Source organism: Sellimonas intestinalis (assembly GCF_001280875.1).
Taxonomy (GTDB): domain Bacteria; phylum Bacillota; class Clostridia; order Lachnospirales; family Lachnospiraceae; genus Sellimonas; species Sellimonas intestinalis.
In genome coordinates this window covers 57672-114912 of the sequence record NZ_LGAJ01000013.1, presented here as the reverse complement: position 1 = coordinate 114912, position 57241 = coordinate 57672, and the positions used below count along the sequence as shown (strand labels likewise).

Annotated in this window: 60 protein-coding genes and 1 pseudogene (2 of these 61 only partly in view); 47 read left to right on the top strand and 14 right to left on the bottom strand. The window is 45.8% G+C overall.

What is annotated here, in order from left to right; genetic code table 11:
- From AOA56_RS12195 to AOA56_RS12185, 3 genes are all read left to right on the top strand, one after another.
- Window positions 1–994, top strand: the 3' portion of a protein-coding gene (locus AOA56_RS12195; RefSeq protein WP_053769763.1) for a Na+/H+ antiporter NhaC family protein. 560 nt of this gene lie to the left of the window's left edge; only the last 994 of its 1554 coding nucleotides appear in the window; the start codon falls outside the window, past its left edge; it ends in the stop codon at window positions 992–994.
- Between the two features lie 168 nt (window positions 995–1162).
- Window positions 1163–2512: an MATE family efflux transporter gene (locus tag AOA56_RS12190; protein ID WP_024733897.1), complete on the top strand. Its 1350-nt coding sequence runs from the start codon at window positions 1163–1165 to the stop codon at window positions 2510–2512.
- An 8-nt stretch (window positions 2513–2520) separates the two neighbouring features.
- Window positions 2521–2847, top strand: coding sequence for a GIY-YIG nuclease family protein (locus tag AOA56_RS12185; protein WP_048621153.1), 327 nt, complete (start codon window positions 2521–2523; stop codon window positions 2845–2847).
- 42 nt (window positions 2848–2889) lie between these two features.
- Here the strand turns inward: AOA56_RS12185 and trhA are convergent, their stop codons facing one another.
- Window positions 2890–3549, bottom strand: coding sequence for a PAQR family membrane homeostasis protein TrhA (trhA, locus tag AOA56_RS12180; protein WP_048621152.1), 660 nt, complete (start codon window positions 3547–3549; stop codon window positions 2890–2892).
- A gap of 224 nt (window positions 3550–3773) precedes the next feature.
- On the opposite strand from trhA, the gene AOA56_RS12175 reads away from it, so the two are divergent.
- Both AOA56_RS12175 and AOA56_RS12170 read left to right on the top strand, forming a co-directional pair.
- A complete protein-coding gene (locus tag AOA56_RS12175) occupies window positions 3774–4382 on the top strand; it encodes an ECF transporter S component (protein ID WP_053769807.1) in 609 nt (202 codons plus the stop codon).
- 2 nt (window positions 4383–4384) lie between these two features.
- Window positions 4385–4942, top strand: coding sequence for an ECF transporter S component (locus AOA56_RS12170; RefSeq protein ID WP_053769762.1), 558 nt, complete (start codon window positions 4385–4387; stop codon window positions 4940–4942).
- A 70-nt stretch (window positions 4943–5012) separates the two neighbouring features.
- On the opposite strand, the gene rbr is transcribed toward AOA56_RS12170, so the two are convergent.
- The 3 genes from rbr to AOA56_RS12155 form a co-directional block, all read right to left on the bottom strand.
- The gene (gene rbr, locus AOA56_RS12165) at window positions 5013–5549 is read right to left on the bottom strand and encodes a rubrerythrin (protein WP_048621151.1); all 537 of its coding nucleotides are present in this window, start codon (window positions 5547–5549) and stop codon (window positions 5013–5015) included.
- Between the two features lie 76 nt (window positions 5550–5625).
- Window positions 5626–6168 carry an NADH peroxidase gene (locus AOA56_RS12160; RefSeq protein ID WP_024733892.1) on the bottom strand — a complete coding sequence of 181 codons (543 nt, stop codon included), beginning with the start codon at window positions 6166–6168 and terminating at the stop codon, window positions 5626–5628.
- 136 nt (window positions 6169–6304) lie between these two features.
- Window positions 6305–6712: a Fur family transcriptional regulator gene (locus AOA56_RS12155; RefSeq protein ID WP_024733891.1), complete on the bottom strand. Its 408-nt coding sequence runs from the start codon at window positions 6710–6712 to the stop codon at window positions 6305–6307.
- Window positions 6713–6936: 224 nt separating this feature from the next.
- Between AOA56_RS12155 and AOA56_RS12150 the strand changes: the two genes are divergently transcribed.
- Window positions 6937–7899 (top strand): C40 family peptidase, encoded by a 963-nt coding sequence (locus AOA56_RS12150; RefSeq protein ID WP_053769761.1) that lies wholly within the window; start codon window positions 6937–6939, stop codon window positions 7897–7899.
- Window positions 7900–8374: 475 nt separating this feature from the next.
- A complete protein-coding gene (locus AOA56_RS12145; RefSeq protein ID WP_024733889.1) occupies window positions 8375–8584 on the top strand; it encodes a DUF1858 domain-containing protein in 210 nt (69 codons plus the stop codon).
- A gap of 61 nt (window positions 8585–8645) precedes the next feature.
- On the opposite strand, the gene AOA56_RS12140 is transcribed toward AOA56_RS12145, so the two are convergent.
- Complete coding sequence (locus tag AOA56_RS12140; RefSeq protein ID WP_024733888.1) at window positions 8646–9371, bottom strand: adaptor protein MecA; 726 nt, start codon at window positions 9369–9371, stop codon at window positions 8646–8648.
- Between the two features lie 531 nt (window positions 9372–9902).
- On the opposite strand from AOA56_RS12140, the gene AOA56_RS12135 reads away from it, so the two are divergent.
- The 6 genes from AOA56_RS12135 to AOA56_RS12110 all read left to right on the top strand — a co-directional run bounded on the left by AOA56_RS12135 (window position 9903) and on the right by AOA56_RS12110 (window position 15714).
- Window positions 9903–10145, top strand: a complete 243-nt coding sequence (locus tag AOA56_RS12135; RefSeq protein WP_034595027.1) for a hypothetical protein — start codon at window positions 9903–9905, stop codon at window positions 10143–10145.
- Window positions 10146–10265: 120 nt separating this feature from the next.
- Window positions 10266–12086: a glycosyl hydrolase family 18 protein gene (locus tag AOA56_RS12130; RefSeq protein ID WP_053769760.1), complete on the top strand. Its 1821-nt coding sequence runs from the start codon at window positions 10266–10268 to the stop codon at window positions 12084–12086.
- Between the two features lie 210 nt (window positions 12087–12296).
- Window positions 12297–12995, top strand: coding sequence for an N-acetylmuramoyl-L-alanine amidase family protein (locus AOA56_RS12125; RefSeq protein ID WP_053769759.1), 699 nt, complete (start codon window positions 12297–12299; stop codon window positions 12993–12995).
- 45 nt (window positions 12996–13040) lie between these two features.
- Window positions 13041–14600, top strand: a complete 1560-nt coding sequence (locus AOA56_RS12120) for an L-threonylcarbamoyladenylate synthase (RefSeq protein WP_048621149.1) — start codon at window positions 13041–13043, stop codon at window positions 14598–14600.
- Entirely contained in the window at window positions 14582–15211 is a 630-nt protein-coding gene (gene upp, locus AOA56_RS12115; RefSeq protein ID WP_024733883.1) for a uracil phosphoribosyltransferase, read from the top strand. The genes AOA56_RS12120 and upp overlap by 19 nt, the downstream gene beginning before the upstream one ends.
- 14 nt (window positions 15212–15225) lie before the next feature.
- Window positions 15226–15714, top strand: coding sequence for a deoxycytidylate deaminase (locus AOA56_RS12110; protein WP_024733882.1), 489 nt, complete (start codon window positions 15226–15228; stop codon window positions 15712–15714).
- Between the two features lie 79 nt (window positions 15715–15793).
- On the opposite strand, the gene AOA56_RS12105 is transcribed toward AOA56_RS12110, so the two are convergent.
- Both AOA56_RS12105 and AOA56_RS12100 read right to left on the bottom strand, forming a co-directional pair.
- The gene (locus AOA56_RS12105) at window positions 15794–17206 is read right to left on the bottom strand and encodes a Na+/H+ antiporter NhaC family protein (RefSeq protein WP_024733881.1); all 1413 of its coding nucleotides are present in this window, start codon (window positions 17204–17206) and stop codon (window positions 15794–15796) included.
- A gap of 52 nt (window positions 17207–17258) precedes the next feature.
- Entirely contained in the window at window positions 17259–17948 is a 690-nt protein-coding gene (locus tag AOA56_RS12100; protein ID WP_024733880.1) for a GntR family transcriptional regulator, read from the bottom strand.
- Between the two features lie 196 nt (window positions 17949–18144).
- On the opposite strand from AOA56_RS12100, the gene AOA56_RS12095 reads away from it, so the two are divergent.
- From AOA56_RS12095 to AOA56_RS12080, 3 genes are read left to right on the top strand one after another with little or no spacing between them, the layout of a single operon-like run.
- Window positions 18145–19416 carry a glycine/sarcosine/betaine reductase component B subunit gene (locus tag AOA56_RS12095; RefSeq protein WP_053769758.1) on the top strand — a complete coding sequence of 424 codons (1272 nt, stop codon included), beginning with the start codon at window positions 18145–18147 and terminating at the stop codon, window positions 19414–19416.
- A gap of 8 nt (window positions 19417–19424) precedes the next feature.
- Complete coding sequence (locus tag AOA56_RS12090; RefSeq protein WP_082349992.1) at window positions 19425–20744, top strand: glycine/betaine/sarcosine/D-proline family reductase selenoprotein B; 1320 nt, start codon at window positions 19425–19427, stop codon at window positions 20742–20744.
- Complete coding sequence (locus AOA56_RS12080; protein ID WP_024733877.1) at window positions 20741–21157, top strand: hypothetical protein; 417 nt, start codon at window positions 20741–20743, stop codon at window positions 21155–21157. The genes AOA56_RS12090 and AOA56_RS12080 overlap by 4 nt, the downstream gene beginning before the upstream one ends.
- A gap of 44 nt (window positions 21158–21201) precedes the next feature.
- Here AOA56_RS12080 and AOA56_RS12075 read toward each other — a convergent pair whose 3' ends face one another.
- Complete coding sequence (locus tag AOA56_RS12075; RefSeq protein ID WP_024733876.1) at window positions 21202–21438, bottom strand: YaaL family protein; 237 nt, start codon at window positions 21436–21438, stop codon at window positions 21202–21204.
- Between the two features lie 133 nt (window positions 21439–21571).
- Here AOA56_RS12075 and AOA56_RS12070 point away from each other — a divergent pair, with 133 nt between their 5' ends.
- From AOA56_RS12070 to AOA56_RS16410, 11 genes are all read left to right on the top strand, one after another.
- Window positions 21572–21760, top strand: coding sequence for a pro-sigmaK processing inhibitor BofA family protein (locus tag AOA56_RS12070; protein ID WP_048621340.1), 189 nt, complete (start codon window positions 21572–21574; stop codon window positions 21758–21760).
- A 188-nt stretch (window positions 21761–21948) separates the two neighbouring features.
- Window positions 21949–23043, top strand: coding sequence for a P-loop NTPase family protein (locus AOA56_RS16415; protein WP_024733875.1), 1095 nt, complete (start codon window positions 21949–21951; stop codon window positions 23041–23043).
- Window positions 22928–24088 (top strand): CpaF family protein, encoded by a 1161-nt coding sequence (locus AOA56_RS12065; protein WP_242843462.1) that lies wholly within the window; start codon window positions 22928–22930, stop codon window positions 24086–24088. The genes AOA56_RS16415 and AOA56_RS12065 overlap by 116 nt, the downstream gene beginning before the upstream one ends.
- 16 nt (window positions 24089–24104) lie before the next feature.
- Window positions 24105–24803 carry a type II secretion system F family protein gene (locus AOA56_RS12060; RefSeq protein ID WP_053769754.1) on the top strand — a complete coding sequence of 233 codons (699 nt, stop codon included), beginning with the start codon at window positions 24105–24107 and terminating at the stop codon, window positions 24801–24803.
- A 10-nt stretch (window positions 24804–24813) separates the two neighbouring features.
- A complete protein-coding gene (locus AOA56_RS12055) occupies window positions 24814–26139 on the top strand; it encodes a hypothetical protein (RefSeq protein ID WP_053769753.1) in 1326 nt (441 codons plus the stop codon).
- A gap of 87 nt (window positions 26140–26226) precedes the next feature.
- On the top strand, window positions 26227–26427 hold the full coding sequence (locus tag AOA56_RS12050; RefSeq protein WP_053769752.1) for a Flp1 family type IVb pilin: 201 nt from the start codon (window positions 26227–26229) through the stop codon (window positions 26425–26427).
- Between the two features lie 40 nt (window positions 26428–26467).
- On the top strand, window positions 26468–27832 hold the full coding sequence (locus tag AOA56_RS12045; protein WP_053769751.1) for a DUF5702 domain-containing protein: 1365 nt from the start codon (window positions 26468–26470) through the stop codon (window positions 27830–27832).
- Window positions 27833–28091: 259 nt separating this feature from the next.
- Window positions 28092–28787, top strand: a complete 696-nt coding sequence (locus AOA56_RS16035) for a pilus assembly protein (RefSeq protein ID WP_452594660.1) — start codon at window positions 28092–28094, stop codon at window positions 28785–28787.
- Window positions 28775–29203 (top strand): prepilin peptidase, encoded by a 429-nt coding sequence (locus AOA56_RS12035; RefSeq protein ID WP_053769749.1) that lies wholly within the window; start codon window positions 28775–28777, stop codon window positions 29201–29203. Before AOA56_RS16035 ends, AOA56_RS12035 begins: the two co-directional genes overlap by 13 nt.
- Entirely contained in the window at window positions 29197–29613 is a 417-nt protein-coding gene (locus AOA56_RS12030; protein ID WP_024733856.1) for a TadE family protein, read from the top strand. The genes AOA56_RS12035 and AOA56_RS12030 overlap by 7 nt, the downstream gene beginning before the upstream one ends.
- Window positions 29502–30419, top strand: coding sequence for a DUF6382 domain-containing protein (locus AOA56_RS16410; protein ID WP_242843461.1), 918 nt, complete (start codon window positions 29502–29504; stop codon window positions 30417–30419). The genes AOA56_RS12030 and AOA56_RS16410 overlap by 112 nt, the downstream gene beginning before the upstream one ends.
- A 134-nt stretch (window positions 30420–30553) precedes the next feature.
- Here AOA56_RS16410 and AOA56_RS15625 read toward each other — a convergent pair whose 3' ends face one another.
- A complete protein-coding gene (locus AOA56_RS15625; RefSeq protein WP_082349989.1) occupies window positions 30554–31309 on the bottom strand; it encodes a sensor histidine kinase in 756 nt (251 codons plus the stop codon).
- A 91-nt stretch (window positions 31310–31400) separates the two neighbouring features.
- Between AOA56_RS15625 and AOA56_RS12015 the strand changes: the two are divergent.
- Window positions 31401–31814: pseudogene (locus AOA56_RS12015) on the top strand (HIT family protein).
- Between the two features lie 42 nt (window positions 31815–31856).
- Complete coding sequence (locus AOA56_RS12010) at window positions 31857–32393, top strand: RNA polymerase sigma factor (RefSeq protein ID WP_024733852.1); 537 nt, start codon at window positions 31857–31859, stop codon at window positions 32391–32393.
- A 60-nt stretch (window positions 32394–32453) separates the two neighbouring features.
- Here the strand turns inward: AOA56_RS12010 and AOA56_RS12005 are convergent, their stop codons facing one another.
- Window positions 32454–33521 (bottom strand): undecaprenyldiphospho-muramoylpentapeptide beta-N-acetylglucosaminyltransferase, encoded by a 1068-nt coding sequence (locus tag AOA56_RS12005; RefSeq protein WP_024733851.1) that lies wholly within the window; start codon window positions 33519–33521, stop codon window positions 32454–32456.
- Window positions 33522–33696: 175 nt separating this feature from the next.
- Here AOA56_RS12005 and AOA56_RS12000 point away from each other — a divergent pair, with 175 nt between their 5' ends.
- From AOA56_RS12000 to AOA56_RS11975, 6 genes are all read left to right on the top strand, one after another.
- Window positions 33697–34575, top strand: coding sequence for a DUF4367 domain-containing protein (locus AOA56_RS12000; protein ID WP_162224704.1), 879 nt, complete (start codon window positions 33697–33699; stop codon window positions 34573–34575).
- 57 nt (window positions 34576–34632) lie between these two features.
- On the top strand, window positions 34633–35073 hold the full coding sequence (locus AOA56_RS11995; protein ID WP_048621137.1) for a DUF6147 family protein: 441 nt from the start codon (window positions 34633–34635) through the stop codon (window positions 35071–35073).
- Window positions 35074–35639: 566 nt separating this feature from the next.
- On the top strand, window positions 35640–36905 hold the full coding sequence (locus AOA56_RS11990; RefSeq protein ID WP_053769745.1) for an ABC transporter substrate-binding protein: 1266 nt from the start codon (window positions 35640–35642) through the stop codon (window positions 36903–36905).
- Window positions 36906–36986: 81 nt separating this feature from the next.
- The gene (locus tag AOA56_RS11985) at window positions 36987–37871 is read left to right on the top strand and encodes a carbohydrate ABC transporter permease (RefSeq protein ID WP_053769744.1); all 885 of its coding nucleotides are present in this window, start codon (window positions 36987–36989) and stop codon (window positions 37869–37871) included.
- Between the two features lie 7 nt (window positions 37872–37878).
- Complete coding sequence (locus AOA56_RS11980; RefSeq protein ID WP_024733848.1) at window positions 37879–38718, top strand: carbohydrate ABC transporter permease; 840 nt, start codon at window positions 37879–37881, stop codon at window positions 38716–38718.
- 12 nt (window positions 38719–38730) lie between these two features.
- A complete protein-coding gene (locus AOA56_RS11975; RefSeq protein WP_053769743.1) occupies window positions 38731–40602 on the top strand; it encodes a beta-N-acetylhexosaminidase in 1872 nt (623 codons plus the stop codon).
- Window positions 40603–40679: 77 nt separating this feature from the next.
- Here the strand turns inward: AOA56_RS11975 and AOA56_RS11970 are convergent, their stop codons facing one another.
- On the bottom strand, window positions 40680–42020 hold the full coding sequence (locus AOA56_RS11970; RefSeq protein WP_155200482.1) for a RuBisCO large subunit C-terminal-like domain-containing protein: 1341 nt from the start codon (window positions 42018–42020) through the stop codon (window positions 40680–40682).
- A 251-nt stretch (window positions 42021–42271) separates the two neighbouring features.
- On the opposite strand from AOA56_RS11970, the gene AOA56_RS11965 reads away from it, so the two are divergent.
- The 7 genes from AOA56_RS11965 (at window position 42272) to AOA56_RS11935 (ending at window position 48852) form a co-directional block, all read left to right on the top strand.
- Window positions 42272–43273 carry a sugar-binding transcriptional regulator gene (locus tag AOA56_RS11965; RefSeq protein WP_053769742.1) on the top strand — a complete coding sequence of 334 codons (1002 nt, stop codon included), beginning with the start codon at window positions 42272–42274 and terminating at the stop codon, window positions 43271–43273.
- 456 nt (window positions 43274–43729) lie between these two features.
- Window positions 43730–44707, top strand: coding sequence for a 2-keto-3-deoxygluconate permease (locus AOA56_RS11960; RefSeq protein WP_024733844.1), 978 nt, complete (start codon window positions 43730–43732; stop codon window positions 44705–44707).
- Between the two features lie 26 nt (window positions 44708–44733).
- Complete coding sequence (locus AOA56_RS11955; protein ID WP_053769741.1) at window positions 44734–45951, top strand: four-carbon acid sugar kinase family protein; 1218 nt, start codon at window positions 44734–44736, stop codon at window positions 45949–45951.
- Between the two features lie 22 nt (window positions 45952–45973).
- Window positions 45974–46927 (top strand): 4-hydroxythreonine-4-phosphate dehydrogenase PdxA, encoded by a 954-nt coding sequence (pdxA, locus tag AOA56_RS11950; RefSeq protein WP_205694934.1) that lies wholly within the window; start codon window positions 45974–45976, stop codon window positions 46925–46927.
- 11 nt (window positions 46928–46938) lie between these two features.
- On the top strand, window positions 46939–47721 hold the full coding sequence (locus tag AOA56_RS11945; protein WP_024733841.1) for a triose-phosphate isomerase family protein: 783 nt from the start codon (window positions 46939–46941) through the stop codon (window positions 47719–47721).
- Window positions 47718–48185, top strand: coding sequence for a ribose 5-phosphate isomerase B (rpiB, locus tag AOA56_RS11940; RefSeq protein WP_024733840.1), 468 nt, complete (start codon window positions 47718–47720; stop codon window positions 48183–48185). The genes AOA56_RS11945 and rpiB overlap by 4 nt, the downstream gene beginning before the upstream one ends.
- Before the next feature lie 22 nt (window positions 48186–48207).
- Window positions 48208–48852, top strand: coding sequence for a histidine phosphatase family protein (locus tag AOA56_RS11935; RefSeq protein ID WP_024733839.1), 645 nt, complete (start codon window positions 48208–48210; stop codon window positions 48850–48852).
- A gap of 79 nt (window positions 48853–48931) precedes the next feature.
- On the opposite strand, the gene AOA56_RS11930 is transcribed toward AOA56_RS11935, so the two are convergent.
- Window positions 48932–49387 (bottom strand): RpiB/LacA/LacB family sugar-phosphate isomerase, encoded by a 456-nt coding sequence (locus AOA56_RS11930; protein WP_024733838.1) that lies wholly within the window; start codon window positions 49385–49387, stop codon window positions 48932–48934.
- A gap of 255 nt (window positions 49388–49642) precedes the next feature.
- On the opposite strand from AOA56_RS11930, the gene AOA56_RS15620 reads away from it, so the two are divergent.
- Window positions 49643–49930, top strand: coding sequence for a beta-galactosidase small subunit-related protein (locus tag AOA56_RS15620; protein WP_082349987.1), 288 nt, complete (start codon window positions 49643–49645; stop codon window positions 49928–49930).
- Here the strand turns inward: AOA56_RS15620 and AOA56_RS11925 are convergent.
- Window positions 49882–50763 (bottom strand): oxamate carbamoyltransferase subunit AllH family protein, encoded by an 882-nt coding sequence (locus AOA56_RS11925; protein WP_053769739.1) that lies wholly within the window; start codon window positions 50761–50763, stop codon window positions 49882–49884. The genes AOA56_RS15620 and AOA56_RS11925 overlap by 49 nt on opposite strands.
- Before the next feature lie 235 nt (window positions 50764–50998).
- On the opposite strand from AOA56_RS11925, the gene AOA56_RS11920 reads away from it, so the two are divergent.
- The 3 genes from AOA56_RS11920 to AOA56_RS11910 all read left to right on the top strand — a co-directional run bounded on the left by AOA56_RS11920 (window position 50999) and on the right by AOA56_RS11910 (window position 55167).
- A complete protein-coding gene (locus tag AOA56_RS11920) occupies window positions 50999–52246 on the top strand; it encodes a dicarboxylate/amino acid:cation symporter (protein WP_024733835.1) in 1248 nt (415 codons plus the stop codon).
- 156 nt (window positions 52247–52402) lie between these two features.
- Window positions 52403–53776, top strand: coding sequence for an allantoinase AllB (allB, locus tag AOA56_RS11915; protein ID WP_053769738.1), 1374 nt, complete (start codon window positions 52403–52405; stop codon window positions 53774–53776).
- 23 nt (window positions 53777–53799) lie between these two features.
- The gene (locus AOA56_RS11910) at window positions 53800–55167 is read left to right on the top strand and encodes an NCS1 family transporter (protein ID WP_024733833.1); all 1368 of its coding nucleotides are present in this window, start codon (window positions 53800–53802) and stop codon (window positions 55165–55167) included.
- Window positions 55168–55409: 242 nt separating this feature from the next.
- Here the strand turns inward: AOA56_RS11910 and AOA56_RS11905 are convergent, their stop codons facing one another.
- A complete protein-coding gene (locus AOA56_RS11905) occupies window positions 55410–56924 on the bottom strand; it encodes a PucR family transcriptional regulator (RefSeq protein ID WP_053769737.1) in 1515 nt (504 codons plus the stop codon).
- Between the two features lie 241 nt (window positions 56925–57165).
- Between AOA56_RS11905 and nikB the strand changes: the two genes are divergently transcribed.
- A protein-coding gene (nikB, locus tag AOA56_RS11900) for a nickel ABC transporter permease (protein WP_024733831.1) crosses the window boundary here: on the top strand, window positions 57166–57241 show its beginning. It continues 848 nt past the right edge of the window; the window shows 76 of its 924 coding nt (coding positions 1–76); it begins with the start codon at window positions 57166–57168; the stop codon falls past the right edge of the window.

The window sequence follows — 57241 nt, the reverse complement described above, 5'->3', positions numbered from 1 at the left end:
ACTTAATCAGTTTATCCATACGATCCCTTACAATTTTTACGCTATTTTTGCACTGAGCGTAGTTGGACTGAGCGCATGGTTTAATATCAATGTCGGAAAAATGAAGGATGTGGCGTCAATTTACCGTCAGGAGAGAGCCATAAGACATGCCGAGACAATGGTACAAAAAGAGGGAGAAGAAAAAGCATCTGATCTGGTGGTGCCGATTGTTTTGCTGGCAGGAATCAGTTTTTGTATGATGTTTCTGACGGGACTTATCGCATCCGGGAGTTTTGATATTTTCCGTATTCTGGAAAATGCGTCTACCTATCTGTCTTTGCTCCTGGGATGTGTGGCGGCATGTATTTATTGTGGTATCCGTTACTTTAAGCTTCACGGGAAGCATCCGGTCATGGTGGCTGCGGAAGGTATCCGGGCAGTGGCGGGGGCGACAAGCGCACTTCTGTTTGCGTGGGTGTTGATCGATATGATCTCTGCATTGGAAGCGGGAACCTTTCTTTCAGGACTGATCGTAAAATATGCAGTACCGGCGGTATTTCTTCCGTTTCTGTTATTTCTTTTGTCGGGGGTAATGGCATTGGCAACTGGTTTTTCCTGGGGTGTGTTTGGAATCATGCTGCCGATCAGTGTACAGATCACACAGTCCCTGAATATGCCGACTGAAATGATATACTGCTGTCTGGGCGCGGTGCTGTCAGGATCAGTTTTTGGGGATCATTGTTCCCCAATTTCAGATACAACGATCCTATCGAGTGCAGGCGCTCAATGCCGGCATGTGGATCATGTTGTTTCACAGATGCCGTACGCAATTTTTTCCGGAGGAATTGCGGCATTAGGTTTTTTGGTGGCGGGTTTGACGGAAAGTCTCGTCCTTGCATTTGCTGTCCAGATTTTAGCATTAGTTTTATCGGCAATACTATTCCGGATTTCTGCAATGAGAAGAAGCAATGTAAAGAAAATAGATACAAGAAGGCGAACAGTTCCGGGCGTATAATGACGGGCGTCTCTCAAAATCTGTTTGACAACAGCGAACAAAATGTGCTACCATATCCAAGTAAAAATAAATGTGAAATGAAGATCATATGGTTTTCCTGTTTCAGCATTAAACAGGCATATGATCTTTTTTCTGTTCTTGGGACGTGAAAGAGTAAGGAGAGATGAGATGGAAAAGACAAACGATTTTATGAAAACGGGAAAGGTGTTTCCTCTTTTAATGTCGATGTCAGTGCCGATGATGATTTCCATGCTAATCCAGTCATTGTATAATATTGTCGACAGTATTTATGTGTCGAGGCTTGGAACGGATGCACTGACAGCGGTTTCCCTTGCGTATCCGCTGCAAAATGTGGTAACATCCGTAGCCGTTGGAATTGGAGTGGGGATCAGTTCTGCCATAGCCATTCACCTGGGCGCAGGGAGAAAGGAAAGGGCGAATCAGGCGGCGACAATTGGAATGGCACTGACAGTGATTCACTGCATCCTGTTTGTGCTTCTTGGTATCTTTGTGACAAGGCCGTTTCTTGCTATGTTTACGAAAAATGATGGCATCGTGGATTTGGCATGCGATTATACTTATATTGTCCTCTGTCTGTCTTTTGGGTGTCTGCTTCAGATTGCTTTTGAGAAGATTTTCCAGGGAATCGGGGAAATGAAGATCACGATGATCTTGTTGGCCACAGGGGCGATCATTAATATTATCCTGGATCCGATTATGATTTTCGGACTTCTGGGCTGTCCGGCTATGGGGGTGAAGGGCGCCGCCTATGCAACGGTAATCGGTCAGATTACAGCATTTCTGCTCTACATCGTTGTTTACAAAAGACGTCGGTTTGCGGTAGAGATTCATCCGAAATATCTTAAGTTTGAAAAAAGTATGATTCTTCAGATTTACAGTGTGGGAATCCCGTCCAGTATTATGATGACCCTGCCATCCATCCTCGTTAGTATTCTGAACAGGATTTTGGGAGGCTTTTCTGATGTATATGTTGCGGTCCTGGGCGTTTATTTTAAACTTCAGACTTTTATCTATATGCCGGCGAACGGAATTGTTCAGGGGATGCGTCCGCTGGTTGGTTACAATTACGGAGCAGGAGAGAAAGAGAGAGTAAAAAGCATTATCCGTTACAGTTTGCTTTCAGCAGGGTGTATTATGTTGATCGGTACAGTGTTGTCCCTTGCGATACCGGGGCAGATCTTTGCGCTGTTTGATGCGGAAGAATCGCTTTTGAAAGCGGGGATTCTGGCACTCCGGCTGATCAGTCTGGGATTTCTGGTATCCACCATCGGAGTCATTTATTCGGGAGTGTTTGAATCTCTTGGAGAGGGCAAACATTCGCTTCTGATTTCACTTCTCAGACAGTTTATCATTACGATCCCGTGTGCTGTGGCATTGTCCGCTGTCTGGGGACCTGCAGGAGTCTGGGCGTCTTTCCCGATCGGAGAGGTCTGTGCGTCCGTGGCGGCACTGATTCTCTTGAAGCGTTATCAGGGGGGAGCATACGCACCTTTCTAGGAGGAAACATGAAAAAACAGAAGGAAGAGAAAAATTTTACTTATATTTTAAAATGCAGCGACGGTACTTTTTATACCGGGTGGACCAACGATCTGAAAAAACGTTTGAAAGCCCACAATGAGGGGAAAGGGGCAAAATATACGAAGACCAGGCGTCCGGTGGCTCTGCAGTACTACGAAGTATTTGCTTCCAGGGAAGAGGCGATGCGGCGGGAGTATCAGATCAAGCGTCTTCCCCGGAAACGCAAAGAAGAATTGATCGAGAATTACCAGGAGTATCAAAAAGAAAGCCAGACAGGACATGAAATAGGATATCAAAAAGAAAACCCGGCCTGACAGGACTCGGACCGGGAAAAGGTCACGCAGAGGCGTGGCCTTTTAAAGTACAAAGGCGTACATTACAATGAAGTGGCACATGCTTCCGCCCATTACGAAGAGGTGGAAGATCTCGTGAGAACCGAAGTTTTTATGGCGGTTATTGAAGATTGGGAGCTTCAATGCATAGATGATGCCGCCGATCGTGTAGATGATACCGCCTGCCAGAAGCCAGCCAAACGCTGCCGGTGAGAGAGCATTTAAAATCTGGGTGAAAGCGAGGACACAGGTCCAGCCCATTCCAATGTAGAGAATGGAGGATACCCATTTCGGACAGAATACCCAGAATGCTTTCAGGATAATTCCCACAAGCGCAATTCCCCATACAAGGGAAAGGAGGATGACTCCGGTTCGGCCTTTCAGTGTAATCAGGCAGATCGGGGTGTAGCTTCCAGCAATCAGAATAAAAATCATCATGTGGTCAATTTTTTTTAAAATCGTATTGGCCTTCTCCGATAAGTCAAAAGTATGATAAGTGGTGCTTGCCGCATACAGTAAAATCAGACTGAGCGCATAAATGGTTAATGAGATAAGGTAAATATGATCTGGCTCCCTTGCGGCTTTAATCAGCAGCGGGACTGCCGCGAAAATAGCCATGAGCATACCGATAAAATGAGTAATTGCACTTCCTGGATCTTTGAGATGTTTGTTATGTCTGTTCATAGTCTTGCCTCCCTCTGAAAACATATTCATAGAACAACATGTAGTTTTTAAAACTATATAATCTATATGCTAATATTATATCCGTTATTCCCAAAAATCAATAGTAAATTTCTTAAAAAAAGAACGGGGCATACTGGACTGGTTAAAAATGATAAAACTGGATATTTTAATAAATCCAGTTCGGTGATAAGATAGGGCAAGAAACAGGAAGAGAGGGATGAATGATGAATCAAAGACATCGATTAACAGTAAAACTTGCACAGACCGCCATATTTGCAGCGTTAAGTTATGTGGCTTTTGTATTGCAGATTAAGATTCCGGTGCCGGGAGGAGATGCGACGTCCATTCACGCAGGGAATGCTTTTTGTGCGCTGGCGGCGCTGATTCTTGGTGGCGGCTACGGCGGACTTGCCGGAGCAATCGGAATGACGATTGGAGATCTTTTGGATCCAATCTATATTGTAGGGGCGCCGAAGACCTTTATCTTGAAATTTGCCATCGGACTGATTGTTGGACTTGTAGCGCACCGTGTCGCAAAAATCAATGAAAGTACGGATAAGAAATACGTGATGAAGTGGAGTGTTCTGGCATGTGTCGCAGGACTGGGATTCAATGTTTTTGCGGATCCGATTTTCGGTTATTTCTATAAACAGTACATTTTAGGGCAGCCGCAGCAGATGGCGGAGACACTTGCTAAAATCAACGGTGCGGCGACACTGATCAATGCGATCGTATCTGTAGTCCTAGCCGGAGTTCTTTATAACGTGCTTCGCCCGGTACTTCTAAAGAGCGGTATGCTTATGAAAGAAACGAAACGGACGAAGGCGGTATAGAGATGAAAGATCAGAAAATCAAAACCTTAGTCAGTATGGCATTTTTTACCGCTGTCACCTTTCTGGGAATTCAGGCATTTCGAATTCCGGTTCCGGCTGTGGTCGGGACGCCGTTTATTCATTTTGGACATGTATTTGTAGTGATGGGGATGCTTCTCCAGGGAGGAAAAAAAGGCGCGGTCACAGGGACGGCTGGTTTGCTGATCTTTGACCTGCTGAATGGATATGTCCAATCGATTCCGCAGGTATTTGTGGAGACGATTGTCAAGTGTCTTTTGGTGGGAGCGCTGTTCGCCTGGTTCCAGAGACGTGCGGGAGGTGACCGTAAGAAAGAGTACAAAGGAGTGGTAATCTGTAGTATTCTCTATGCGATACTGAATATTCTGATTGAATGGGCGATGGGAATTGTCGGGCTCATCGTTACCGGAAGCGGCATTGGCGCTGCAGTGGCAGCCTCCACAGCTTCTATTCCGGCTACGATATTCAATGCGGTATTTATGGCTGTGGCAGTAAGCCTGCTGTATGTGCCAGTGAAACAGATCTATCAGAAAATAATGTAAAAGAATGCCCTCCTTCCAGGATCTGCTGTATAGATCCTGGAAAGAGGGCAGTTTTATTCTATGGGTGATTTTAATAGTTCTCTACTTTTCTTTCAAAGTAAGCTCTCGGATGAGCACATACCGGACATACTTCCGGAGCCTCTTCGCCTTCGTAAATATATCCGCAGTTGTTACATTTCCAACCAAGAGGAGCGTCGCCTTTGAATGTATTGCCTGCTTCAAATGTAGCCAGAATCTTGTTGTAGCGTTTCTCGTGGGAAGCCTCAACCTCTGCTACAAGCTCGAACTTAGCGGCAAGTTCATCGAATCCCTCTGCCTTTGCTTCCTCAGCCATGGTCTTGTACATGTCTGTCCACTCGTAGTTCTCTCCAGCAGCAGCGTCTTTCAGGTTGTCTGCTACATCGCCGATTCCGTGGAATTCTTTGAACCACATTTTAGCGTGCTCTTTCTCCTGATTTGCTGTCTCTTCAAAGATATTCGCAATCTGTACATATCCGGCCTTTCTTGCCTGAGAAGCATAGAATGTATACTTATTTCTTGCCTGAGATTCTCCCGCGAATGCGGTCATCAGGTTCTGTTCTGTTTTTGTTCCTTCGTATTTAGACATCTTTTTCCTCCTTCAATGACTGATTTCGGGACGATTCCAAAGAACCGTCCCATGAAATATAACAATTAGGTATATCTTAGCCGAAGTATCTCTTAAGGAGTCCTTCAAATGCTCTTCCGTGGCGAGCCTCATCTCTTGCCATCTCGTGAACCGTGTCATGGATCGCATCGAGGTTTGCTGCTTTCGCACGCTTTGCAAGGTCGAATTTACCTGCTGTAGCACCGTTTTCAGCCTCAACTCGCATTTCGAGGTTTTTCTTTGTGCTGTCTGTAACGACTTCACCTAATAATTCAGCGAATTTTGCAGCGTGCTCTGCTTCTTCCCATGCTGCTTTCTCCCAGTATAATCCGATCTCCGGATATCCTTCTCTATGGGCAACTCTTGCCATTGCAAGGTACATACCTACTTCGGAGCACTCACCTTCAAAGTTTGCTCTTAAATCAGCAATAATATCTTCGCTGACGCCCTGAGCAACACCTACAACATGCTCAGCAGCCCATGTTCTCTCTCCAGCCATCTCCTGGAACTTCTCAGCAGGAACATGGCACTGCGGACATTCTGCCGGCGGATTTTCTCCTTCATAAACATAACCACATACTGTACATACCCATTTTTTCATAATACATATCTCCTTTTCTTTCTAATCCTTAGTTTGTTTGAAAACAGTAATAATTACTGATATCAATATAGCACTTTTGCCGATGCTTGTCAATTCCTATTTTGGAATTTATAAATTGTTCATATTTGCGTCGTGTTTACATCGCAGCCGCTTCGGAATGACTGTGAAGGCACCTGCTGCATTTACCGTAAAAGGTAATGCTGTGTGATTCGATGATCCCGTCAAAGGATTCATTGGCGATCTGGTTGATTTGCCTTATACATTCCATATTCATATCTTTCATGCATCCACACTCGGTGCAAAAGAAATGATAGTGCGGGACAGTACGTCCATCAAAACGGTCCGCGCCGTCCGGAGTCGGTATTTTAATAATCTCGCCCATATCGGAGAGAAGATTCAGATTCCGGTACACGGTTCCAAGGCTGATATTTGGAAACTGCTCTTTTACATGGAGATAAACCATATCGGCAGTAGGATGTGCATTTGTATGCATCAGGTAGTCCTTAATTGATTCGCGCTGCCTGCTGTACTTTAATGCTGTCAACGGAACCCCTCCCTTCATTTAATAATAATAACAATTACTATATTTATAGTAAAAAAAAACTCGAAGTTTGTCAAGAAGAAATCAAAAAGAATCCGTGCCCGAAGGGAAAACCTTCTTGACAAAGAAATGAAATATGTTAGAATACAAAACGTAATATTTGTAACAAATATGTAATAATTACGAAAGAAAATATACATAACTATAGAAGAAGGAGGATTCAGGTTATGCATATGAGTTTTAAAAAAGGACTGGTAATCGCCATGACGGCCGGACTGCTGGGGACAAACGGGCTACACGCTAAGGCGTCGGATAGTTTGGAACAGGCAGAAACTGCCGTATGTCAGACAGAAAACATAACATTTCCAACCACAAATGGCGTGCTGCGGACAAGCGGACTATTTACACCGGTACAGAATACAGAAGAGGAAGATACTTCCATTATAGTAGAAGAGAGAGACAACGAGGATTTCATCGTAAAAGAGCAGAACGGAAAATACGAGAACACCGGTTTTGTTAATCTTTCTTCTGATTATTTATATGTCAGAAGCAGTACATCCGATGACAGTGACTGGACAGGAAAGCTTTATCCGGGGAATGTCGTTACACTGGAGGGCCCGGTGGGAGAATGGACAGCAATCCGTTCTGGTAATGTAACCGGATTTGTGAGGTCGGAAAATCTGATGGAGATGAAAAGCGCACAGCAGAAGATCCGCCAAATGGAGGCCGAAGCCTTGAAAAACGGTACGGAAGTAACTTTTTCCTATGGGGAAACGAAGGAAGAGGAGGCTTCAAGACTACAGGCTGAGGCAGAACAGCGGGCACGGGAAGAGGCGGAGAGAAAGCAGGCACAAAGACAGGCTGTGGTGGATTACGCATGCCAATTTATTGGCAACCCTTATGTCTGGGGAGGGACGAGCCTCACAAACGGAGCGGACTGTTCCGGATTCGTGCAGTCGGTCTATGCACACTTTGGTGTATCTCTTCCAAGAACATCCTCAGCACAGAGAAGTGCGGGATACGCAGTATCCTATTCGGAGGCACAGCCGGGAGATATCATTTGCTATAATGGCCATGTAGGTATTTATTCTGGAAATGGACAGATTGTCAACGCCCAGGATCCGGCGCATGGGATTGGAATTTCTCCTGCTACCTATACAAGTATTGTGACAGTAAGAAGAATCTTCTAAACAGGCCAAAAGAGAAAAAAATTGCGAATAGGCAAAATGCACAAATTTGTAATATATTGTAAAAAAATGGAAAACGCGGTAAAAATCGTTTTCCACATCAAAATTGCAAAAAAAGGGTAAAATAGCGTTGTTTTCCGAAGTTATCCCCATTATCCACATAAAAACTTGTGAATTGTGGGGATAACTTCTGCCTTTTAAAAGAACGAATGTTTTGTGGAGATGCAATAAAATTAATTTTTTGTCGAAAAAACCGGAAAAAAAGGTTGACATTCCCATAATCAAACGATGGGGTGTGGGAGAAATAAAATATAGAAAATTCTGACAATTTTATGTGGCAATTTAGCTGGGAACCTGAGTTTTATGGGTGAATAGTTACACATTTCGTAGAAGAAGCGCACCTTTTGGGTTGCGAATTAGAAAAAATGGTATTATAATAAGGATTACGTAAATCCAAGTAAATAAGGAGGAATTTAAAATGGCTTATCAGGTAGAGAAAACTACGACGATCGGCGAAGTTGTTAATACACATCCGGAAGTAGCTCCAATTCTTATGGAAATCGGAATGCACTGTCTTGGATGTCCGGCTTCCCAGATGGAATCTCTGGAAGAGGCTGCCATGGTGCATGGCATTGACGCTGAGTTATTAGTAGAAAAGATCAACGCTTTCTTAAAAGCAAACGAATAAAAGATAGAAAAGAACACCGTCCGCAGGTGAGTAAGTCCTGCGGACGGTGTTTTTGTCTGATTTAAAGTTTGGCAAGATGCTGGATGGCTGTCTGAGTATAGATCGTCTCACAGTGCTCTTCCAGGTAAGCAAGAGACGCTGGAGTACTCTTCTCCAGAATACCATATTCTGTCAGCATGTTGCAGATTTTGCTGAAATCACTCTTCGTATGGCTGGACTGTGTGAGTGCCAGAACAAAGAATCCGTCAGACGGATCTTTATAAAGGGTATTGACCCCATGATACATAGGTGAGAGGAGATGCGCTGCGTCAAGTACTCGGTCAAGAGAGCCGAACGAAAAGAGACGGATGGCAGTCCCGACGGACGACTCGGTCCGGACGAGCTTTCCAGGCATCTCTGCCACTGCTTCTTTCACCTTGTTGAGAAGCTGCAGAAAATCCTCTGCGCCCTCCAGCTTGTCTGGGAGGGACTTCCTGGCTGTATCTGTATCATCAAACGGGGAAGGAGCGAACTTGGAAAACCGGGTGTCCAGCTCCTCCGGATCTTCTACCTTTGTGATGATGAGCACGATGGAATCCGACGAGGATGGGATCGCCTCGATCATAAGCGGGATATCGTCAGCCTCGAATCCGAACTCGAAAGCAGCCTGCTGCATCATATCGTGGAAAAGTGATTTCGCCTTTTCGGTACCGTAGGCAAGCTCGCTGATCTTTAAGTGTCTGTCCTCCAGATCGGCACGTGTCAGGGTACAACGGATTTGATTTTCATTGATCTTTTCAATTTTCATATCATCACTTCCTACCTGTAAATAATCTTATACGAACTCAATAGTAGTATAAACAAAAAATAAAATTATGTAAATAAATTTTAGAAAAAAATACTTGCAATTAAGGGAAACAGGAGTATAATAACAGGTCAAGAGGTAGTATTCCCGAATGACTGCGTTTACAGGCAAAGGAGGGGATATTTACAGGATCTATTTTTGGTCAGCATGTTCCGCATCGATTTAGATGCAGTGTCGGCCATGATTTTCTTGCGAAAAGCATATCTGTGCCAGTTCGATAGAGTCAAAATAGAGCATATCACAATTATTCTCAGGTTATATTCATTAAAATCACACAAAAGACACTCAATGACAGATTTCTAAGATATAAAATTTTGAAAAATAACGGGAACAATGCTACCTTTTTCAGCATATGGGGTATCATAAATAATATATCACAATCAGTAATTGATGCACTTCACAGGGAGATACTCCGGCCGCAGTCATACTGAAATGGTTTTTCAGAGTTTATGTTTCGGGTTACAGGAAAGAAAAATGGGAAATGGTAGAGAGAGCGACGTCATAGAAGACGAGGAATGCAGGCGTCTGTTTGCAGAACTCTCGGAATATGAACGGATGGGCGTCCGGATGAAGATAGATGGGCATCCGGCCAGTCCGCTTCAGATCGCGTCCGAATACGCCGTGAAGGAAAATCTCTCTTATATGAGGGATTACGTGGCGGATGAGGAAGGAAAGGTAAAAGAAGTCAGGTTTGTAAAACTATCGGATAAAAAATGAACATGCGATGATCCCCCCTCTACGCAGAAGTTACAGCGAACGGAGTCGAAAATATCAAAATTTTTAATGACGTGCAGAGGAAATCTTGATATAATGTGAGCGTATACAGGAGGTATGGACATGGATGAAAGACGAGGCAAGAGGAGACCGGATGAGCGGCCGGACAGACGCAATGTAAAACCGGCACAGCAGCAGGATCCAAGACGCCGTAATCAGGAACTCAGACGCAGGAAAGAAATGGAAATGAGGCGCCGTATCCGAAAGCGCAGAAAGAGAAGAAAGCGCATCCTGGTTCTTCTTCTGCTCTTACTTATCTTGGCTGTCGCGGCAGGAATCGTATTATGGATCAGATATGGCCCGTCGAAGGAAAAGGCTGATAAAAATGAGTATTTTGGTATTAATGCCACCAACCAGGTGGGGATGACGATCGACAACCAAATTCCTGAAGTAAAGAGCATGAAAGAAGGAAGCCAGATTTATCTGGATTTCGATTCTGTACACGATTATGTGAATCAGAGATTTTATTGGGACTCCAATGAAAACAAACTGCTTTATACCTTACCGGATCAGACGCTTAGTATACCGGCGGGAGCAAGCGAGTTTAGTTCCGGAAACGGGACGCAGGCCAGAGACTATGAAATTGTAAAAATGGAAAATGATACCGTCTATCTTGCGCTGGATTTTGTAAAGGAATTTACAGACATGACTCTGGATGTTTACGAAAATCCGGACAGGGCGGTGGTCGTGACGAACAAGGACGAAAACCATGCCCAGGTGAAAAAGAATACGGAAGTCCGCATCTTGGGAGGCGTAAAGAGCCCGGTGTTGACTGAGATTAAAAAGTCAGATGACGTGGTAGTGATCGAGGAGGCCGGAGACTGGGTGAAGGTCAGGACAAGCGACGGCTACATCGGTTATGCCAAGTCAGATGCACTTGGAAAAGCTGAGGCACAGGTGCGGGAGTCTGAGTACGATGAACCGGAGTACACCAGCATCCATAAGGACTATAAGATCAACCTGGCATGGCACCAGGTGACAAGTCAGGCGGCCAACGCAAATATAGCGTCCGTTATCGAGGGAACGTCCGGACTTACCACCATTTCCCCGACATGGTTCTCTATTCAGGACACAAGCGGGAATCTTTCCTCACTGGCAAACAGCGATTATGTCAACACGGCACACCAGGCAGGGCTGGAAGTATGGGGATTGATTGATAATTTCACTAACCAGGTCGACACGCTCGCAGTATTGAGTAATACACAGAGCCGTGCGAATATGATAAGCCAGCTTATTACTCAGGCGCTCAATACAGGTCTGGATGGCATCAATGTGGATTTTGAGCAGATCACAGAAGAGATGAGCGATCATTATATTCAGTTTGTGAGGGAATTATCCGTCGAGTGCCGTAAGAACGGCCTGGTTCTCTCGGTGGACAACTATGTGCCTGGATTCACAAGCCATTATAACCGGGAAGAACAGGGTGTTGTGGCGGATTACGTGATTATTATGGGATATGACGAGCATTTTTCCGGTTCAGAGGAAGCCGGATCTGTCGCATCTATTGATTTTGTAAAAGAGGGTATCACGGAGACACTCAAAGAAGTACCGAAGGAAAAAGTGATCAACGGACTTCCGCTCTTTACAAGGCTGTGGATCGAGTCGTCCGAGGGCCTGACGAGTCAGGCGATTGGTATGCCGGATGCGGAGAAAGCCGTATCAGGCGCAGGCGTTACCCCAACCTGGGATGAGACGACACAGCAGAACTATGCAGAATGGAATGCGGACGGAAACACGTACAAAATCTGGCTTGAAGACGAGTCTTCCCTGGAGGCCAAGCTCAAGGTGATGAAGGAGTATGATCTCGCCGGAGCGGCTGAATGGAAGATCGGATTCGAAAAGGACGGTATCTGGGAGCTGATTGCCCAGTACATCAAAGGATAATGAAGATACAACTAAATACAGATTTCTCTGTACGGTAGTACAGGGAGAGAAGCGTGCCGCCCGGTGGGAAGTCCTTCCAGGGCGGCGCTTGTTACTTTTTAAAGAAGTGTGTTTGCGTGAACTGCCTAGGAACCTGGGAAAGACAGATATATCGTACAAGCAGTACTCATATATTTTTTTAAGAGCATGGAAGTACAGGGGAGTTTCTGTATGGGTGATAAGGTGAAATGGATACTTGCACTTCTTTTTCTGGTGCTGGTATTGATCGGAATCCGGAAGGTGGAGAGTATTGTGACGCAGGGGGAGGTAAAAACCGGGCAGGCGGATGTGGTAATTGACGCCGGACATGGCGGGAAGGATCCTGGAAAAGTAGGAGTAAATGACGCATTAGAAAAGGACATTAATCTGCAGATTGCGAAGAAGCTGCAGGAGGAACTGGAGTCCCGTGGCATTTCGGTGCTGATGACACGTGAGGAGGATAAAGGACTCTATGATGAAGATGCAGATAATAAGCAAGTGCAGGACTTAAAACGAAGGGTAGAACTGATTAATGAGACGGCACCTGTACTTGCGGTCAGTATTCACCAAAACAGCTATCCCTCCCCGGATGTCAGTGGATCCCAGATTTTTTACTTCGAACACTCCAAAGAGGGAGAGGAAATGGCAAATACGGTACAGAAACAGATAGAAAATCTTGAGGGAATAAAAAACCGTCCGATCAAAGGGAATGATACCTATTATTTGCTGCGGCGGACGGAAGTTCCGACGATGATTATCGAGTGCGGCTTTTTGAGCAACCAGGAGGAAGCTACCAGGCTTGCGGAAGAATCTTACCAGGAGACGCTGGCAAAAGCGATTGCGGACGGAATTGAAGAATGTCTGAGATCAGCGGGTTCAGAGAATGACTGAGGCAGAGGGTTTCGAAATAGGAATGAGTATGCTATAATAGATGGCATGAAAACGAAAATAGAAAAAATTGACAGAATGCAAATCGATGAAGCAATTATGGAGGAAGCGGGACAGATCATAAAGCAGGGCGGCCTGGTCGCATTCCCGACGGAGACCGTTTACGGCCTGGGGGCAAATGCGCTTGACGAGGAGGCGGCGAGAAAAACGTATACGGCTAAAGGCAGACCCTCTGACAATCCGTTGATTGTACATATTGCGGAGAAAAGTGCGCTGGAGGAGATTGTGGAGGAGCTCCCGGAGGAGACGAAGGCACTGACAGACCGGTTTTGGCCGGGTCCGCTTACCTTGATTTTAAAGAAAAACGCAAGAGTACCGTACGGGACGACAGGAGGACTGGATACTGTGGCTGTGCGGATGCCGGATGATCCAATCGCGCTGGAGCTGATCCGTAGAGGCGGCGGCTATGTGTCCGCGCCAAGCGCCAATACATCGGGGCGGCCGAGTCCGACAACAGCACAGCATGTGGCGGAGGATCTGGACGGAAAGATTGATATGATCCTTGATGGGGGTAATGTCAATATTGGGGTAGAATCGACGATTGTGGACATGACGAGCACACCGCCGATGATTCTGCGGCCGGGTGCGGTGACAAAAGAGATGTTGGAAGAAGTGATCGGTGAGGTGGAGACTGACCGGACGCTCCTTTCAGAGAACAGCCCTCAGGCGCCAAAGGCGCCGGGGATGAAGTACCGCCATTACGCACCCAAAGCACAGATGATTTTGATTGAGGGGTCCCCGTCTGATACAGTACTTGCGATCAAACAGCTCGCATATGATAAGGCAGTGTTCGGACGGAAGGGAAATGGCGAACCATACCGGATTGGAATCATTGCTACGGCGGAGACAATGAGCCAGTACACTTATGGGACAGTGAAGAGTATCGGAAGCCGGGAGAATCGGAGGACAATTACGAAAAATCTGTATGGAATCCTCCGGGAGTTTGATGAAGAGGGCGTTGATATTATTTACAGCGAAGGATTTTTCGGCGAGGCCATTGATGCGGCGATTATGAACCGTCTGTTAAAAGCGGCGGGACACAAAAGGATTCCGGCCTCGGAGATTTTAAAGCTCCAGACATACCGCAGGATTATCTTTGTCAGCAAGGATGACAACTGCCGCGGCCCGATGGCAGAGCGGCTGTTCCAGAGACAGACACTTCTCCAGGAGTATGATATTGAGTCCCGGGGCATGATCGTACTTTTCCCGGAACCAATGAATCCTAAGGCGGAAGAGATTATGCGGAGAAATGAGGTAGATATATCCGAACACGAGGCGCTTGCTTTTGAGGAGAAGGATATCACGCCGGACACACTGATTCTTACAATGGAGAAAGCACAGAAGAGAAAGATCATTACTGAATACGGATTTCATCCGAATATTTTCACCCTCAATGAGTATATTGATGAGGAGAAAGAAGTAGAATCCATGTACGGGAAGTCCCTGGAGGAATATGAGGCAGGGTACCTGGAACTGGAAATTTATATGAGAAAACTGGCCAGAAAGCTGAATACGGAGGCAAAGGAAAAATGGGAAGAGTACATATAATGGATCACCCGCTTGTACGGCATAAGATCGATTATATCCGCCGGAAAGAAGTAGGGACGAAGGAGTTCAGAGAGATGATTGAGGAGATCGCCATGCTGATGTGCTATGAGGCGACGAGAGAGCTGAAGCTTGCGGATGTGGAGATTGAGACTCCGCTTTGTAAGATGACGGGCAAGGAGTTGGCAGGGAGAAAGCTGGCTGTTGTGCCGATTCTTCGTGCCGGACTTGGCATGGTAGAGGGAATTCTCAAGATGATCCCGGCCGCAAAGATCGGGCACATCGGACTTTACCGGGATCCGGACACCCTGATGCCGGTGGAGTATTACTGTAAGCTTCCGTCTGACTGTGACAAGCGGGACGTGTTTGTCGTAGATCCGATGCTTGCTACTGGAGGATCCAGCTCCGAGGCGCTTGCCATGCTGAAGCAAAAGGGCGTCAAGAACATGACGTTCCTCTGTATTCTGGCCGCACCGGAGGGACTGGAGAAGCTTTCCAAGGATCATCCGGATGTGGATATCTATGCAGGAGCCCTAGATGAGAAACTGAACGAACACGGATATATTGTACCGGGACTTGGGGACGCGGGAGACCGCATCTTTGGCACCAAATAAGAGGGGGTGATGGGATGAACGGAAAGAGGCAGGACTATCTGTCCTGGGATGAATACTTTATGGGAATTGCGATGTTGTCGGGGATGCGTTCCAAGGATCCGAACACTCAGGTGGGGTGCTGCATCGTCAGCCAGGACAATAAGATTCTTTCCATGGGATATAATGGACTGCCGAACGGCTGCTCCGACGATGAATACCCATGGGCGAGAGAGGGAGACGACCCGCTTGAGACCAAATATGTGTATGCGGTTCACAGTGAGCTGAACGCCATTTTGAATTATGGCGGGGGAAACCTGAAAGGGGCCAAGATCTATGTTTCGCTTTTCCCGTGCAACGAATGTGCCAAGGCCATTATACAGGCAGGGATCAAGGAAGTGATCTATGACAGTGACAAATATGACGACACCGCGTCGGTGATCGCTTCCAAGCGGATGATGGATTCAGCCGGGGTCCGGTATTATCAGTATCACCGGACAGAACGGGAAATTACAATTACATTATAGAAGGTAAACAGGCGTTGTGAGCTGCTCACAGCGCCTGTTTCCTTATATGAATTATAAAGATATATAGGAGGGCCTACCCTTATGTTTCCTCATCAGAAAGAGTGTCAGGGAGCGGCTTTGCTGAAAAATGTCCGGTAAATCCCCAGATGATTGTCATTAGAAGGCCGGCATAAAAGCCAAATACCCAAGGGACATAGGACCAGGCCGCGACGTTTAGGCTACTGATTACGAGCATAGCCCCGCCGCTCCACGGGATCATACCTCCCAGATAGGCACTGGATTCTAATGTGGTGCGGGCCAAAACAATATTGTCAAGTTCCAACTTATTGTATGCCTTTTCATACATTTTACCGTTCAGAATAATCGACACATAAACGCTGGAGCTGAGAAGTACGGTCAATATGGTGGTCAAGATGGTTGAAAAAATTAAAACAGGGCGATTATGGATAATAGAAAGAAGTTTTTCCATAATTGCGTCCAGTACTCCGATTTTTTCAATAATGCCGGCAAACGTTAAGGCTGCGAATAACAGCATAATCAATTCGGCTACGGACATGACGCCGCCTCGTGACAAGAGGGAATCCAAAATTTCATTTCCGGTATCAGCGACATATCCATTCCACATGGCGGAGGAAAGATCAACCAGGGACATTTTCTGAAAAAGGAGAGCTTCGATAGAAGCGATAGCAACACCGCCAGCAAGAACAGGCATAATCGCGACTTTCCGTGCGGCCAGAATAAATACCAGAATTACCGGTAGCAGAAGGAAGATATTAAAAGAAAAACTGTCCTGTAATCCGGATTTTAATATTTCGATTCCGCTGGTATCCGTATTCGCGCTGTGCGGAAGAAAAAATCCCAATATAAGAAACGCTGCCGCCGCAATGATTGCGCCGATTCCCGAGGTTGGAATCATACTGGTAAAAATTTGGACAATATCACGCCGGTTTGTTGCCGCGGCCAGATTTGGCGTATCTGACAATGGAGACCATTTGTCTCCGAGAAAACATCCGGATACGATGGCGCCGGCCGCAATCGGAAGCGGAACACCAAGGCCGGAGGCAATGCCGATCAGTGCAATACCAAGTGACGAGACAATCGCCCAGCTTGAACCCGTTACAATAGAAGCGATCGCACAAAGCAAGAAAGCGGAAAACAAATAAATGGTTGGATGCATTAATTCCAATCCGAGATAAATCATATAGGGAATCGTCCCGCTACCAATCCAGGATGCACTGATAAAGCCCACGAGTAAAAGCAGAAAGATTGCCGGCAGGGCCCCATGGACTACATGAAGGATATTTTTGAACATTTCATCCCACGTATGCCCGAGTATTTTGCCGTAAATTCCGCATAAGGCCGCGCAATATACAAGCCCTACTGCGGTAGGAATCTGACCGATTAAGGTAGTCCAGATCATAATAAAGACAACAATGACCAATAAAATAATAGCTTCCGGGAAATTGACTTTCCGTGAACCTTTTTCTTTCATGGAAATCCTCCTTTGTTTTACATGAGATAACCTGCAAAACAAAAACTCGAAATCAGTCAAGAAGCGCAAGGCCGATATTTGCACCATAACATCCGCTGAAGTCAAATTCATCAATGGTGACTTTTTGCTGTTCCACCAGTAATTTTTCCAGCTTTTTCAAATTCTTATTCCTGATTGCGTCTATAATCCGGGTGTGAGTCGGGATAGAATGAAGTTTTTTCTTTGTACCCAGATAAAAGCGGTCGTATAGTGCCAGATAGACCAGAATTTTCTGGAACACGACTTTATATGCCTGTTCCAGATAAGGATTTTGACTTTTTCGGATGATGTACATATGAAAATCCTCGATGGTCTTGAGGTAAGCTTCCAGATTTTTCCCCTCAAAGGCCAGTTTTTCTTTTTCAATACAGGATGTAAGAAACTGAAAATCTTCATCAGTGTAAGAGTCCATAGTTACTTTTACTGCGAGAAGTTCCAGCGGAATACGGACGTCATAAAGCTGAGAAATCTGTTCCGGGCCTCCATGTGTCACATAGGCGCCTTTATTGGGAACGATTTCTACATATCCATCCTGTGCCAACCGTTTCAGGGCGCTTCGGACAGGAGTTCTTCCGACACCTAAAGCATCGCAGAGACTCTGCTCGGTCAAAGCAGTTCCAGGAGCAAGACGCCGTTTATATAAAGCGCTTTTAACTTTTTCAAATACTATTTGTTCTGCTGATTTAGTTGTATCTTTTTTCATAAATTTAAACCTCTTTTGTTGAACATTTTTGTACAATAAATATAAACAAAAAAATAGATAAAGTCAATAATTACAAAAGAAAATATAAAAAAATCTATAAATCCACTTGCTGTTTTCTAAAAAAGATGGTAGTGTAAATATACAAACATTATTGTTGAACATTTTTGCTGAACAAAAAGAAGGAAAGGAGACATCTATGAAATCTTATTCTTTAGAACTAAGGAGATTTAAAATCCGCGATGTTCAATTTGGAAATGCGACCGCATATGCAAACGGTGTTTTGACGATAAAAAAATCGGAGTTGTTAAAAGCAGTGGCCTCAGAACGTCTCCGGAATTATTCTGTCGATATTGCGAGACCGGGAGAATCGGTCAGAATTATACCTGTCAAAGATGTAATTGAGCCACGGGTAAAGGTAGAAAGTGGAAAGTTCTTCCCGGGAATTCTGGCTCCCTGTGATTGCTGTGGCACAGGGGCGACGGTTGTGCTTGACGGATGCAATGTTGTTACAACGGGGCAAATTGTATTTTACCAGGAAGGGCTCATTGATATGAGTGGGCCTGGAGCAAAGTATACCATATATAGTAAGACATGCAATGTAGTACTCTCCGCAGACCCGACAGACGACCTGACTCATGCGGAGCATGAGAGGGAAATCAGAATGGCAGGATTGAAGGCTGCGGAATATCTTGCGTCTTGTGTTAGAGATTCCAAAGCAGATTTGATAGAGACATGGGAGTTAGATTCCCATGATTCTTCAAAGCCTAGAATAGGATATGTATATCTTTTGCTTGCCCAAGGACTGCTCCATGACAACTATTTGTACGGAAACAATATCAGGACGGTCCACCCATGTATTCTTCATCCAAATGAATTGATGGATGGAGCAGTGGTATCAGGGAATTGTGTGACCGCATGTGATAAAAATACAACCTATGACCATCTGAATAATCCTGTCTTGAAAGAATTATATGAAAGGCATGGAAAAGAACTGGATTTTTGCGGGGTGATTGTATCCCCGATCAGTCCGGTACTGGAAGAAAAGGAACGGTGTGCTTTGGGAATCGCTAATCTTTGTGCTCTCCTTGGGCTGGACGGTGTGATCATATCGGAGGAAGGAGGAGGAAACCCGGAAAGTGATCTGATGCTGATATGCAGGCGGCTGGAGCAGGAAGGGATTTCCACCGTACTTCTGGCACATGAAAATTGTGGTAAAGATGGAACAGCACAGGGGATTACGATTGTAACGAAGGAAGCCGACGCAGTTGTCAGTGCAGGTAATGCCAATGAGATCATTACACTGCCGCCTATGGATCGGGTTATCGGCGTTTCTTCGGCTATGAATCAACTTTCCGGGGCGCTTGAAAATTCTCTGAAGCCAGATGGAAGTATCGAGACGACATATACTGTTATTATGGATGCAATCAGCAATCTAGGTATCATGCCCCTCGGCGTGGAAACTTATTAGAAAGGGGGATGTCTATGCGAGCGGTTTATTACCTGAATCAGTTTTTTGGGCAGATTGGAGGGGAAGAAGCAGCGGATCATCCGACGGAGATACAAAGAGGAGCGGTTGGAGCTGCGGGTGCTTTCCAGAAGAGATTCAGCGAAGAAGAACTGGAGGTTGCCTTTACGATCATCTGTGGGGACAATTATTTTGCGGAGCATACAGAAGAAGTTTTGGAAGAAGTAAGACAATTCTTAGAGAAGGAGAAACCGGATCTATTGATCGCAGGGCCGGCTTTTAATGCGGGACGGTATGGAATGGCCTGCGGAAATATGCTTAAACTGGCGCAGCAGCACCTGGGTATTCCGGCGGTATCGGCGATGTATGAAGAGAACCCGGGAATGGAGATGTTTCGATTGTATGGCTACATATTTCCATCCGGGCCAAATGCCAGAGATATGAGAAAAACCATGAAAAAAATTGGGGATTTTGTTGAAAAGCTGGTAAAAGGCTGTGAAATTGGGAGCCCAAAGGAGGAGGGATATTTTCCAAGGGGAATTCGAAAAATGGTCTGGAAAGAGAAAAGCGGAGCGGTAAGGGCAGTCGATATGATGTTAAAAAAAGTCAGAAAAGAGCCGTTTGAGACGGAGCTGCCAATGCCAAAGTTTGACCGTATTGTACCAAGTCCGGCGATACAGAATCTTTCTAAAGCACGGATCGCTGTGATGACTTCGGGGGGAATTGTTCCGAAAGGAAATCCGGATCATATGGAAGCGTTGGCGTGTACGAAGTACCGAGCTTATACATTGGAGGAATATGGGGACGCCGGGACATTGCCGGCTGACGTGGCTCATGGAGGATTTGATCCCTCTTTTGCAATGGAAAATGGGAATCGTGTTCTTCCGGTTGATGTTTTGGAAGATTTTGCGAAAGATGGAACTATAGGAGAACTGTATCCTTACTTTTATGTCACGGTCGGTAATTCCATGCCGGTTGACAGGGCCGCTATGTTCGGACAGGAGATCGCAAAGGAGATTAAGGGAAAAGTTGATGGCGTCATTCTCACTTCTACATGAGGGACAGACACACGTTGCGGGGCAACGATTGTAAAAGAACTGGACCGGGAAGGAATTCCTGCGGTCCACATTGCAACCATTACGCCAATTTCACTTTCAGTTGGCGCAAACCGTGTGGTAGAAGGGGTTTCCATTCCGCACCCGACAGGACACGTAGAATTAACAAAGGAGAAGGAAAAACAGGAACGTGCGAAACAGATTCATCTGGCGCTGGACGCACTGTCAGAAAATATTCAGGAGCAGAAGGTATTTGAAGAAGGTGAGACATTGTGACAGATGAAAAATTCCTTGTTTTGACGAACAATCCGCTTCTTTATCAGGAGGCCGTAAGAATTCCGTTCCCTGTCCTTTTTTATCAGGAGAAATTGGAGAGGTTAGCGGAAAGAGCGGTCAAATTAAGAAAGCAAGGTTACTGCTTTTGTGCGGATCCTCTGGGAGGATACTATTTTCGTTATAACCCATACCATACGCTTTTTCTGGAAAGACAGAAAAAAGAGCAGAAGAAGGAAAAGGATGATTGTCTGAATGATACTGTTCTCTGGGAGGCATTAACAAACAGTATCATGGGGTGGGAGCAAATGGAGAAACAAGAAAAAGAAGAGAAAATGCTGGAAGATTATCAGGCACTGGATCAATCGATTGCACAAAGCACGATCCGGGTACTTCTTGGAGGAAAGGAATACTGACAAAAATCCTGCCGAAGCAGAAAAAGCTGCGGCAGGATTTTTTGTCAGGAAACGGACGGAGAAAGACGCTTGGCCTGTTTGATGAGAAAACTGTATCGTTTTCGGGCGGCGTTTCCCTGGAAAATATAGCTGTCGATCAAGTCCGGATCGGAGGCATTCTGAAAGAGATTGTCGGCCGCCTCGATTTCTTTTCTTACCAGTGCGATTTCATGGGTGAGATCAGAGTATGAGCCTCTGCGGTAGACGTCTGATTCGTAATAGTGTTGTATGATATCTGGCATACGATCCCTTCTTTCCTAAAGTTATAGTTATAGTATGTACCAAAATAGGAATAAAATACCAGTTGGACAGAATAGAATGGAGAAAGGAGAGAAAAACAGGGGAGGCGGAAGAGTGAAAGAGAGAGGAATCGAGATGGTCGTCAACTTTCTTGTGCGTGCAATTTTGGGTGCGGCCCTCATCTTTTTTGTGAATCAGTTTCTGGATTCGCAGGAGATTTCGGTTGCTGTGGGGCTGAATCCTATTACCTTTTTGACAGGTGGAATCCTTGGCCTGCCTGGGATTGCGCTCCTTTATGGAATTGTGTGCTGGCAAATTTTGTAAGAGTTTCACAAAGATTGGAGATTTATAAAAAACAACTGGACAAAACAGAGCAACCAGTCTATAATGCAAATCACAAACAAATTCTTTTGTTTCATCCGGACTAACCGGAGTCTATTTTTGAGAAAGCGTCGGGAAAGCGCTTATCTATGTCAAAGCCGAATCGGCTATAGTAATTCATGGACAGACAAATGATTATATGCAGTGAAGAAGAGCTGTATGTCCTGCGGCTTGCGGATGTGATTGCCGACAGGGAAGAGCTGGATCTCCAGGTTCAAGTGTGTACCTCTTTTGAACAGGCGGAGAGACTAGAAGAGTTCCAGGGGGCGGAGCTTTTGCTGATCGGGGATGAGATTCCCTATGAGAAGAGGCAGATGAGCAGGGCCGCCAGAAGATTTGTACTGACAAGTCAGGAGGGTACGGAAGTAGGGGAAGAGGAGATTCCTATCTATAAATATCAGTCCGTCCGAAGGATTTTTGCTCAGATTGTGGAGACGTGCCTGGATCAAGACAATGCAGGACTGTTCCTGGTACCGAGAAAGGGCGGCAGGCGTCTGATTGTCGTCTATTCCCCCATTCACCGGATTGGTAAGACCCGGTTTGCAAAGGCCCTCGGCCATGTGCTCTCCAGAGAAGAGGGGACCCTCTATCTTAATATGCAGGAGTACCCCGGGACGGAGATCCGGCTTGGGGGAAAGAGCGCTTCTCTTGCGGATCTTCTCTATTATTCCCGTCAGGAACAGAATCATCTTGGGCTTCGTCTTGCCTCCATGGTAAAAGAGGAGGATGGGCTGGCTGTCCTCGATCCGATCCCTGTGAGTCTTGATTTGAAGGAGGTAGCGTGGGAGGACTGGAATTCTTTGATCCTTCAGATTCTGAAAAAGGGACCGTATCAAAACCTGATCCTGGACGTCAGCGAGAGCGTTCAAGGATTGTTTGACATTTTAAAAATATGCGATGTCTGGTATCTCCCCTATATCGAAAGTGTGGAGGAGGAGGGGAAGCTGGATCAGTTTTTCGACGTTCTGGAATTCATGGGATACAAAAAGCTTTCCCAGAAGGCGAGGATGACGGAAATGAAAGGAGAGCCGGAAATATGTGTAAAGAAGGCATTGCAGTATGAAAAGAACACTGCATATGGAGACGTTGCAGAATCAGATCATGGCAAAGCTGGATCTGTCGAGGGAAATCGAAGATGGAGAACTGGTCGAATTGATTTATCAGGTATTGGAAGAGTACGCCAAAGATATCTATCTTCCACTCCGGATGAAGATGGAATTTGGTAGGGATCTGTTCAATGCATTTCGAAAACTGGACATCCTTCAGGAACTTCTTGAAGATGAATCCATCACAGAGATTATGATCAATGGTCTGGAAAATATTTTTGTGGAAAAGAAAGGAGAGATCTATCAGTATGAAAAAAGATTTGTATCCCGGAAGAAACTGGAAGACATCGCCCAGCAAATTGCCTCCGGCTGTAACCGGACAGTCAATGAGGCGGAACCAATCGTGGACGCTAGATTACCGGATGGATCCAGGGTCAACCTGGTGCTTTTACCGGTGGCGCTCAATGGACCGATCATCACGATCCGAAAGTTTCCCAAAGAGGGGATTACGATGAAGCACCTGATCGCCTGGGGCAGCATCTCCAGAGAAGCGGCCGAGTTTCTGGAGATGCTTGTGAAGGCAAAGTACAATATGTTTATCAGCGGTGGGACCGGGTCAGGGAAGACGACATTTCTAAATGCCCTCTCCCAGTTCATACCCGAGGATGAGCGGATCATTACTATTGAGGATAATGCCGAACTGCGGCTGCAGTCACTGCCGAATCTGGTGCGGCTGGAGGCTCGCAATGCCAATATGGAGGGGGAGGGGCGGATTGATATTCGGGAGCTCATCCGTACAGCTCTCCGGATGCGCCCTGATCGGGTGATCGTCGGAGAAGTGAGAAGTGCGGAGACTATCGATATGCTTCAGGCCATGAATACCGGGCATGACGGGTCATTAAGCACCGGTCATGGCAACAGTCCGAAAGATATGATCGGGCGTCTGGAGACGATGGTGCTTATGGGAATGGAGATTCCGATCGAGGCGGTTCAAAGGCAGATCGCTTCCGGAATTGATATCATCATCCATCTTGGGAGAATGAGGGATAAAACCCGCAAAGTGCTGGAGATCATTGAGATTACCGGATACGAGAAGGGAGAAATCCAAATGAATACGCTGTATGAATTTCAGGAAAAAGGCAGCAGCTACGGAAAGGTGAGAGGAAGTCTTGTTAAAAAAGAAGAGCTGCAGAAAAAGGAAAAACTGTTGGCGGCAGGATATTAGAAAGGGAGAGTATTTTTTGGGAGGTATCGAGGCAGCCGGCGCGGCAGGGCTGACAGCACTTTTATTTTATCGTTCTATCGCCGTGTCACCGATTTTGTTACTCCCGGTAGGCGGAATGTTCCTGTATGTGTGGGAAAAGGAGATCTTGCGAAAGAAAGAGCGGGAGTTTACAAGGCAGTTTCTGGACACGCTGCAGTCGGTGTCAGCCGCCCTAAATGTCGGTTATTCTCTGGAAAATGCTATGCTGGAAGCAGAGAAAGAAATGCGGATCATGTATCGGGAACAGGATCGGATAGTCCGGGAATGGAAGTATATGATCCGTCAGATGAAGATGAATCTTAGCATGGAACGGATTCTTGAGGAGTTTTCATGGAGGGTTGACCAGGAAGATGTCAGAAATTTTGTTACAGTAATCGCAGCAGTAAAGAAAAGCGGCGGAAACATGGCAAAAGTGATTCGAAAGACAATGTTTCAGATCCAGGAGAAGGAGGAACTCAGTAAGGAGATTGAGACGGTTATTGCGGCGAAGAAGATGGAGTTTCTTGTAATGGCGGTGATCCCATTTGGTATGATTGCCTATATGTTGGTAAGTTTTCCAGAGTTTATGGAGGTGCTCTATCAGGGGATAGCGGGCAGAGCGGTGATGACAGGATGTCTCCTTTTGTATTTGGCAGCTTTCTGGAGTGGGTTTCAAATGACAAGGATTGAGGTGTAAAGAAAAAGAAATGGATATAAAAGCGATTGCGGTGACAGGAGTCGCCTATTTGATTCTATTGATTCTATTTATAAAGACAGGAAAGAAGAGGACAAAAAGCCGGGAAAAGCGGCGCAAAATCCGGAAAGGCATCTGTTTTTTCTTCTTTGTCAATACCCTCAGCGTGGCGGTGTTTATCTGGACGGGACAGGAACGTCCGGTGAAAGACGGCAAGCTTGGCCGGGACGAAAAAGGAGGCGGGAGCAGGAACGAGACAGTACTTGCCACGGTAGACGGTATTTGTGAGAGAGTTCCTGTCCAGATCAGGGTGGACGAGCAAGGTTACACAGAAGAGGAGGTCACGGCGATCCTGAAGGAAGTGTCCGAAGAGCTGGAAGCAAAGATATTAGGTAGCAATGAAAAAAGGAGCTATGTTACGACGGATCTGGATCTTATCACATCCATTCCGGGCTATCCGGTCTCGATCCAATGGACACTGGACAATTATGATTACATGGGACTGGATGGAACTCTAAGAGAAGGAATACCGGAGGAGGGAGTCACAGTACATCTCCGGGCAGTACTGAGCTTTGAATATGGACAGAAGCAGATGGCTCAGAAGACATGGGAGACAACAGTGACGCTCTATCCGCCGGAACTTCAAAACCCGGAGCAGGTGATAGAAGCACTGGAACATCTGGTGAAGGAGGAAAACGAAAAGAGCCGGGAAGAGACAGCGCTGTCTCTTCCGGATGAGATCGCCGGCCATGCTGTTACTTGGGGACGGGATACAGCAATCAGCGGGTACCAGGTGCTGGGAATGGGAGGTCTGATCTTTCTACTTCTGGCCGCCTGGGGGCGACAGAAGGCAAGTGAAGCCTTAAAGATTCGGAAAAACCGGCTTTTGCAGGATTACCCAGAGATTTTGGAGCAGTTCTCCTTGTTAATAGGAGCGGGAATGACTGTCAAAAGCGCATGGTATAAGATTGTGGACAACTATCAGGAAAGAAAAGACCGGTGTGGAAAGCGTCCGGCTTACGAGGAGATGGTAAGGACCTGTTTTGAAATGCAGGGCGGGGTACCCGAAGGAGAGAGCTATGAGAATTTCGGGAAAAGGTGCCAGACACAGGAATATATGCGCCTGGGGCTTCTGCTGTCCCAGAATCAGAGAAAGGGGACACGGGGAATTACAGAGCTTCTAAGTCTGGAGGCTATTCATGCCTTTGAGGATAGAAAGGCAAGAGCAAAGAGGAAAGGAGAAGAGACTGGAACAAAGCTTCTGGTACCCATGATTATGATGCTGGCGGTAGTACTGGTGATCGTTATTGTCCCAGCTTTCTGGAGCACGGGAATCTGACGGCAGGATGAAAGAGAAAACAGGGAAATATTGACGATAACTTTCGCAGGGGAAAGAGAACGTCAGGGAAGAAGAGGAGGATGAAATATGTTTTGGTTGAGGGTAAATATGAAACGAATTTGGAACCGGATAAAGGAATGTCTGAAAGACGAAAGTGGAATTGGTGTGGTGGAGATTATTTTGATTCTCGTTGTATTGATCGGGCTGGTCATCATTTTTAAGGCACAGCTCACAGAGCTCGTCCAGACAATTTTCAGTAAGATTACAAGTGAAAGTGGAAAAATATAGTAGAAGCTTCCCAGCCGGGGTAGAAACCTGGCAGGCCCAGATGACTGTGATGACAAGTCTTATGATTCTCATTTTGATGACGTTTGCCGCAGCCATACTGGAGAGCGCTTCCCTTCAGACGTCCAAAAATATCCGGCGGGCTGATGTGGAGCGTTCAGTAGAGTCGGTATTTGCGGAGTATCAGAAGGAACTTCTGGAGGAGTATGATATATTTGGCCTCGATGGCTCCTATGAGACCGGATCTTATACCGAAGACCGGGTGTTGGATCGGATGACGGTATTCGGGGCAATCGCGGGGGAGAACCAGATCGAGGCAATCCGCTTCCTCAGTGATAATGAGGGGCAGGAATTTGCGGATCAGGTCTGCCGCTATCTGGAGAACCTATATGGAATTGATATGATTCAGGATCTGATCGGAAGAGAGGATGAGGCAAAAGAACAGGAAGAAAAAGCGATTGATTTCCAGAAGCGGGAAGAGGAAAATGAAAAGAAGATGGATGAAGTGCTGGCATCCGGGGGCTCTTTGGAGGAGTCTGGAGAGGGAAGCGAAGGGGAGATAGAAAATCCGCTGGGAGTGTTGCAAAAGTTGAAGCATAGAGTGCTGACGGAAATAGTACTTCCACGGGACCGTGTTATTTCCCAGAAAAGTGTGGAAGGAATGGCGGGGGTATCCGGACGGACGAGACAGGAAGGAAAGGGGAATCTGCCGTCAGTGGAGGCAAATGCAAGTGAAAAGCTGTATATGATTGCTTATATCCCAGACCATTTTAAAAGTTATACGAAAGCGGAAGATGACCGTCCGCTGGAGTATGAACAGGAGTATCTGATCGGAGGAAAACAAAATGACATGGAGAATCTGCAGATCGTCCTCAATAAGATTCGTAGATTTCGGATGGCTTCGAACTTCCTTTACCTTCAGACAGATGAAACAAAAAAGGCAGAGGCCAAAGTGCTGGCTGGAATTGTCAGCGCCCTGCTTGGAAACCCAGGACTTACAGAGGTGGTCGCCCAGGGTGTCCTGATGGCTTGGGCTTATGGGGAGAGTATTATGGATCTGCGGGTACTGACTGCGGGCGGAAAAGTTCCGTCAGTCAAGACGAAGGAGACTTGGAAGCTGAGTCTGTCCGGACTGCTGAAGCTAGGAACGACGCAGGATTCCGGCAGCAGCAGTGCGGGAGAAAGCGGCCTTTCCTATGAAGATTATCTGAAGATGCTCTCCTTACTGGAAACCAAAGAGACATTGAGGATGCGGATGCTTGATCTGATCGAGTGGAATCTAAAAATGCGTCTGAACTGTCCGTTTTTTCAGGCGGATGCCTGCATTACCCGGATGCGGATTCAAAGTATCTGTCAGCTCAGAAGAGGGATTACATATCAGTTTTCAACGTATTATGCATATCAATAATTCAAATCAAAAAGTAACAGCAGAAAGGAGGTAAAGCAAGGTGCCTTTTTGTGACAACTCAGGTGATTTAATCCAATTACAAACCAAAATCAACGAAATTTCAGATCGAGAAATATCATATAGAAAGGAGACAAATTCTGATTCGCTTCATAGATGGAAGCAGCTTTCCCTACGAAAACAGCAGTGTACCTTAAAGGCGCCTGTCTTTACCTCCTTTCTAAGTGGCAGTATGACAGTGGAGGCAGCCTTTGTGATCCCTATGTTTCTCTTTGCGATGCTGGCCTTTTTGTATCTGTTTGAGATCATGGCAGTACAGACCAATATCCGGGCAGGGATGCAGTATGCCGGAAAGATGTACGCAAAAGATGCATATCTGAGTCCGTTTGTAAATACTGGAAAGCTACAATCCGATATTCAGGAGGAAATCGGAACAGAACGGCTGGACAGAAGTCTTATTCTGGGAGGAGCTTCCGGTATTGACTGCGGGAACTCCTATGTGGATCTTTTGAATCAGATCCTGTATCTGAACATATCGTACAAGATGGAAATTCCCATCCCAGTATTTGGCAGATTTCAGGTGGAGAAGGAAGAAACGATGCGGGTGAAAGGGTGGTGCGGTTATGAATCTTCTATACCGATATCGGCGGAACAGACCATCGTCTATGTGACTGAAACCGGGACAGTGTACCACAAGGATTATCACTGTACATATTTGGATCTGTCAATCCATATGGTTCCGGTTTCCGGCCTGGAAGATCTGAGGAATGAGTCGGGCGGTAAGTATTATCCCTGTGAGCTTTGCGGAAAGAAAGTGAGCGGCATGGGAGTTTACATTACCAATTACGGAAGCAAATATCATATGTCCATGTCCTGCGGCGGACTGAAGCGAAAGATCTATGCAGTTCCGATTTCGGAGACAGCAGGGAAAGGAGCGTGTTCGAAGTGTGGGAAATAAAGATCTGGAATACAATCTTTTTCTTGTTTCAGGCGGCATGTTCAGTCTACGATATCCGGATCCGAGCCGTGCCCCGGTGGCTCCTGCTTCTGGGGAGCGCCCTGACAGCAGCGGCAAGAATAGCTGGAATCGGGGAAGGCACTTGGGTCTACATCTGGGGAGCGTTTGTAGGTATTGGGTTTCTCATTGTGAGCAGGTGTACGAAGGAGGCATTGGGGTATGCGGACAGTTGGATGATTTTCCTGCTGGGAATGTACCTGGGGATCTGGAAACTGGTATCGGCATTGAGTTTTTCCTTTTTGGCGGCCGGAATCTGGAGTCTGGGGAAGGTCGTATTGAAGAAGAAAGGGCGCAAGGAAGTGATTCCGTTTCTCCCTTTTCTGACAGCCGGATATCTGGGAGGAATTGTATGGTAGAGAAAAAATGGAAGGGGAACTTTACTGTGGAGGCGGCTATTCTGGCATCGGCACTGCTGTTTATCGTTTATGGCATCATCATGGCACTGTTTTATTACCATGATAAAAATATTTTGACCGGAACGACATATGAGACAGCGGTGATAGCCGGAAGAAAACAGAAACGGGAGTCCCCTTTCTCGGAAGAAGAAGTCAAACAATTATGGAGAGAAAGGATTTCCGGAAAGATGATCCTGTTCCGGAAAGCAGAGGTAGAGATAAGATGTCACAAGGAGTATGTGTCGATTTTAGCACAAGCATCGAGGAAAAAACTGAGAATTACAGCGTCGGCAAAGGCGGCGCTTACCGAGCCGGAGGACCGGATCCGGAGCATCCGGAAACAAAAGGATGCAGTGATACCAGAAAACTGAAAATCGGCTACCGGAGAGATCTGAATACATCATATTTCATTATTGAATCTGACCGCTTTTACCAGGCGGATTATCAGATGAAAATGCTGACAAACAATCAGATCCCCGGGCTTTTACTGGTAAAGGGGAGGGGCGTCAACGGAAGAAGCCGGTATGAATACGAGATACAGGGAAAACATTCTTTGGAATTTCTTACACAGAAAGGCCCTGTCACCTATGAAATGATTATTGCTATCATTGAGGATCTGCTTGCTGTTATGGAGGAGATGCGGGATTATCTCCTCAGTCCTAATCAGTTGCTCTTGGATCCGAGAAGTATTTTTATGGAGGGAGGACGGTATTATTTTTGCTATTACCCGTCTAATGTAAAAGGGATTTCAGAGAGTTTCCATGAGCTGGCTGAATTCTTCGTGCGGGAGACAGATTACCAGGATCGTTCCGGGATCTATATTTCCTATGCCCTCCACAAGATGACAATTCAGGAAAATTATCAGATCTGTCAGGTGATTGAGGAGATCCTGGCTCATCAGAAGGAGGGTAGTAATCTGGAAGATCAGGATGAGGGGGAATACCAGGAAGAATATTATGAATATGGGGAAGAAGATGAACAGGAAGAATCTGAGGAGGATTCTTGTGAGAATCATTACGACGACTGGGGACTGGAGGATCGGCCGATCGGGGATGTGATAAGGGAAAAAGTCGGTGGATGGGGACTCATAAAAAATCTGTTTAGTCATGGTTTTAAGGGAACAAAAGAGAAACTGATGAACGGGCAACGGAATGTGGAATACAGAAAAAAGTATTGAAAGAGTTGCCTTGTTGCGATAGACTAAAAACGTAGAAAAAGAAGAAACCTGATGAGAAAAGATAGCTTGGATATAGGGTTTAGACACTTTCAATACGGGACACCGGCGGTTGCCGTGTCCCGTATCTCCACCCTTTACAGGGGATGATCAGGCGACTCCCAATGTACCGGAAGCAGGACTTCAAAAGTAGTTCCGTGATTGGGTATGGAGGTTACAGAGACCGTTCCGTGATGGGCATGGATAATATTTTGCACAACAGGAAGTCCAAGCCCTGTTCCGGAAGATTTGGTTGTGACAAATGGTGTGAAAATTTCTTCCATCTGTCCTTTGGTAATGCCGCAGCCGGTGTCTTCGATTCGGATGTGAAGCTCATCGCATTTGGACCATACGTCAAGGCGGACGGAACCGGGACCATGGATGGATTCTCTGGCATTTTTCAGAAGATTCAGTATGGCCTGCCGGAGTTTCACAGGATCTCCAGTGATGACGGGGAGATTTTCCTGGAGCCGGGAAGTAAACTCTACGTCAGAGGCGGTACAGGACGCAGCAAAAGAGAGGACCAGTCTTTCCATAAAATTACGGAAAGAAAAGGTTTCCGGCCGCAGGTCATTGCTGTTATTGTAAAGCGAAAATTCCTGCAAAAGCTCCATCATGTAGTCCAGATCTTCGCACAAAGAATTCCAGTAGTCAAAAGAGCGGATCTCAGGGTGCTGGGATTCTATGAGCTGAATGGTACTGGAAAGCAGAGTCAGCGGATTTCGGATTTCGTGGCAGATTTTATGCCGCTCCATTTCGTAGGACAGGAGCAGTTTTTCAAACAGTGCAGACGCTTCGGCATTTTGCCTGACATAGGATTGAAGGCGCTGCATCTCATCGGATGTAAGAGACATAGGAATATCCCACCTTTCTAAACGGATGATGATTTCTAGTTTAGCACCGGTGGCTTAAATATTCAAATATCAATGTAAAGGAGTTCAAGAGATGAGAGACGATAATTGTATTTTCTGCAAACTTGCAAACGGAGAGATCCCGACCGCAACGCTTTATGAGGATGAAGATTTTCGTGTAATTCTGGATGCAAGCCCTGCGTCAAAGGGACATGCACTCATCCTGCCGAAAGAACACTATGCAGATCTTTATGAGCTGGACGACGAAGTTGCGGCAAAGACACTCGTGCTTGCGAAGAAGATGGTGAAGAAGCTCACACCGATTCTCGGATGCGACGGGTATAACATCGTATAGAATAACAAAGAGACAGCGGGGCAGACCGTATTTCATTTCCATATGCACTTGATTCCAAGATACAAAGGCGACAAGGTAGGACTTGGCTGGAAGATGGGACAGCTTGATAATGCTCAGAAGGAAGAGATTTTAGCAAAGATCAGGGAAGAGTAATGCAAAAAGAATAACAAGAAGATAAGGGCATGTAAAACTCATATGGATGAAATAGTATTTAATGATATCTACGACAAATATGTGAATCCCGTCTGGAGGACGGCACTGTATTACTCTGGAAATCAGACGGATGCTGAGGAGATTACCCAACTTACATTCATACAATTACTTATCAGTTATGAAACTATTCAGAATAAAGATGCCATAGAGGCGTGGTTGCTGACCACCGCCCGCAGACTTGTGTACAGCAGAAAGAGAAAGGCAAAATTGGAGACACCGATGTGTGATGTCGAACTGGCGGGACGTCTGGAAAAAGAAACACCTGGTTCAGATGAATTGATTTTCATGCAGGAACATCGAAGAAAAGACATTGAGTTTACCAATACCATGCTGGAAGAGCTGTACCGCCATAATTCCAAGTGGTATGATGCGGTGGTTCGTGCTTACGCACTGGAAATTCCGCAGAAACAGATTGCGGAGGAGATGGGAATTCGCCTGGAAGCATTCCAGTCGATGCTGTTCAGAGCAAAAAAGTGGATAAAAACAAAATATGAGGCAGATTACAGAGAAATGAAATAATATAAAAAAACAGGTGCCAATTTGACACCTATTTTTTAATTTAAGAGTTTTAAAGGAACATTATTTCTGTGAAGCCTGGACGATCAAGTTGATAATGGTCCCGATGGAATTCTGCATACCGGAATCGGACATTGCTTTTTTATATGTATCCCGATTCTTATACAGGCGGTGGATGCCATCAAGAAGTGTCTCATTAGTAATAGACTCTTCTTCCAGGACGATGCTGAACCCCTGGCGTTCAAAAGAGCGTGCATTGAGGATCTGATCCCCCCGGCTTGCACTTGCCGGAAGTGGAATCAGAATATTTGGCTTGCGGAGCGCCAGAAGTTCGCAAATTGCATTGGCTCCGGCACGGGAAATTACGATGTCGGACAGTGCAAACAGATCTTTTAGCTCTTTTTGGATATATTCAAACTGGGCGTAGCCCTCGATATTAATCAGAGACTCGTCAAGTTTCCCTTTTCCACAGAGATGGATGATCTGAAAACTTTCCAAAAGTTCCGGAAGAATATTCCGCACAGCCTGATTGACCGCAGCAGCCCCAAGACTTCCGCCAATCACAAGGATGACGGGCTTATCGGAAGTAAAATGGCAGAACTTCTTTGCCATTTCCCGGTCGCCGGTCAAAAGCTCCTGGCGGATTGGAGAACCTGTGAGAACCGCTTTGTCAGCCGGAAGATTTTTCAAAGTTTCCGGAAAATTGCAGCAGATCTTCGTGGCTGATGGCATAGAGAGCTTGTTCGCAAGTCCCGGTGTGATGTCGGACTCGTGAATGATTGTTGGGACGTGATTCCGTTTTCCGGCCATAACCACAGGAACGCTGACAAAACCTCCCTTAGAAAAGATCACATCAGGCTTTAAAGCCTTAATCAACTGATTTGCCTCATGGAAACCTTTTAATACACGGAAAGGATCTGTGAAATTTTTCATACTAAAATAGCGGCGCAGCTTGCCAGAAGAAATTCCGTGGTATGGGATATGGAAAGGTTCGATCAGATCCTTTTCAATTCCATTATAAGAGCCAATATAATGAATATCATATTGTAGTTCTTTCAGGCGGGGCAGTAAAGCAATATTTGGCGTGACATGACCTGCCGTACCGCCGCCGGTTAAAATAATACGTTTCATAGTGTGCCTCCGAAAATGCTTTATAATTATTTATATTAAACAGAATTGAAATAAAGGTCAAGTCGGAGGGAAGAAAACACGAAAAAAGGGGGAAGAAATGAAAACAGAGAATGATATGATTAAGAAGCTTGTGCAGGACGAGCTGGAGAAGGAAGCAGAGCAAATTAAAAGGGAGATGGAGCAGGAGCCGAAATTGTCTGAGGGCGTTCCTTCCCCGGAGATGAAAAGTACGATTTGGAGAAGGGCCGAAGAGATCCGGAAGCAAAAAGAGGCCTACGATAATCTGTCCGAGGCAGACAAGGAAGCATTACGCCTTGGAAGGGAATTCCAACTACGTCGGGAAGAAAAAGAGAAAGAGGAGATATCCGAAGAGCTGGTTCCGGAATCCCTGGAGCTTGCTGCAGGAGCAGAAGAACGCAGGCACAGTAACCAAGCCGAAACAGGGAAAACAACAAGAAAAGTCCATGTTGGCAAACGCCGGAAAAAGGCGATGGTTGCTCTGGTCGCGGCACTTGTTACGGTATTGGGGCTTGGAATTACAAGTTTCGGCGATAAAGGGTATGTAGCGGAGACAGTAAAGCAGCTATTAGGAGAAAGAAAATTAACCAATATCGATACAGATCATGAGGGAAAAGAAGAGACAATAAATACCTCAGAAGAAAATGTCTACCAAAACATAAAGGATAATTTTGGTTTTGATCCCGTGCGATTAGATTATAAACCTAAAAAGATGAAAATGGTTGATTCAATGATTGATCAGGCATTATTGACGGCTAATATTTATTATGAATTAAATGGGAGTATGATCACGTATACTATTATTCCAATTTATCGAGATGCCTCATCAGGATATGATATAGAAGACAAGGAAGTAGACCAATATAAGAAACAGATTGAAAATGTTGAGATTACAGTTACAGAGTATGTGATAGAGGACTCGGGGCAGCATGAGTTTTCCGCAGAATTTCAATATCAAGATGTTTCATATTTTTTAACCGGGGTAATTGAGAAAGACGAATTTGAAAAAATTTTGGAAAATCTTCACTTTTTTTGAAAAAAAGCGAAAGATTTTGTCGTCTCGTGCGTCTATATAATAGAGGAGTAAAAAACTATGAAAAGAAAAACCTTTTTATCAAAAGTGACGGCAATGATGGTAGCTGTACTATTGGTATTCGGTGTATCCGGACAGAGGGCCAATGCAGCAGAGGGAGACGATGCTGAGATCGGATACATCACTGTGCAGCCGAGAGGGGTATACCTCCAGAGTGGATATTCTCAGATCAGCAAAGTAGGTTCTGGGAAGATTGCTGTTGGGGGAACAACTTCAGCACAGAAAGTGGTTTCGGAGGTCAGCATTAACGTAAATGTGGAAAGGAAAGTAAACGGTTCATGGGAGCATTATACTTCCTGGACAGCCACAAAATATAATGCTGTTGCAGTTACATCATCGAAAACATTAACTGTGCCAAAGGGATATTCTTACCGCGTTCGTAGCGTACACTACGCAAATTCAGATGTAAGTAGTTCATATACAAATGGACTTTACGTCTAGTGCGGAAGAAACACAGGGAGAAGAAAAACTGAATATGGACTGATTTGTTTACAAGTTGAAAAGATTGAGGGAACATCGGGAGAGTTATTGAGGTTACTGCTCCATAACCTTAAAATGTAATTCAGAAAGCCCAAAAGGCTTTACTATCTTTTAGTCCTTACATTGAGAAAACCCAGACCCTTGCCCGAAAGGGTGAGACCCCATGGAGCAGTAGCCCCAATAGCTCTTCCGTATCACTTCATAACCGTGTTCTTCGGTTAGTGCATAGGATATAGGAAACAGTCTGTTTCCTATATCGCAGATCTTTTCAAAAGAGAGGGACAATATGTAAGCAAACAAAAAAGATTCCGCAGGACAGGTTATCCCTGAAATGCGGAATCTTTTTTTCGATGAAAGCCATACGGTGTTCCTTTGGCAATATGCATGGTAATAATTGATAAAAATAGAAATAATTATGCAAATTCTCTACTCTAACTTGACAAAAACATACGGGGGGGGGGGTAAAATATAGTTATCTGGCCAGAAGTTGAGACAAGAAAAAGAAACAAGTAAGGTAGGGAGGCTATATGAGAAAACGATGGAAAAAATTAGGCGCGGTATGTGTTGCGACAGCAATGTGCGCAGGTCTGCTCGCAGGATGTGGAAGCTCTGAATCTTCTTCGGATAGCGGAAAAAAGACAATTTCAATCTGGTTTCCGGCCTATGCAGGGACGGATGCGGAAGTATCAGATCAGGAATTCTGGGAGGAGCAACTGGAACCACTGGAGAAAGAAGAAAATTGTAACTTTGATGTTCAGATTCTTCCTTGGTCCAATTACGAGGAGAAATATCTGTCTGGAGTAACATCCGGAAATGGTCCGGACATCGGCTATATGTCTATGGAAATGATGGGGGATTATATTGCAAAAGATCTTCTTGCGGATATGGGCTCCTATTTTAATGATGAGGAAAAGGACAACTATATCTATTATGACTACGGAACAATCGATGGCAAACAATATGCGCTTCCATTTATTGCCGGTAATGCGCGGATTTTGATCGGAAACAAAGCGATCCTGGAAAAAGCAGGGGTGACCCAGATGCCGACAACATGGGACGAGCTTGTCAGTGCGTGTCAGGCTATCCAGAAGACAAGTCCGGATGTGAAGCCTTTTGATATGGCCCTTGGTGGAGCTTGGGGAAATGTAGATGAAAACTTCCTTCCATTCTTCTGGAGTGCCGGTGGAGAACTGCTGGACGAGGACGGTAATGTCAATATTGATACGGAAGAAGGCCGGGAGGCAATGCAATTTCTATACGACCTTCGGTTTACACATAACTTTATTGACGAGTCAGCAACTTCCAATGATGACGCACGTATCGACTTTGAAGCAGGAAAGACAGGATTTATGATCCTTGCGACAAGCAACTGTCTGAATCTGGAAGGTGTGGATTGGGATTGGACAACAGCGCTTGCGGGTCCGGACGGGGAGGCGAAGACATTTTTTGCTGCCGATTCCCTTGTTTTGTTTGACAAGTGTGAGGATAAAGACCTGGCAATGAAAGCAATTAAACATTTGTCAAGTGCAGACGTGATGTCTGAGTTCCACAAGCAGATCACAGAACAGCCTCCGATCACAAAGGACGAGGAGTACTCTGGTGACGAGCGGTTTAAGGAATTGTATACTACGGAGAATGACAACTTCAAGACCCTTACACCATTTAACAGTGCGGTTTCTCTGTTGACAAAAGTCAATGAAAATCTTCAGTCCATGATGATGGGAGAGATGAAACCGGAGGAAGTTCTGAAAAATGCCCAGGATTACTATAACGAAAATCTGGCTTCAGAATAAAGCAACAACATAATATAGTATGTAATATGGGCCGGTGGGAGTATTCCTGCCGGTCCGTATAGAATAATTGAGGTGAGACATTTGAAAAGAAGAAGAAGGGAAATGGTTCAGGGATACATCTATATTCTTCCAAGTCTTTTTTTTATGGTGTGCTTTTGTCTGCTCCCGATTTTTATGTCAACGTATTTTAGTTTTACGGATTACGATATTATGACAAAAGCGGATTTTGTCGGAGTAGATAATTATAGTAAAATCTTTTCTGACAAGTATATCATTGACGCACTGAAGAATACCTTTGTATATGTAATTGTGACCGTGCCGATCCAGACATTTTTAGCTCTGGTTTTCGCGGCGTTTCTGGCAGACCGGATGCAGAATATTGTCGGAAACTTTTTAAGAAGCGCTATGTTTATTCCGGTTATTGCATCGTCGGTTACGGCAGGTGCGATCTGGAGAACCATTTTCGGAACTGATGGAGGGATCGTCAATTCCATTCTTGGCATTTTTGGGATTGATGGGCTGAACTGGCTCGGAAGTTCCAAGACGGCGTTAATTTGCGTGTGTGTTGTGGCGATCTGGAAGAATGTAGGGTATTTTCTTGTCATTTATTATGCGGGAATTATGGGGCTGTCCCCGGAGCTTTACGAGGCAGCCCGTGTAGATGGGGCGACATCGATTCAACAGTTTTTTAAGATTACAATGCCGATGCTCAAGCCGATCAATTATCTGGTCATCACGTTGGGCATTATCTGGTCCTTCCAGGTGTTTGATCTGTCGTACACAATGACGAACGGAGGACCGGGGCGTTCTACAGTAACACTCGTAATGGGAATTTACAATGCGGCCTTTAAAGAGTATCGTATGGGTTATGCCTGTGCAATGGCAATTCTGCTCCTGATCATTATTTTGATTATCAATGTGGTGGAAAATGTATTCTTTAAAGAAAAAGAAGAGACAGCGAGGTGACAGGCACATGAAGAAAAGTAAAGGAAAAAAAATCGAGCACTGGACGCCACTTGGAATTTTTGGGCTGTTTTGTACCATCCTGATTACAGTCATTGCGGTGTTCCCATTTATCTATATGTTTTTAATGTCCTTCACGGAATCAAGGACGTTAAAGCTCCATCTAAACGAGGTGGACTTTACCAATCTGGAAAACTTTGCCTACATTTTTAAGAACAGTGGATTTTTACAGGCATTTATAAACAGCGTGGTTGTAGTCATTGCTTCCTGTGCGCTGAATGTGGTAATATCCTGTATGGCGGCATATGGATTTGAGAAAAAGCTTTTTCCAGGCCGGAAATTCATTTTCCAGATTTATATGATCTCGTTGATGATTCCAGGGCAGGTTACGATGATTCCGCTGTTTGTCATTATGAAAAACGTGGGACTTCTCAATACGAGAACCGCACTTGTTATCACGATGATCGGGGCATTTTCAGTATTTTTGGTAAAGCAGTTTATGAATGGCATCCCGGACGAGCTGATTGAATCGGCGCAGGTGGATGGCTGTCCGGAATACCGGATTTTCATTCAGATTGTGATGCCGCTGTTGAAACCGGTTGTCATAACATTGATTGTGTTCACCTTTATTTCTGCATGGAACGATTTTCTGTGGCCTTTGATTGCGGCCACAGAGACGGAGAAATATACATTGACTGTCGCACTTTCCGTATTGAAGACCCAGTATTCGGTAAATTACGGACTGATCATGGCGGGATCACTGATTACATTTATTTTTCCGTTTATTTTGTACATTTTCCTCCAGAAGCAGTTCGTACAGGGAATTGCTCTTGGAGGAGTGAAAGGATAACAGGAGGATTACATGAAACTGATCGTAAAGGATACAAAATTGCAGGAAACCTCGGAGATTCTGCTAAGACACTTTGAGAATTTGCCGGAAACGGAAATCGTGATTTATCCGGAATATTCAGAAACTCCGGGTATCCAGATCTTAAAATACGGCAATAACGTAAAGATTTGTTATCACGAGGAAGTTCAGTATTACCGGGCGCTCGGTATCGTACTTGGGCGGAAAGGGGACTTCTCCTGTTCGCAGACCGCATATACAGACCGTCTGGGGGTCATGTTTGACTGTTCCCGGAACGGCGTGCTTAAAATGGAGACTGTAAAACGCTATATTGAGTACCTGGCTCTTCTGGGAATGAACGATTTGTTGCTTTATACAGAAGATACCTATGAAATTCCGGAGTATCCGCATTTTGGGGCTCTTCGAGGCAGGTATACGAAAGAAGAAATTCATGCGATGGAACAGTATGCGGAAAAATTTGGAATCGAAATGGTACCGTGTATTCAGACGCTGGCGCATCTTCGGACGTACCTGCGGTGGCCGGTCACAGAAAAGATGAGGGACAATTCTGATATTCTTCTGGTGGGAGAGCCGGAGGTATATGAGTTTCTGGATGCCATGATTCGTTCTGTGCGGACGTTATTTACCGGAAAACGGATCCATATCGGGATGGATGAGGCATTCCAGCTTGGTCTTGGGAACTATCTGAGCCGAAACGGATATCAGGATCGTACCGGAATTATGAAGCGGCATCTGGACAGAGTTTGTGAGATCTGCAGGAAATATGAGTTTGAACCAATGATCTGGAGCGACATGTATTTTATGCTGGCCGCTGAGGACGGACGGTACTATCATGTGCCGAAAGATTATGAGTGGAAAGAAGAGGACAAGCCGGACCCGGGACTGACACTTGTCTATTGGGATTATTATAACGCATCTGGGGATGTATACCGAAATATGGTACAACTCCATAAAAAGTTGTCCGGTCAGATGTATTTTGCAGGCGGTGGATGGACGTGGAACGGGATTGCTCCCAATTATGCGAGAGCTTTGAAGACGACAAAAGAAGGAACAAAAGTTATGAAAGAAGAAGGAGTGCGGGACTGGTTCTGTACGCTCTGGCAGGATGACGGAGCCGAAACTCCGATGGAGACATGCCTTCTTTCTCTGACATATTTTGCGGAGTGTGCCTACGAAAACGAAGTAACGCAAGAAATGCTGAAAGGTCGGATGAAAGAGCTGTTTGGAATTGACAGCGAGGATCTGATGCTTCTGGATGAATTTGACAATTTACAGCCGCAGGATCCTTACAATCTGAAATCAGCGAATCCTTCCAAACTGGCGCTTTACCAGGATCCGATGCTTGGTATTTTTGATGGGCAGTTTCGGGGGAAGGGGATTCGCAGGCACTATGAGGAGCTTGCGAAGAAGCTGGAGAAGAGCCTTGAGAGACCGCAGCCGGAACGGACCAGGCATCTGTTGACCTATTACCAGAGGCTGGCGGTATTCCTTGCTGAGAAAGCGGAAATGGGGCTTGATCTTAAAGCTGACTATGATCAACACAATCAGGAGAAGATGCGTGAGTGGACCAAGAGACGAATTCCGCAGTGTCTGCATGTGCTGGAAGAGTTGTGGGAGATGCGGGAAACGATCTGGATGTCGGAATGTAAGCCGCAGGGGTATGAGGTCATTGATATTCGTCTGGGAGGTGTAAAAAGTCGCCTGAAATCGGCCGCAAGGAGGATTGAGACATGGCTTTCCCATCCGGAAAAGCAGTTGGAGGAACTGGAAGAGCAAAGAGTCTGCTTCTGGCCGGATGAAGACCGGATTTACTCCTTCAATCGTTGGGAACAGATTGTAAGTGCGTCCAATATCAATGAGTTATAAAAAGAAGCCGGCTTTGCTGCATGATACAGCAAAGCCGGCTCCTTGCCTTAAGAGGGTTGTTATGGCCTTTTATATAATCAGATTGCGTAAAGATTTTTGGAGTGGTCTTCGCCGTAAAGTCCCCATTTTTCGAGAGATACCTCCAGCTCTTTACATTCTTTTGCTTTTTCACGAAGAGGGACGTCGTTCATGCAGGCGTCGATTGCGGCACGGAAAGCCTTTGCGCCTGCCTGAGGTCCCATAGGATGGGCATGGATACCTGCGCCGACGCCGAGCAAAACGTCAATTCCGGCATCATCAAGGAATTTCGGAACCAGGCCTGGTACTACACCGCCTCCTACAAACGGAAGCATTGGTTTGATATCGTACATTTTGGCCTTGGATGTAATCAGGTTGATAATATAGTTGTCAAATGTATTGTCAAATTTACCATAAGGTGGCTGTGTCAGATAGATATCACATCCGGCAAGACGGGCAAGTTTGGCAACAACCTTTGAGCTCATGCCCTGGTAAGGGGATGAGGTAAACGCCCCGTTGAAACAGGAATGGCCCAGGATTGGAACGGTGATTTCCGGATCTTCTGCCAGTGCTCTGACTGCGGAGTAACCTACACCGTGAACATCGACCATGATACAGTTCCCGCCGTTGTTGATGACTTTCATGGCATTTTCTTTCAGTTTTGTCACATCATCGGTAATATTACATGCGTACAGAGTCGGTTCGCCCTTGATTTCTTCCGCACGTTTTGCTGCCGCCATGTTTGCTTTGACACGATCTTCGATTTTGTTAAATACGCGATCTCCACCGATCAGCTCATCATCCTTTATGATGTCGACACCGCCCGCAGACGCTTCGTAGAAGAGCTTTTCTCCTACATCCGGAGTATAGCCGGTACATGGCTTAATCATATTGTTGAGAAGCGGACGGTTGTAAGCGTGCAGTATGTCACGGATACCATTGATTCCGAATTTCGGCCCCTGGAAATCTTTCACAAAAGACTCTGGAAAGTCAATGTCCAGAAGTTTCAGATACGGCATGGACATAATATTTCCTGTAATAGAAGCAATGAGAAGCGGGATATTATTCCGAATATTATCTACCGGATAACCGATCCGGATCACATAGAACCGCAGATCATCCTTACCTACTGCAAGATTGACGTTTGTCTGATTTTCATAAGCAGGAACTTCATAGATGCCGATTACTTTAGAGCAATATTTTGACCGCACCTCATCCGTTTCAGCCGGCACATCCACCCAGGAGCCGGTTGTCTGCTCAATACCGATGCTCTGTGCTTTGATGACGATTCCTTCGTCTTTTTCTGCCCCCACAAGATAAGTGGCTACACATAAATTTTCAAGATCACATCCCTCGTATAACGGATTCAGCAGGTCGCTGAACATTCTGTTTTGTTTCATTATCGTTTTCCTCCTTACACTGAAATGACCGTGTACACTGTTTCTGAGTTCAATGTATCTGAATGAGAGAATAATTTCAATAGCGAAAATATTTTCAATCCATTTTGTATTGTTAAAAGTAAAGAACACGATTTATCTGATAAATTTCTGGAAAAACCTCCCATGTTTGAAAATGATTGCAATATTAAAGAAGAGAACGTATAATAGAGAGAACATACAAAAGGGTTGGGTCGTCAGAAAGGAGACAAAAGATGAAACTAGATAAATATGATCAATCCGTGTTTTTGGTTTTAAAGGCGGCATATCAGTACTATATCCTTGACAGGTCCCAGAACCAGATCGCAAAAGACCTGGACGTGTCGGTGACAACAGTGTCCAGACTTCTGAAACGGGCAAGGGATGAGAAGATCATCGAATTTGTGATTCGGAATCCTTATGTGGAGTGTCTGAATCTGGGACAGGAAATCAGCAATGCCTTTGGCCTGAAAGAAGTGATTATCAGTCCGGTAATTGATATGGGAGAGGATGAAGACGATTCCGCTATGGAGCCGGAGATGGTAAAAAAACTTGTCGCACTGGAGGGGGCAAGATATCTGCAAAGAGTCATCAAAGAAAATGATGTACTTGGAGTCACATGGGGGAGTACAGTCTATCAGATGATTAACTATCTCAATCCAGCACAAAAAGCGAATACTACTTTCGTCACTTTACATGGAAGTTTAAGCAACTGCGTGACAGAATGGGATGTCCGGACACTCGTATCCCGTATGGCAAAAGCTTTTTCCGGCAGAAAGTATATTTTGCTGACAGATACGCTGATGAACTCAGCCGAGACGGTTAAGATGCTCAAAAAAGAGAAAAGTATCTCTCAGGTCATGGATATGTTTGATAAGGTGGATATTGCGATCAACGGGATAGGCGCGTTTTACCCCAAAGTCACTTCCATCCTTGCCAAACCCTATTATCTCTCTCCGGATGAAGTTGCTATGCTCAAAGAACACCATGTGATTGGAGACGTCGCGCTTAGGTTTCTGGACAAGGAAGGCAATGAATGTGATACCGAGCTTAAAGAAAGAACGATTTCCATCAGCCTGGAACAATTCCGGAAGATTCCGATAAAAGTTACACTTGCATCTGGCGAAGAAAAGGCACACGCAGTACTTGCCGCTTTGAAAGGTGGTCTTATTGATGTGCTGATTGTGGATTATAGACTTGGTGGAACTGTACTCAAACTCTATAAAGAAGGGCACTGATTGTTTTTGGTTTTCGGGGATGTGTTCCGATGCGCCGGGATACGTCCCCTGATGAAGAGGTCTGACAATTTGGTTTTGTTTTATGCGGCTTTATGCCGCTTTTTTACTTTAAGTTATATACCTGTAAGGAAGGACACCTCTCCCTAAAATATATTAAAAAATTTTTCCCCATGTTCCTGTCTGAAAGTTTTTTCGATCTATGTAAGAGTCAAATATTTTTCATTCTTAGCAAATCCTATTATCGGATATACAATGTGAATATAAAGACAGCGTTTTGAAAAAAATAATTGTACATTTTCACAATGCAGAAGGAGGGATTGTGGGGACTTTCTCATCCAAGTGGCCATCAGGAAAGGAAGTCCCGAAAGGAGAAAAGAAGAGAGAAACGAAAAACAGAAGAAAAAATGGAATGTAGAGACAGTACATGAAAGATAGAGACAGGAGGTTGGTGTACATATGATTATGAATTTTTTGAGAAGAGTGCCGGCGGGTATGATGGTTGTTCCCCTGTTTTTGGGATGCCTTGTCAACACCTTTGTCCCGGATGCTCTGCAGATCGGTGGAATTACGACAGCGACATTTTCCAGTGCAGGCGGTAACTGTGCCCTTGGAATTCTGCTATTTTGTATGGGTACGAAACTGAGGCTCAAAGAGATGCCCGCGGTTTTAAAGCGGGGCGGGCTGCTCCTGGTGGCGAAGTTTGCGATCGGTGCGATTTTAGGTATTTTGGTTGGCCGTATCTTTGGCCCTGCAGGTATTCTTGGCATCTCAAGTATGGCAATCATCTGTGCGGTCACAAACAGTAACGGCAGTGTTTATTATGCACTGATGCAGACATACGGGGACGATATTGACTGTGCATGTATGCCGATTCTGGCAATCAATGACGGTCCATTCCTGACACTGGTAGCGCTTGGCGCTTCTGGACTTGCTGATATTCCGATTATGAGCCTTGTGGCGGCGCTGGTTCCGATCATTGCCGGTATGATTCTTGGAAACCTGGATAACAAAGTGACAGAATTCTTCGGACCGGTAGGAGATGCCATTATCCCATTCACAGGATTCTCCCTTGGAGCAGGTATCGACCTTGCGAATGTTCTTAAAGGTGGGGTATCTGGTATTGTTCTTGGTCTGATCACAATCTTTATCGGCGGTGGGTTCATCTATCTGTGCGATCATTTTATCGGCAGACGTCCGGGATATGCGGCCTGGGCAGTAGCGACGACTGCGGGAAATGCGGTGGCGGTTCCGGCAGTTATCGGTACGGCCGACCCGGCATGGGCGGAATTTGTAGGTACGGCCACGGTTCAGGTGGCGGCTTCCACCGTATTATCAGCACTGCTCGTTCCGTTTATCGTGAGCTGGTGGGCTAAGAAGTTCGGATGTCCAAAGTTCCCTAAGGAAGCAAAGGCGGAGAAAGCATCCGGTAAATAACGGCGAACATAAAGGAGCGGTATATCATGGAAAAATTTTTAATGATCGCCGATGATTTTACCGGAGCAGGCGACGCGGGAGTCCAAATGTCAAAAAACGGGATTGAGGCCAGAATTGCGTTTAACACGGATGGGATCGATCCCAATGAATCCTATGTCATTGACTCAGAGTCGAGGAATATTCCGGCAGAAGAGGCGTATGAGAAGGTCAAAAAGATTTATCAGGATATGGAGACATACCACTATGACCACTATTACAAAAAAATCGATTCTACGATCCGTGGAAATATTAGGGCAGAGCTGATGGCGGCGAGAGAAGTACTTAAGCCGGATCTGACGGTATTCAATCCGGGCAATCCGGACTCTAACCGGACGGTGGTGGATGGGATCCTGATGATGAATGGCATACGGATCTGTGAAACGGAGATCATGCGGGATCCACTCTGCCTGGTGAAAGAGGACAATCTGAAAAAGCTGCTGGAGACGGAGATGGAAGAACCGGTGCAGTATTTTACGCTGGCTCAGATCCGCAGCGGAAAACTGGAGCTCGATGGGTCCGGTCTGATCACGTTTGACGTTCTGAACAATGAAGATATGGATACGGTCGTACGTTTCATCCTAAGCAAGAAGAAAAAGGTGCTCTGGGTAGGATCAGCGGGAATGGCCAATGCTCTTTTCTATACTCTGTGTCCGAAGTATCCGGTACTGTCTTTGGTTGGCAGCATCAGTGATACGTCAAGAAATCAGGTTAGAAGAGCGAAAGAGCAGGGCGCACGAATTGTGGAAATGAATGTTTCCGGACTTTTAAAAGGCGGAAATCTGGCAAAGGTCGCCGACGAGGCGGTAGAAGGCTTAAAGCTTGGCGAGAACGTCATTGTAGTTTCGGCAAGGGAGCATGAGGATTATCTGGATTCCGTGGATACCGGAAAAAAACTTGGTATGAAACGGGGCGATGTGGCGCGTTATACCCAGGAGCGTCTCGGTGAGCTTTCGGCAATGATCCTGAAGCAGGCGAATGTCTGCGGCGTTTTTTTGACAGGTGGAGATACAGCTATCAGTTTTATGGAGAAAAATCACGCCCATGGCGCCAGACTGGTAGAAGAGGTACTGCCGATTGTCGTGCTTGTGGAGACAGTCGACGGAGATTACCCGGGATTGCCTCTGGTTGTAAAAGGAGGGTCCATCGGGGATGAAAATGCGATTGCAGAGTCTATTCGATACTTAAAAGAAAGGAAGAGCAGATAACATGAGTATCATTGGTATTACAATGGGAGATCCGGCCGGAGTGGGCCCGGAGATCATTATGAAGGCGCTTGCCCAGGAGCAGGTGTATGAGCATCAGTATGTCGTGTACGGCGCGGCGGATATTCTGGAGTATTACAATGGGATGCTGAATCTGGGACTTAAAATTGTAGATATCCAGGAGACGGAAGACTATGTGGAACATGCTGTAAATGTGATTGACAGTTGTGGTCTTACGATGACAGAATACGAAATCGGCAAACTGTCCGCAAAATGCGGAGATGCAGCGTATCGATATATTGAGCGCAGCATACGGGACGCCATGAGCGGGAAAATCGCAGCGGTAGTTACTGCTCCTCTGAACAAGGAAGCTCTCCACATGGGTGGACACCTTTACGATGGACACACGGAAATCTTTGCGACTCTGACCGGGACAAAGACCTATGCTATGATGTTCTACGGACCATTGAAGATAATGCATGTTTCGACACATTGTTCTTTGCGGGAGGCATGTAACCGTGCGACAAAACAGAGAGTTCTGGATGTTATCCATCTTTTGAATCAGGCTATGATTCAGACCGGTATGGAGCACCCGCACCTTGCTGTGGCAGGTCTCAATCCGCATGCGGGCGAACATGGTCTTTTTGGAGATGAGGAGATCCGGGAGATCGGTCCGGCCATTGAAGAGGCAAAAATGGAAGGTATTGATGTAGAAGGTCCGATTCCGCCGGACTCTGTGTTTGGAAAAACACTGAACGGCGTATATGACGCGGCGGTGGCGATGTATCATGATCAGGGACATATTGCGGCAAAGCTTCAGTTCATGAGCCAGTGTGTCAACTGTACAATCGGTTTACCGATTATACGGACGTCCGTGGATCATGGAACGGCTTTTGATATTGCAGGAAAAGGCATAGCCGATGGAACAAACATGAAGCAGGCGATGCTGGTGGCGGAAGAATTCATGAAGAATCGTTAGGCGGTAACAGAATGAAACAGTTTATTGTTGGTTCCGGATGGAAAATGGTAAAAACATATCAGGACAGTATTGATACCGCGAGAGAACTGGAAAAGAGGCTGGAAGGATTCCACGAATTCCCGGTTGTTATTTTCCCCTCTTTTCCGGCGATTCCGGAGATTTGCAGAAAGCTTTCTAAAGAAAGTGCGCTTAAAATCGGAGGTCAGGATTTGTTCTGGGAGGATGAAGGAGCTTATACGGGAGAAATTTCCGGGAAGATGCTCCTGGAGATCGGTTGTCAATATGTGGAAATCAACCATCAGGAACGAAGAAAATATTTACATGAAGATAATGAGATGGCGAACCGGAAACTAAAACAGGCGCTTCGTCTTTCCCTGACCCCATTTCTCTGTATGGGTGAAGAAGAAGAGGGAAGCGATGAAGAGGTGAGATGCTTTATCGAAAACCAGCTTTCTGAGTTGCTGGACGGAGTCGGAGAAGCCGAAGCTTCGCACATCATTTTTGCTTACGAGCCGAGATGGGGCATCGGGAAGAAGAATGTGGTGGGGCTTTCTCATATCCAGAGCGTCCACCACAAAATCCGCGGGTTTCTGGCAAAGCGGTACGGACACAACATGGCAAAACAGGCTTACATCGTCTACGGCGGGGGAATTACGATGGAAAGGAGCCTGGATATCGCTGCACTTCCGGATGTCAATGGTCTGTTTACGACAGGCTGCGGTATTTATGCGGATTTGTACAGCGAACTGGTTCATACAACAGCGAAGATGTTAAGACAAGGTGAAGACAGATGAAAATTGTGATAGGAGCGGACCACAACGGTCTGAAATTAAAGAATACACTGAAAGGATACCTTCAGGAGAGAGGAGCAGAGGTGACAGACGCAGGCGTCTATACAGAGGAGCCGGTAGATTACCCGGATATTGCCTGGAAGGTGGCGGAAGCAGTTGCCGCCGGAACCTATGACCGGGGCATTCTCATATGTGGGACCGGAATTGGGATGTCCATCGTGGCAAATAAGGTGCCGGGAATCCGTGCGGCCCAGTGTACAGACCCGTATTCGGCAGAGCGGGCTATCAAGAGTAATGACGCCCAAATTATTACTTTTGGCGCACTGGTGACAGGGGAGGCTGTAGCCAAAAAGCTGGTGGACATCTGGCTGGATTCAGAATTTGATCCATCCTGCCCATCGGGGAGAAAGGTAGAAAAGATCAAGGAACTGGACGAAAAATGGCGGTGTGAGACTGCGGGAGCGTGATTCGGCAGAAAGGAATGAAGGAATGCTGCTATATATAGTAAGACATGGAGAGACCGACTGGAACCAGGAGCGACGGATGCAGGGGGAGCACGATACTCCTCTGAATAAAAATGGCAAGGAGCTCGCCCGGATCACGGCCAGGGCATTGGAGGACGTTCCTTTTGACCTGGCAATATCCAGTCCCCTTTCCAGAGCCCTGGAGACCGCTCGGATTTTGATTGGAGACAGAAAGATCCCTGTTCTTAGGGACTCCAGAATCCGGGAGATCAACTGGGGAGAGTGGGACGGAATTGGCGTCCGGGATCCAAAGTATTCCTCTGTCAGCGGCACGATCAGGTTGTTTTATGAGCAGCCTTTTTCCTTTCCGGGAGCTCCGGGAGGCGAGACGATCCGGGAGGTATGCAAGCGTACAGGGGAGTTTTACCAGGATCTGATTCACACGGAGAGCTACCGGGATAAGACGATTCTTGTTTCCACGCATGGCTGTGCCATGAGGGGAATCTTAAATCAGATCTATGAAAATCCAGAGAATTTCTGGCAGGAGGGAGTTCCGGTAAACTGTGCGGTCAGTATTGTTCGTGTCAACGGAGAAACGAGCGAATTTATCGAAAAAGAGACGGTCTATTATGACAAATCTTTGTGCAGAAATTTTTATCATATGGAATAAAAACACCATCCATCTGAGGTGACGGACCAAAATCAATGTCCGAAACTGCGAGATGGATGGTATTCTTTTGTCTAAGCGTTTATTCGGAACGTGGAATCTGATCAAGCTTTTCCAGTTTGGCAACACGAATGTGGAATTCTTCGCTCTCTGAGAATGTGGCGTCAAGGAAAAGTTGAATCAGCTCTTTTGCAACAATATCACCGACGATCTGTCCGCCGAGTGCCATGACCTGAACATTGTCATGCTCTACGCACTGATGTGCAGTGTAAATATCGTGCACGACTGACGCCCGGATGCCAGGGTATTTGTTGCAGGCGATTGCCGCACCCACTCCGGTACCACATACCATAATGCCCCGCTCGGCCTCGCCATCGAGAATTGATCGACACACTTTTGCGGCGATATCCGGAAAATCTACCATTTCAGGAGTATAGCTTCCTACATGGATTACCTCATGACCCTGTTCCTCCAAATATGCCAGAACCTTTTGTTTTAATTCATATCCTGCATGATCTCCACCGACAACTACTTTCATAAAATTAAGTACCTCCTTGATTAAAAAATATGGTGTTTGAAAAAATAATTGTACTTAATTATGGAAAGGTGACAGCATATTCCAAATACAACAGACAACGTTTCTATACCTTATTATAGAAGGTTTTCCATTTGCACGCAATATAATGTTCTGAATAATTTTTGGTTGTATCTTGTTTTTCAGAAAAATATTGCAAAAAGAAAGCGCCGATTTTATACTGGTTACAGACGAAAAACCGAAGAAAAACAAGGTGAAATGTCAGGAAAAATGGAGGGGACCGGCATACCGACCGAGACGGACCGGACATTTGAGTTCTCTGTTCTCCCTTATACCTGCCACGAGATTGAGTCGGCAGAGCATATATTTGAACTTCCAGCGTCTTATGCGACAGTGCTGCGGATTCTCGATATGCAGACGGAAGTTGGCGGCGACGAAAGATGGGGGGGCATGGACTCACGAGCCTTATATAGTCAAGGGAGAGGAGCCGAGATCATTTACTTTCCAGGTACATCTTCTTGGCTGAGGCAAAGGGTGTATCCATAGTAGATTCCGCAAAGAGTGTCAAACCCGGAAGAATGTCCGATTGCTCCAAACGAAGAAAGGATTTCTGTAGTGCCAGATGCAAGCGGTAGTTCCTTTACCGGGCGGCTGAAATGGCAGGAAAGCGCACAGGAAAGAAAGGTCCGGCTGATGTCGTTGGTATCTCCAAGGCGGCGTGAGATTGTCTGGCGAAGTGCCTGGGCAAACGGGTGATCCCATTGTCCCGAAAACAGGAGTCCGGCCAGTACTCCGCAGAGGAAATCGTCTCCTGACGGGGTAAGTCCCATGCCAAGTCCCGTCATTCCGGCAAGGGTAACGGCGGCCTTGTCATAGCAGATGTCCAGTACCTCTTTTCTTGCGTCTTCCATCCGCTTTTGTGCGACTGCCAGAAATACCCCTTTTGCGAAATCGGAAGGGTTTTTCAGCAGTGCTTTGGAGAAAAGCTCGGTAAGCCCTCCGGAGGACGACTGTAGAAGCGATTCTTTTATAGCTGGAAGGGGAAGGGGGACGGCGTAGTCACGAAGAAGCGAATCATAGATGGCGGCTTCATCAAAACGAAAGATGATCCTGGATGATTTGGAGAATAGGATGATCGTCTTCTTGTCTACGAATACTTGATCCCCCGGCACGACAGGAAGTCCGGACATCTCACCGACGTCAAGTCCCGTAATCAGACTTACCGGAGACAGGGGGGATCCGGCCGCCTGAAGGGCGACGAGGGATGATCCCATCTGCACATTGATCGTTTTTCGGTAGACGGAATGTACCATTCCCTCTGATATATGCGAGAGGATACCGGACGCAAAGGACATTGTTTCTGTGATAAACTGTTTCATATTTTTAACCTCTTTTAGACAGGGTTTTACCTGATATTAAACGTTTGTGTCTGCTAGAATTTTAGCAAAAAGACGAGAAAATGGCAAATAAAACAAAGAAATTATACAAGATGGATAAAAAACAAGTTTTTTTTCCCTCGTTTTCTATATTGTAACAAAGTAGGTTATCCGATAAAATGACAATATAACTTTTGGTTAGGTAAAAACCAAATCTTGGGAAAGGAAGGAAATATGGATGGAGAAAAAGAAAAAATTCTCAATTTCATTGACAACGCAGATTCTGGTGGCTACTATCGGCGGTCTGGTTTTCGGAGTGATCGTAGGACCATGGGCATCCAACATTAAGTTTATCGGCGACATCTTCTTACGTCTGATTCAGATGTCCGTTGTTCTTCTCGTTATGTCAGCAGTAGCTGGCGCTGTCGGAGGGGGAGACGGTCGTGACGTAGGAAAGATGGGATTCCATACATTCAAGTGGATTATCGGATTTACAATCTTTTCTGCGGCATTAGGAGTCGTGTTGGCCATGCTTGTAAAACCGGGTATCGGAATTGACCTCTCTTCGGCCGAAGAAGTGGCGGAAGCGACGGTAGGATCTGCCTCTCTTCAAGAGACGCTCACGAATTTTGTGCCGACCAATGTCATTCAGGCGATGGCGGAAGGGTCCATGGTGCCATGTATTGTGTTTGCCTTGTTCTTTGGCGTCGCAATGGGACAGTACACAAAAAACACCAAGAACAGGAATGTGGCGGATCTCGTGCTTGGTCTTAACAACATTATTACAAACATTATCAAGATCGTTATGACGATTGCTCCAATCGGTATCTTCTGTCTGCTGGCAGATGTAGCAGGAAAAACAGGCTTTGACGTAATCAAACCGATGTTTAAGTTCCTTGGTATTTTACTTGTCGGCGACATCATCCAATTTCTTGTATTCGGACCGCTTACGGCGGCTCTTTGCAAGGTAAATCTCTTCAAGATGCCAAAGAAGTTTGCGAAAATGTCCATGATGGCTATCACGACAACTTCCGGCGCGATCTGCCTTCCGACAAAGATGGAGGATGCGGTAGAGAAGTTTGGCGTCAGCCGTAAAGTGGCGGACTTCACAGGGCCGATTACGATGTCCATGAACAGCTGTGGCGCGGCACAGTGCTATGTAGTAGCTATTTTCTTTATGGCACAGGCCACGGGTATTGAGTTAAGCCCGTACCAGATGGGAATGGCGATCCTGCTTTCCTGTCTGATGTGTTTGGGAACGATCTCCGTTCCAGGTGGATCTGTGATTGTTTACACATTCCTGGCGTCCTCGTTAGGACTTCCTATGGACAGTATCGCAGTATTAATCGGTATTGACTGGTTTGCCGGAATGTTCCGTACATTGATGAATGTCGATGTCGACGTTATGGTTGCCATGCTGGTTGCATGTAAGATCGGTGAATTCGATTATGATGTTTATAACGAAAAGAAAACCGTGAAATATTAATGCATATCGAAAATGACAAAAAAGGTGTATGGATCCAGGTTCTGACCGGTTCTGTGCGCCTTTTTCCTTTGTCAAACCTGTGGACTGAACTGTTTTAAATGATAGAAGACAGTGCAGATAGATTACATCTTAAAATGTATGAAAAGGAGGAGAAAAATGTACGAACTACTCGTGAAAAATGGGAAAATTGTGACAGCGGACTCGGTCAAAGAGGGTGATATTGCCGTAAAAGACGGAAAGATTGCGGCAATTTTGTCCCCAGGCGTGGAGGTGGAAGCTGAAAAGGTCATCGATGCGGGCGGTAAGTATGTGTTCCCTGGAGCGATCGATACGCACGCGCATCTGAATGATCCGGGCTATGAATGGCGTGAAGACTATGCCCACGGAACGGCAGCGGCAGCGGTAGGGGGCTATACGACAATCATCGATATGCCGCTTCAGAACGAACCGGCCATGACGACAGCAAAACTTTTTGATCGGAAAGTAGAGGCCGTGGATCCGAACGCATATGTGGACTACTGTTTTTGGGGCGGATTGATTCCGGATAATTTTGATGAGCTGGAAGATTTGTATAAGAAGGGTTGCGTTGCTTTTAAATCTTTTATTGGTCCGGTATCACCGGATTATAGTTCTTTAAGTTATGGGCAGGCATATGAGGCAATGCAGAGGATTCAGAAATTTGGAGGACGAGCGGGATTTCATTGTGAGGACTTCTCCACAATCAAGTGGCAGGAGCAGAGAATGATTAAAGAGGGACGGCTTGACTGGCAGGGATACCTTGACTCCAGACCGGTGATTGCGGAGATGCTGGCTACCGTGGATATTATCGAGATTGCAAAAACGACGGGGTGCAAAGCGCATATTTGTCATGTCAGCAGCCCGGATGTGGCACAGAAAATTAAAGAAGCACAGCAGGAGGGATATGACATTACAGCCGAGACATGTTCCCATTACCTGAGCATGACGGATAAGGACGTTATCAAAAACGGACCACTCTTTAAATGTGCTCCGCCGCTGCGTTCCCAAGAAGAGGTGGACCGTCTTTGGTCTTATGTGGAGGATGGTACGATCAGTGGTATCGCAAGTGACCACTCTCCATGTTCCTATGACGAGAAATTCCATGAGATTCTCGGTAAAAGGATCGAGAATGTCTTTGACGTATGGGGAGGCATCAGTGGTATTCAGAGTGGATTTCAGGTAGCGTTCCACGAAGGCTGTGTCAAGAGAAATCTCTGTCCGTGTGTCCTCGCAAATGCAATGTCTGTACAGCCTGCGAAAGCCTTCGGAATTTACGGTAAGAAAGGAGATATTCAGATTGGATTTGATGCGGACCTTCTGATTGTGGATCCGGACAAGGAGTGGGAAATCACAGCAGATTCGCTCCTCTATGTGAACAAGATTTCCGCTTTCGTAGGGATGAAGGGGAAAGGGATTCCGGTATGCACGATACTGAGAGGAAAAGTAGCTGCCAAGGACGGCAGGGTAACCGGAGAAAAAGGAGCAGGTATGCTGGTGAAAAGAATAGACTGATCAGATGACAGAAAGGAGAAACTATGAAAAATATTGTTGAGAATAAACACTTAAATCCGGAACTCGTAAAGAACGTGGATCCGGATTTGCAGCCAACAAAAAAGAGAATCATGGATCCGGTCTCCTATGCGGCCAGCTTCATGGGGGGATGCGTTTCCATCGGAACGTTCTCTATGGGTGCTGGTTTGATCGGAGCGTTGACTGTTACCCAAGCGATTCTTGCCATGGTGATCGGCTGTCTCGTCATCGCCATTGCCCTGGTCATCATCGGACAGTGCGGCCATAAATACGGGATTCCATTCACCGTACAGCTTAGAAGTAGCTTCGGTACAGCGGGAATCAAAGTACCTGGTCTCCTGCGTGGAATTCCGGCTATCATCTGGTTTGGATTCCAGAGCTGGGTAGGAGCGGGGGCCATCAATAGTTGTCTCGACATTTTATTTGGATTTGATAATCTTCCGGTTATCTACGTCCTCTTTACAATTCTGCAGGTGGCGCTTGCTATCAAGGGATTTGAAGGTATCAAATGGATGGAAAATATCTCCTGTATTTTTATTATTGCCATTTTAATTTACATGCTGTATGTCGTACGCACTCAGTTCTCTACGGAGATTGACGACGTGTTTGCCGGAATCAAGGGGACATGGGGAATGCCGTTTTGGGCAGCTACCACATCGTTCCTTGGAATTTATTCTACGATGATTATCAATGCGTCTGATTACTCCAGGAACGTCAAGGAAAATGTGGGACCGGTCAAGACGGGATCAATTTATACGATCGCCATTCTTCCGGTTACTCTGTTCATGGGATTGATCGGACTGCTTGTCACAGCGGCAACAGGAAACAGCGATCCGGTTGTTGTGTTTTCCACAACCATGGGTAGCAAGGTACTTACAATCGTGACTCTGCTTTTCATTGCGTTTGCCCAGGTGACGACCAACGTACTGAACAATATCGTGCCTCCGGCTTATGTGCTGATGGAGGCGTTTCATGTAAAATGGAAACTCTCCACCGTCATTGTCGGTGTGCTTTCCATATGCTGTATGCCTTGGAAACTGGTAACAGATGAATCTGCGGCAGGACTGAATCTCTTCACACAGTTCTACTCCGCATTTCTCGGACCGATTTTCGCGGTAATGGCAGTGGATTACTTCGTTCTGAGACGGCAGAAGCTGGATATCAACATGATGTACGACAAACAGGGACCATTTAAGGGTGTGAACTGGGCGGCGATCATTGCCATCCTTTTCGGATCCCTCTGTTCCCTGCTGGTAGTTGAGCTGTCTTGGTACGTCAGCCTGATTCCGACTGCAGTCGCATACTACTTCCTTATGAAGAAGATGAAGGTGGCGGCGCCATTCTGCAAAGGAACCATTTTCGAAAGAGAATGATCGGTTTGCTGTAATTAAGAATCAGGTAGTGATCTCTCTGATTATGATTGCATTCCAGATAGTGTACATGATTGTTTTTAAATAACAGATTAACTTCATATTGAAAGGGCGGCACATTGCTGTGCCGCCCTTTGTCATCTCTAAAAAGGAAGGGGGCGGTTACACCGTTAAGCGTACCGCCCGTATTATGAATGAATCAAATATAAAGAAACTGTCTGTTGCCACTGTTTGAAAACAGGATGTCATTTTGGGAGCATCATATAAAGCTTAACGCCCAGCTCCACGTCGAGACGCGTCTGGCGATCGTCCAGAGAGATCTCCGCAATCTCACATATTCGATTCATGCGATGCAGCATGGTCTTATAATGTATAAAGAGTTGCTTTGCGGTCTTGCTTAAATTCAGGTTGTTGCCAAGGAGTGAATCCAGCGTCTGTAGATATTCCGTATTGTTCTCTTTGTCGTAGTCTGCAAGTTTCTGAACAGCCGGAGGAATGATCTGTGCAAAATTCTCAAAGTTCGAGTGGGAGGCCAGAAGCCTTAAAACGCCCATGTCGTTATATTTGACGATTGGATTGCCAAAGGCGTGTCCAAATTGGAGAGCGTCATACGCTTCCTGTACTTTCTTAGATAGTGTACTCACATCTGTGGTCTGGCTGCTGATCCCTGCAAAAAGGGAGAGTGTGCGGTGCTGTTTATTCAGATACGCCTGAATTTGTTCAAGTGTCGCTGCAGCGGCCCCACATAAGTCCATAGAGGCCGGATGTACTGAACGCAACAACACATGAAGATACGGCTCTTTGATATAAAAAAAACAGTTTTCCTCTGGGAGGAAAGCGGTAATCTCCATAAGAGCCTCTGGAACCTTCGTTTTGCTTCGTTCGGAGGAGAGCTCTAAAGATATGGCGGCGTAGCTGTCGCCCCGGTTCCAACCATAATTGTGCGCTTTCTCCACAATCGCATCTGGACTCAGCCGTTTCTCGAAAAGTTCGCTTAGGAAACCGGAGATATATTTCTGTTCAATTTTTGCCACATAATATTTCTTGAGTACAAGCACCGATAAGAGATGGGATGCGGTTTTTAAAAGCATTTCCTGATGCTCTTCCAGGAAAGAGTTTGTCACCGACGTCAGGTAGCCCGTAACCTTCCCCATACAGAGGATGGGGAGCCGGAGACGGTCAGCCACGGCGGTATTTGGATCAAAACCAGAGGCAGTATGCTGTTGAAGCTGTTGGCCTTCCGAATCTGTGACAGTAAAATATCCGGGAATATAGTCTCCCAAGTAGTGGAGGATATCTTCTTCCTGGAAGCCGGAGGCAACCGCCTTTGTCAGGTTATTTTGTATATCGAGATAATAGCGGTTTTTTACCTTCATAACAAGTGACATGACTGCAGAAATGGCATCGATAAACCGAACATCCGGAGGCAGCAGAACCACGGGGATTGAGAAACGAGAGGCGTTTCTTAGAATATCTCCGGGAACAGGCTCCGTGACGTTGTCTGTCCCGCCCTTCAGGATAATAGCCGCAATCTGCTTCGAGGCAAGAAGCTCCATGTGCTCGCCGAGATGCAGGACTTCAGAGGCAAAGCGGATGGATAGGAGAAGAATCTCCCCGTCTTTCAGATAATGAAGAAGATCCGTGTCCTCTACTGTTGTAATGCTGGAAACAGGACGCGAAAGCCCCTCTCTCCCGGTGACGAGCGACGCATGATGAAAAATATTCAGTTTCAGAACATCTGTTACCGTTAATGTCCTCACAAACCCACTTCCATTCCCTCTTTTGCGCCCCTTTTTCAGAAGATGTCGAAATCGGGCGACTTCATATTTAAGACTATAGCATAAAATAAATGTGAAAAAAAGGTGAAATCAGTATCATGGAAGGATAAGCCTGCCGGGGATGCATTATCCTATAGTTCCAATGGCAAAGCAGGAGCTCCATGATATGATAGAACCAGACTATTTTATTACTTAAAAACAGAAGAAATGGGGGTATGAGCTTATGCTAAAGTTCACACTGAAAAGACTGGCATCTCTGGTTGTCGTGCTGATCGGCGTATCGTTTCTGGTATTTATGC

Coding starts and splice junctions, on each gene's coding strand:
- AOA56_RS12110 (WP_024733882.1), top strand. CDS start 15,226: ATGAACGGAAAGAGGCAGGACTATCTGTCCTGGGATGAATACTTTATG.
- AOA56_RS15625 (WP_082349989.1), bottom strand. CDS start 31,309: ATGTCTCTTACATCCGATGAGATGCAGCGCCTTCAATCCTATGTCAGG.
- AOA56_RS12150 (WP_053769761.1), top strand. CDS start 6,937: ATGCATATGAGTTTTAAAAAAGGACTGGTAATCGCCATGACGGCCGGA.
- AOA56_RS11975 (WP_053769743.1), top strand. CDS start 38,731: ATGAAACTGATCGTAAAGGATACAAAATTGCAGGAAACCTCGGAGATT.
- AOA56_RS11990 (WP_053769745.1), top strand. CDS start 35,640: ATGAGAAAACGATGGAAAAAATTAGGCGCGGTATGTGTTGCGACAGCA.
- pdxA (WP_205694934.1), top strand. CDS start 45,974: ATGGGAGATCCGGCCGGAGTGGGCCCGGAGATCATTATGAAGGCGCTT.
- AOA56_RS11945 (WP_024733841.1), top strand. CDS start 46,939: ATGAAACAGTTTATTGTTGGTTCCGGATGGAAAATGGTAAAAACATAT.
- AOA56_RS11955 (WP_053769741.1), top strand. CDS start 44,734: ATGGAAAAATTTTTAATGATCGCCGATGATTTTACCGGAGCAGGCGAC.
- AOA56_RS12030 (WP_024733856.1), top strand. CDS start 29,197: ATGGTAGAGAAAAAATGGAAGGGGAACTTTACTGTGGAGGCGGCTATT.
- AOA56_RS12175 (WP_053769807.1), top strand. CDS start 3,774: ATGAATCAAAGACATCGATTAACAGTAAAACTTGCACAGACCGCCATA.
- AOA56_RS11910 (WP_024733833.1), top strand. CDS start 53,800: ATGAAAAATATTGTTGAGAATAAACACTTAAATCCGGAACTCGTAAAG.
- AOA56_RS12055 (WP_053769753.1), top strand. CDS start 24,814: ATGGATATAAAAGCGATTGCGGTGACAGGAGTCGCCTATTTGATTCTA.
- AOA56_RS11930 (WP_024733838.1), bottom strand. CDS start 49,387: ATGAAAGTAGTTGTCGGTGGAGATCATGCAGGATATGAATTAAAACAA.
- AOA56_RS12130 (WP_053769760.1), top strand. CDS start 10,266: ATGGATGAAAGACGAGGCAAGAGGAGACCGGATGAGCGGCCGGACAGA.
- AOA56_RS12170 (WP_053769762.1), top strand. CDS start 4,385: ATGAAAGATCAGAAAATCAAAACCTTAGTCAGTATGGCATTTTTTACC.
- AOA56_RS11935 (WP_024733839.1), top strand. CDS start 48,208: ATGCTGCTATATATAGTAAGACATGGAGAGACCGACTGGAACCAGGAG.
- AOA56_RS11980 (WP_024733848.1), top strand. CDS start 37,879: ATGAAGAAAAGTAAAGGAAAAAAAATCGAGCACTGGACGCCACTTGGA.
- AOA56_RS12075 (WP_024733876.1), bottom strand. CDS start 21,438: ATGCCAGATATCATACAACACTATTACGAATCAGACGTCTACCGCAGA.
- AOA56_RS12145 (WP_024733889.1), top strand. CDS start 8,375: ATGGCTTATCAGGTAGAGAAAACTACGACGATCGGCGAAGTTGTTAAT.
- AOA56_RS12100 (WP_024733880.1), bottom strand. CDS start 17,948: ATGAAAAAAGATACAACTAAATCAGCAGAACAAATAGTATTTGAAAAA.
- AOA56_RS12000 (WP_162224704.1), top strand. CDS start 33,697: ATGGAGCAGGAGCCGAAATTGTCTGAGGGCGTTCCTTCCCCGGAGATG.
- AOA56_RS12095 (WP_053769758.1), top strand. CDS start 18,145: ATGAAATCTTATTCTTTAGAACTAAGGAGATTTAAAATCCGCGATGTT.
- AOA56_RS12135 (WP_034595027.1), top strand. CDS start 9,903: ATGGGAAATGGTAGAGAGAGCGACGTCATAGAAGACGAGGAATGCAGG.
- AOA56_RS12120 (WP_048621149.1), top strand. CDS start 13,041: ATGAAAACGAAAATAGAAAAAATTGACAGAATGCAAATCGATGAAGCA.
- AOA56_RS15620 (WP_082349987.1), top strand. CDS start 49,643: ATGTCAGGAAAAATGGAGGGGACCGGCATACCGACCGAGACGGACCGG.
- allB (WP_053769738.1), top strand. CDS start 52,403: ATGTACGAACTACTCGTGAAAAATGGGAAAATTGTGACAGCGGACTCG.
- AOA56_RS12105 (WP_024733881.1), bottom strand. CDS start 17,206: ATGAAAGAAAAAGGTTCACGGAAAGTCAATTTCCCGGAAGCTATTATT.
- AOA56_RS12010 (WP_024733852.1), top strand. CDS start 31,857: ATGGATGAAATAGTATTTAATGATATCTACGACAAATATGTGAATCCC.
- AOA56_RS11965 (WP_053769742.1), top strand. CDS start 42,272: ATGAAACTAGATAAATATGATCAATCCGTGTTTTTGGTTTTAAAGGCG.
- AOA56_RS12005 (WP_024733851.1), bottom strand. CDS start 33,521: ATGAAACGTATTATTTTAACCGGCGGCGGTACGGCAGGTCATGTCACG.
- AOA56_RS16415 (WP_024733875.1), top strand. CDS start 21,949: ATGATTATATGCAGTGAAGAAGAGCTGTATGTCCTGCGGCTTGCGGAT.
- rbr (WP_048621151.1), bottom strand. CDS start 5,549: ATGTCTAAATACGAAGGAACAAAAACAGAACAGAACCTGATGACCGCA.
- AOA56_RS12045 (WP_053769751.1), top strand. CDS start 26,468: ATGACTGTGATGACAAGTCTTATGATTCTCATTTTGATGACGTTTGCC.
- AOA56_RS12185 (WP_048621153.1), top strand. CDS start 2,521: ATGAAAAAACAGAAGGAAGAGAAAAATTTTACTTATATTTTAAAATGC.
- trhA (WP_048621152.1), bottom strand. CDS start 3,549: ATGAACAGACATAACAAACATCTCAAAGATCCAGGAAGTGCAATTACT.
- AOA56_RS12050 (WP_053769752.1), top strand. CDS start 26,227: ATGTTTTGGTTGAGGGTAAATATGAAACGAATTTGGAACCGGATAAAG.
- AOA56_RS12190 (WP_024733897.1), top strand. CDS start 1,163: ATGGAAAAGACAAACGATTTTATGAAAACGGGAAAGGTGTTTCCTCTT.
- AOA56_RS11925 (WP_053769739.1), bottom strand. CDS start 50,763: ATGAAACAGTTTATCACAGAAACAATGTCCTTTGCGTCCGGTATCCTC.
- AOA56_RS12140 (WP_024733888.1), bottom strand. CDS start 9,371: ATGAAAATTGAAAAGATCAATGAAAATCAAATCCGTTGTACCCTGACA.
- AOA56_RS11920 (WP_024733835.1), top strand. CDS start 50,999: ATGGAGAAAAAGAAAAAATTCTCAATTTCATTGACAACGCAGATTCTG.
- AOA56_RS11970 (WP_155200482.1), bottom strand. CDS start 42,020: ATGAAACAAAACAGAATGTTCAGCGACCTGCTGAATCCGTTATACGAG.
- rpiB (WP_024733840.1), top strand. CDS start 47,718: ATGAAAATTGTGATAGGAGCGGACCACAACGGTCTGAAATTAAAGAAT.
- upp (WP_024733883.1), top strand. CDS start 14,582: ATGGGAAGAGTACATATAATGGATCACCCGCTTGTACGGCATAAGATC.
- AOA56_RS12070 (WP_048621340.1), top strand. CDS start 21,572: ATGGTCGTCAACTTTCTTGTGCGTGCAATTTTGGGTGCGGCCCTCATC.
- AOA56_RS12160 (WP_024733892.1), bottom strand. CDS start 6,168: ATGAAAAAATGGGTATGTACAGTATGTGGTTATGTTTATGAAGGAGAA.
- AOA56_RS16035 (WP_452594660.1), top strand. CDS start 28,092: ATGTTTCTCTTTGCGATGCTGGCCTTTTTGTATCTGTTTGAGATCATG.
- AOA56_RS11995 (WP_048621137.1), top strand. CDS start 34,633: ATGAAAAGAAAAACCTTTTTATCAAAAGTGACGGCAATGATGGTAGCT.
- AOA56_RS12125 (WP_053769759.1), top strand. CDS start 12,297: ATGGGTGATAAGGTGAAATGGATACTTGCACTTCTTTTTCTGGTGCTG.
- AOA56_RS11960 (WP_024733844.1), top strand. CDS start 43,730: ATGATTATGAATTTTTTGAGAAGAGTGCCGGCGGGTATGATGGTTGTT.